This is a genomic window from Bacillus proteolyticus (assembly GCF_001884065.1).
In the GTDB taxonomy this organism is placed as follows: Bacteria; Bacillota; Bacilli; order Bacillales; family Bacillaceae_G; genus Bacillus_A; species Bacillus_A proteolyticus.
Genome location: NZ_MACH01000053.1, coordinates 1 through 57,671, shown reverse-complemented (window position 1 = coordinate 57,671; position 57,671 = coordinate 1). Strand labels below are relative to the sequence as shown.

General features: G+C 35.5%; 55 protein-coding genes and 3 pseudogenes (1 of these 58 running past the window's edge). 13 read left to right on the top strand and 45 right to left on the bottom strand.

Going from position 1 to position 57,671, the window contains the following annotated elements:
- The 10 genes and pseudogenes from aceA to BAQ49_RS06000 form a co-directional block, all read right to left on the bottom strand.
- Positions 1-961, bottom strand: partial view of an isocitrate lyase gene (gene aceA / locus BAQ49_RS06045; RefSeq protein ID WP_071744595.1) — the 5' portion only. It extends 317 nt beyond the left edge of the window; only the first 961 of its 1,278 coding nucleotides appear in the window; the start codon lies at positions 959-961; its stop codon lies beyond the left edge, outside the window.
- Between the two features lie 25 nt (positions 962-986).
- Entirely contained in the window at positions 987-2,576 is a 1,590-nt protein-coding gene (aceB, locus tag BAQ49_RS06040) for a malate synthase A (protein ID WP_071744594.1), read from the bottom strand.
- 186 nt (positions 2,577-2,762) lie between these two features.
- Complete coding sequence (locus tag BAQ49_RS06035; protein WP_071744593.1) at positions 2,763-3,428, bottom strand: S-layer homology domain-containing protein; 666 nt, start codon at positions 3,426-3,428, stop codon at positions 2,763-2,765.
- Between the two features lie 323 nt (positions 3,429-3,751).
- Positions 3,752-4,402 (bottom strand): S-layer homology domain-containing protein, encoded by a 651-nt coding sequence (locus tag BAQ49_RS06030; protein WP_071744592.1) that lies wholly within the window; start codon positions 4,400-4,402, stop codon positions 3,752-3,754.
- A 386-nt stretch (positions 4,403-4,788) separates the two neighbouring features.
- A pseudogene (locus BAQ49_RS06025) lies at positions 4,789-5,460 on the bottom strand (S-layer homology domain-containing protein).
- Between the two features lie 83 nt (positions 5,461-5,543).
- Positions 5,544-6,440, bottom strand: a complete 897-nt coding sequence (locus BAQ49_RS06020; RefSeq protein ID WP_071744591.1) for a DMT family transporter — start codon at positions 6,438-6,440, stop codon at positions 5,544-5,546.
- Positions 6,441-6,536: 96 nt separating this feature from the next.
- Positions 6,537-7,802 (bottom strand): M48 family metallopeptidase, encoded by a 1,266-nt coding sequence (locus tag BAQ49_RS06015; RefSeq protein WP_071744590.1) that lies wholly within the window; start codon positions 7,800-7,802, stop codon positions 6,537-6,539.
- Between the two features lie 219 nt (positions 7,803-8,021).
- Positions 8,022-8,321 carry a hypothetical protein gene (locus tag BAQ49_RS06010; RefSeq protein WP_071744589.1) on the bottom strand — a complete coding sequence of 100 codons (300 nt, stop codon included), beginning with the start codon at positions 8,319-8,321 and terminating at the stop codon, positions 8,022-8,024.
- A pseudogene (locus BAQ49_RS33445) lies at positions 8,318-8,517 on the bottom strand (hypothetical protein); the annotation flags it as partial. The pseudogene BAQ49_RS33445 and the gene BAQ49_RS06010, both read right to left, overlap by 4 nt.
- A gap of 90 nt (positions 8,518-8,607) precedes the next feature.
- Positions 8,608-9,456, bottom strand: a complete 849-nt coding sequence (locus BAQ49_RS06000) for a CPBP family intramembrane glutamic endopeptidase (RefSeq protein ID WP_071744588.1) — start codon at positions 9,454-9,456, stop codon at positions 8,608-8,610.
- 139 nt (positions 9,457-9,595) lie between these two features.
- On the opposite strand from BAQ49_RS06000, the gene BAQ49_RS05995 reads away from it, so the two are divergent.
- Positions 9,596-10,297, top strand: a complete 702-nt coding sequence (locus BAQ49_RS05995) for a response regulator transcription factor (protein ID WP_071744587.1) — start codon at positions 9,596-9,598, stop codon at positions 10,295-10,297.
- Between the two features lie 9 nt (positions 10,298-10,306).
- Positions 10,307-12,049 carry an ATP-binding response regulator gene (locus BAQ49_RS05990; RefSeq protein ID WP_071744586.1) on the top strand — a complete coding sequence of 581 codons (1,743 nt, stop codon included), beginning with the start codon at positions 10,307-10,309 and terminating at the stop codon, positions 12,047-12,049.
- A gap of 220 nt (positions 12,050-12,269) precedes the next feature.
- Here BAQ49_RS05990 and BAQ49_RS05985 read toward each other — a convergent pair whose 3' ends face one another.
- On the bottom strand, positions 12,270-13,172 hold the full coding sequence (locus tag BAQ49_RS05985; protein WP_071744585.1) for an AraC family transcriptional regulator: 903 nt from the start codon (positions 13,170-13,172) through the stop codon (positions 12,270-12,272).
- A 118-nt stretch (positions 13,173-13,290) separates the two neighbouring features.
- Between BAQ49_RS05985 and BAQ49_RS05980 the strand changes: the two genes are divergently transcribed.
- Both BAQ49_RS05980 and BAQ49_RS05975 read left to right on the top strand, forming a co-directional pair.
- Positions 13,291-13,794 carry an RNA polymerase sigma factor gene (locus BAQ49_RS05980; RefSeq protein WP_116733434.1) on the top strand — a complete coding sequence of 168 codons (504 nt, stop codon included), beginning with the start codon at positions 13,291-13,293 and terminating at the stop codon, positions 13,792-13,794.
- 5 nt (positions 13,795-13,799) lie between these two features.
- Positions 13,800-14,924 (top strand): anti-sigma factor, encoded by a 1,125-nt coding sequence (locus BAQ49_RS05975; protein WP_071744583.1) that lies wholly within the window; start codon positions 13,800-13,802, stop codon positions 14,922-14,924.
- A gap of 42 nt (positions 14,925-14,966) precedes the next feature.
- On the opposite strand, the gene BAQ49_RS05970 is transcribed toward BAQ49_RS05975, so the two are convergent.
- Entirely contained in the window at positions 14,967-15,944 is a 978-nt protein-coding gene (locus BAQ49_RS05970) for an HD domain-containing protein (protein WP_071744582.1), read from the bottom strand.
- 268 nt (positions 15,945-16,212) lie between these two features.
- Positions 16,213-17,319 carry a metallophosphoesterase gene (locus BAQ49_RS05965; RefSeq protein ID WP_071744581.1) on the bottom strand — a complete coding sequence of 369 codons (1,107 nt, stop codon included), beginning with the start codon at positions 17,317-17,319 and terminating at the stop codon, positions 16,213-16,215.
- Positions 17,320-17,666: 347 nt separating this feature from the next.
- Here BAQ49_RS05965 and BAQ49_RS34060 point away from each other — a divergent pair, with 347 nt between their 5' ends.
- From BAQ49_RS34060 to BAQ49_RS05955, 3 genes are all read left to right on the top strand, one after another.
- Entirely contained in the window at positions 17,667-17,981 is a 315-nt protein-coding gene (locus BAQ49_RS34060; protein WP_341865876.1) for a D-alanyl-D-alanine carboxypeptidase family protein, read from the top strand.
- Between the two features lie 23 nt (positions 17,982-18,004).
- Positions 18,005-18,535 carry a D-alanyl-D-alanine carboxypeptidase family protein gene (locus BAQ49_RS34055; protein ID WP_341865875.1) on the top strand — a complete coding sequence of 177 codons (531 nt, stop codon included), beginning with the start codon at positions 18,005-18,007 and terminating at the stop codon, positions 18,533-18,535.
- A gap of 88 nt (positions 18,536-18,623) precedes the next feature.
- Positions 18,624-19,331: a M15 family metallopeptidase gene (locus BAQ49_RS05955; RefSeq protein WP_071744580.1), complete on the top strand. Its 708-nt coding sequence runs from the start codon at positions 18,624-18,626 to the stop codon at positions 19,329-19,331.
- A gap of 475 nt (positions 19,332-19,806) precedes the next feature.
- Here the strand turns inward: BAQ49_RS05955 and BAQ49_RS05950 are convergent, their stop codons facing one another.
- The 15 genes and pseudogenes from BAQ49_RS05950 to BAQ49_RS05885 form a co-directional block, all read right to left on the bottom strand.
- A complete protein-coding gene (locus tag BAQ49_RS05950; protein ID WP_071744579.1) occupies positions 19,807-20,409 on the bottom strand; it encodes a hypothetical protein in 603 nt (200 codons plus the stop codon).
- A 96-nt stretch (positions 20,410-20,505) separates the two neighbouring features.
- A complete protein-coding gene (locus tag BAQ49_RS05945; RefSeq protein ID WP_071744578.1) occupies positions 20,506-21,357 on the bottom strand; it encodes a leucine-rich repeat domain-containing protein in 852 nt (283 codons plus the stop codon).
- 255 nt (positions 21,358-21,612) lie between these two features.
- A complete protein-coding gene (locus BAQ49_RS32770; RefSeq protein WP_084667347.1) occupies positions 21,613-21,924 on the bottom strand; it encodes a hypothetical protein in 312 nt (103 codons plus the stop codon).
- A gap of 64 nt (positions 21,925-21,988) precedes the next feature.
- The gene (locus tag BAQ49_RS33440; protein ID WP_244159078.1) at positions 21,989-22,186 is read right to left on the bottom strand and encodes a hypothetical protein; all 198 of its coding nucleotides are present in this window, start codon (positions 22,184-22,186) and stop codon (positions 21,989-21,991) included.
- Positions 22,187-22,345: 159 nt separating this feature from the next.
- Positions 22,346-23,836: pseudogene (locus tag BAQ49_RS33435) on the bottom strand (RHS repeat domain-containing protein); the annotation flags it as partial.
- Between the two features lie 245 nt (positions 23,837-24,081).
- Entirely contained in the window at positions 24,082-25,155 is a 1,074-nt protein-coding gene (locus BAQ49_RS05930; RefSeq protein WP_071744576.1) for a sulfate/molybdate ABC transporter ATP-binding protein, read from the bottom strand.
- A gap of 12 nt (positions 25,156-25,167) precedes the next feature.
- Complete coding sequence (gene cysW, locus BAQ49_RS05925; RefSeq protein ID WP_071744575.1) at positions 25,168-26,025, bottom strand: sulfate ABC transporter permease subunit CysW; 858 nt, start codon at positions 26,023-26,025, stop codon at positions 25,168-25,170.
- A gap of 11 nt (positions 26,026-26,036) precedes the next feature.
- A complete protein-coding gene (gene cysT / locus BAQ49_RS05920) occupies positions 26,037-26,864 on the bottom strand; it encodes a sulfate ABC transporter permease subunit CysT (protein ID WP_071744574.1) in 828 nt (275 codons plus the stop codon).
- A gap of 21 nt (positions 26,865-26,885) precedes the next feature.
- Positions 26,886-27,941 carry a sulfate ABC transporter substrate-binding protein gene (locus tag BAQ49_RS05915; RefSeq protein ID WP_071744573.1) on the bottom strand — a complete coding sequence of 352 codons (1,056 nt, stop codon included), beginning with the start codon at positions 27,939-27,941 and terminating at the stop codon, positions 26,886-26,888.
- Between the two features lie 218 nt (positions 27,942-28,159).
- Positions 28,160-29,185 (bottom strand): S-layer homology domain-containing protein, encoded by a 1,026-nt coding sequence (locus BAQ49_RS05910; protein ID WP_071744572.1) that lies wholly within the window; start codon positions 29,183-29,185, stop codon positions 28,160-28,162.
- Between the two features lie 97 nt (positions 29,186-29,282).
- Positions 29,283-29,534 (bottom strand): hypothetical protein, encoded by a 252-nt coding sequence (locus tag BAQ49_RS05905; protein ID WP_060749789.1) that lies wholly within the window; start codon positions 29,532-29,534, stop codon positions 29,283-29,285.
- A 125-nt stretch (positions 29,535-29,659) separates the two neighbouring features.
- A complete protein-coding gene (locus BAQ49_RS05900; protein ID WP_071744571.1) occupies positions 29,660-31,192 on the bottom strand; it encodes a fatty acid--CoA ligase family protein in 1,533 nt (510 codons plus the stop codon).
- 164 nt (positions 31,193-31,356) lie between these two features.
- The gene (locus BAQ49_RS05895; protein ID WP_071744570.1) at positions 31,357-31,782 is read right to left on the bottom strand and encodes a hypothetical protein; all 426 of its coding nucleotides are present in this window, start codon (positions 31,780-31,782) and stop codon (positions 31,357-31,359) included.
- Positions 31,783-31,964: 182 nt separating this feature from the next.
- Complete coding sequence (lplA, locus tag BAQ49_RS05890) at positions 31,965-32,954, bottom strand: lipoate--protein ligase (protein WP_071744569.1); 990 nt, start codon at positions 32,952-32,954, stop codon at positions 31,965-31,967.
- A 9-nt stretch (positions 32,955-32,963) separates the two neighbouring features.
- Positions 32,964-33,698, bottom strand: a complete 735-nt coding sequence (locus tag BAQ49_RS05885; RefSeq protein WP_071744568.1) for an MBL fold metallo-hydrolase — start codon at positions 33,696-33,698, stop codon at positions 32,964-32,966.
- Positions 33,699-33,878: 180 nt separating this feature from the next.
- Between BAQ49_RS05885 and yhfH the strand changes: the two genes are divergently transcribed.
- Positions 33,879-34,007, top strand: coding sequence for a protein YhfH (gene yhfH, locus BAQ49_RS05880; protein WP_000567010.1), 129 nt, complete (start codon positions 33,879-33,881; stop codon positions 34,005-34,007).
- A gap of 39 nt (positions 34,008-34,046) precedes the next feature.
- Here the strand turns inward: yhfH and BAQ49_RS05875 are convergent, their stop codons facing one another.
- On the bottom strand, positions 34,047-35,060 hold the full coding sequence (locus BAQ49_RS05875; protein ID WP_071744567.1) for a LacI family DNA-binding transcriptional regulator: 1,014 nt from the start codon (positions 35,058-35,060) through the stop codon (positions 34,047-34,049).
- A 195-nt stretch (positions 35,061-35,255) separates the two neighbouring features.
- Between BAQ49_RS05875 and BAQ49_RS05870 the strand changes: the two genes are divergently transcribed.
- Positions 35,256-36,218 carry a helix-turn-helix transcriptional regulator gene (locus BAQ49_RS05870; protein WP_071744566.1) on the top strand — a complete coding sequence of 321 codons (963 nt, stop codon included), beginning with the start codon at positions 35,256-35,258 and terminating at the stop codon, positions 36,216-36,218.
- Between the two features lie 72 nt (positions 36,219-36,290).
- On the top strand, positions 36,291-36,791 hold the full coding sequence (locus BAQ49_RS05865; RefSeq protein ID WP_071744565.1) for a DinB family protein: 501 nt from the start codon (positions 36,291-36,293) through the stop codon (positions 36,789-36,791).
- 127 nt (positions 36,792-36,918) lie between these two features.
- On the opposite strand, the gene BAQ49_RS05860 is transcribed toward BAQ49_RS05865, so the two are convergent.
- Complete coding sequence (locus tag BAQ49_RS05860; protein ID WP_071744632.1) at positions 36,919-37,428, bottom strand: GNAT family N-acetyltransferase; 510 nt, start codon at positions 37,426-37,428, stop codon at positions 36,919-36,921.
- A gap of 131 nt (positions 37,429-37,559) precedes the next feature.
- On the opposite strand from BAQ49_RS05860, the gene BAQ49_RS05855 reads away from it, so the two are divergent.
- Positions 37,560-37,904: a PH domain-containing protein gene (locus BAQ49_RS05855; RefSeq protein ID WP_071744564.1), complete on the top strand. Its 345-nt coding sequence runs from the start codon at positions 37,560-37,562 to the stop codon at positions 37,902-37,904.
- A 34-nt stretch (positions 37,905-37,938) separates the two neighbouring features.
- On the opposite strand, the gene BAQ49_RS05850 is transcribed toward BAQ49_RS05855, so the two are convergent.
- From BAQ49_RS05850 to BAQ49_RS05835, 4 genes are all read right to left on the bottom strand, one after another.
- Positions 37,939-38,244: a DUF2087 domain-containing protein gene (locus BAQ49_RS05850; protein WP_071744563.1), complete on the bottom strand. Its 306-nt coding sequence runs from the start codon at positions 38,242-38,244 to the stop codon at positions 37,939-37,941.
- A 36-nt stretch (positions 38,245-38,280) separates the two neighbouring features.
- A complete protein-coding gene (locus BAQ49_RS05845) occupies positions 38,281-38,496 on the bottom strand; it encodes a hypothetical protein (protein ID WP_071744562.1) in 216 nt (71 codons plus the stop codon).
- A gap of 144 nt (positions 38,497-38,640) precedes the next feature.
- A complete protein-coding gene (locus BAQ49_RS05840) occupies positions 38,641-41,118 on the bottom strand; it encodes a YhgE/Pip domain-containing protein (protein ID WP_071744561.1) in 2,478 nt (825 codons plus the stop codon).
- Between the two features lie 214 nt (positions 41,119-41,332).
- Positions 41,333-41,905 (bottom strand): TetR/AcrR family transcriptional regulator, encoded by a 573-nt coding sequence (locus tag BAQ49_RS05835; protein WP_071744560.1) that lies wholly within the window; start codon positions 41,903-41,905, stop codon positions 41,333-41,335.
- Positions 41,906-42,338: 433 nt separating this feature from the next.
- On the opposite strand from BAQ49_RS05835, the gene BAQ49_RS05830 reads away from it, so the two are divergent.
- On the top strand, positions 42,339-43,187 hold the full coding sequence (locus tag BAQ49_RS05830) for a hypothetical protein (RefSeq protein ID WP_071744559.1): 849 nt from the start codon (positions 42,339-42,341) through the stop codon (positions 43,185-43,187).
- Positions 43,188-43,287: 100 nt separating this feature from the next.
- On the opposite strand, the gene BAQ49_RS05825 is transcribed toward BAQ49_RS05830, so the two are convergent.
- The 6 genes from BAQ49_RS05825 to BAQ49_RS05800 all read right to left on the bottom strand — a co-directional run bounded on the left by BAQ49_RS05825 (position 43,288) and on the right by BAQ49_RS05800 (position 52,219).
- Positions 43,288-43,587, bottom strand: coding sequence for a hypothetical protein (locus BAQ49_RS05825; RefSeq protein WP_071744558.1), 300 nt, complete (start codon positions 43,585-43,587; stop codon positions 43,288-43,290).
- A gap of 302 nt (positions 43,588-43,889) precedes the next feature.
- Positions 43,890-46,256 (bottom strand): DUF6359 domain-containing protein, encoded by a 2,367-nt coding sequence (locus tag BAQ49_RS05820; RefSeq protein WP_071744557.1) that lies wholly within the window; start codon positions 46,254-46,256, stop codon positions 43,890-43,892.
- A gap of 218 nt (positions 46,257-46,474) precedes the next feature.
- Positions 46,475-47,896: a protoporphyrinogen oxidase gene (gene hemY, locus BAQ49_RS05815; protein WP_071744556.1), complete on the bottom strand. Its 1,422-nt coding sequence runs from the start codon at positions 47,894-47,896 to the stop codon at positions 46,475-46,477.
- A 19-nt stretch (positions 47,897-47,915) separates the two neighbouring features.
- A complete protein-coding gene (gene hemH, locus BAQ49_RS05810) occupies positions 47,916-48,851 on the bottom strand; it encodes a ferrochelatase (RefSeq protein WP_071744555.1) in 936 nt (311 codons plus the stop codon).
- 14 nt (positions 48,852-48,865) lie between these two features.
- Positions 48,866-49,912 (bottom strand): uroporphyrinogen decarboxylase, encoded by a 1,047-nt coding sequence (hemE, locus tag BAQ49_RS05805; protein WP_071744554.1) that lies wholly within the window; start codon positions 49,910-49,912, stop codon positions 48,866-48,868.
- A gap of 189 nt (positions 49,913-50,101) precedes the next feature.
- Positions 50,102-52,219, bottom strand: a complete 2,118-nt coding sequence (locus BAQ49_RS05800; protein WP_071744553.1) for a transglycosylase domain-containing protein — start codon at positions 52,217-52,219, stop codon at positions 50,102-50,104.
- A gap of 127 nt (positions 52,220-52,346) precedes the next feature.
- Between BAQ49_RS05800 and hmoB the strand changes: the two genes are divergently transcribed.
- The gene (gene hmoB / locus BAQ49_RS05795; RefSeq protein ID WP_071744552.1) at positions 52,347-52,844 is read left to right on the top strand and encodes a heme-degrading monooxygenase HmoB; all 498 of its coding nucleotides are present in this window, start codon (positions 52,347-52,349) and stop codon (positions 52,842-52,844) included.
- Between the two features lie 140 nt (positions 52,845-52,984).
- On the opposite strand, the gene BAQ49_RS05790 is transcribed toward hmoB, so the two are convergent.
- The 5 genes from BAQ49_RS05790 to BAQ49_RS05770 form a co-directional block, all read right to left on the bottom strand.
- Complete coding sequence (locus BAQ49_RS05790) at positions 52,985-54,403, bottom strand: PH domain-containing protein (protein ID WP_071744551.1); 1,419 nt, start codon at positions 54,401-54,403, stop codon at positions 52,985-52,987.
- Positions 54,396-54,872: a PH domain-containing protein gene (locus BAQ49_RS05785; RefSeq protein ID WP_071744550.1), complete on the bottom strand. Its 477-nt coding sequence runs from the start codon at positions 54,870-54,872 to the stop codon at positions 54,396-54,398. The genes BAQ49_RS05790 and BAQ49_RS05785 overlap by 8 nt, the downstream gene beginning before the upstream one ends.
- 70 nt (positions 54,873-54,942) lie before the next feature.
- Entirely contained in the window at positions 54,943-55,242 is a 300-nt protein-coding gene (locus BAQ49_RS05780) for a protoporphyrinogen oxidase (RefSeq protein ID WP_071744549.1), read from the bottom strand.
- Positions 55,243-55,491: 249 nt separating this feature from the next.
- Positions 55,492-56,487, bottom strand: coding sequence for a hypothetical protein (locus BAQ49_RS05775; protein ID WP_071744548.1), 996 nt, complete (start codon positions 56,485-56,487; stop codon positions 55,492-55,494).
- A 940-nt stretch (positions 56,488-57,427) separates the two neighbouring features.
- Positions 57,428-57,671, bottom strand: a 244-nt coding sequence (locus BAQ49_RS05770) for an LPXTG cell wall anchor domain-containing protein (RefSeq protein ID WP_116733433.1), incomplete at its 5' end; no start/stop codon positions are given.

Genomic DNA, 57,671 nt, shown 5'->3' with positions numbered 1-57,671 from the left:
CATCTAATTTTTGTTTCCAGTTAAATGAAGGCGAACAATTGTAAGCGAGTAGCTTCCCTGGATATTTCTTATGAATTGCGTCTGCAAAGCGTTTTGCATCTTCTAAACTTGGCTCCGACGTTTCACACCAAACGAGATCTGCATACGGCGCATACGCTAAACCACGTGCAATTGCTTGATCAAGACCTGCTTTCGTACGATAAAACCCTTCTGGTGTTCTTTCACCTGTAATAAACTCTTGATCAACTGGATCGATATCGCTCGTAATTAAATCTGCCGCATCTGCATCTGTTCTTGCGACGATAATTGTTGGTACACCCATTACATCCGCAGCAAGACGTGCCGAAATTAAATTACGCACCGCTGTTTGCGTCGGTAATAATACTTTTCCGCCTAAATGCCCGCATTTTTTCTCTGAAGATAATTGGTCTTCGAAGTGCACGCCAGATGCACCAGCCTCAATCATCCCTTTCATTAGCTCAAATACGTTTAACTGTCCACCAAAGCCAGCTTCAGCATCCGCCACAATTGGGACGAAATAATCCGTATCACCATTTCCTTCCATGTGCTGAATTTGATCAGCACGTTGAAGTGTTTGGTTAATTCGCTTTACAACAGCTGGTACACTGTTCGCTGGGTATAAGCTTTGATCAGGATACATATGTCCAGAAAGATTCGCATCTGCCGCTACTTGCCAACCGCTTAAATAAATTGCTTTTAATCCAGCCTTCACTTGTTGCATCGCTTGGTTTCCTGTTAATGCGCCAAGTGCATTAATATAATCTTCTGTATGAAGTGATTTCCAAAGCTTCTCTGCACCGCAGCGCGCCAACGTATGTTCAATATCAATCGATCCGCGCAGACGAATCACATCTTCAGCTGAGTATGGACGTGTGATCCCTTTCCAGCGTGTATCTAACTCCCAGCTTTCTTGCAATTTATCAATTCTTTCGTTTTTCATATGTTCCATCCCCTTTTCTTGTTTCTTATAAAATTTCATAACCCGGTAATGTTAAAAACGGCACGAACTCATTATTACGAACAAGGTTTGTAAACAGTTTTGTAGCTTCTTCAAATCTCCCCTTCTTAAATGCTTCCTTACCAATCTCTCTTTCTATTTTTGCTAGTTCTTCTTCTTTCAATTCTTCCATCAATTTAAAAGTAATATTACGGCCATCACTTAGCTTTCCACCCTCATGGCGAATCCACTGCCATACTTGTGCTCTTGATATTTCCGCTGTTGCCGCATCTTCCATTAAGTTATAAATTGGAGCTGCTCCTCTCCCGCTTAACCAAGATGCAATATATTGAATACCGACGTTAATATTCGTGCGAAGACCACTTTCTGTAATCGTTCCCATCGGTACTTCTAATAAATCCTTTTCTGTTACACTTATTTCTTCACGCTTTCTAAAAATTTGATTTGGCGTTTTCATTATGTGATTAAATACTTCCATTGCAACCGGTACAAGTCCCGGGTGGGCAACCCAAGTCCCGTCATGTCCATCTAAAGCTTCGCGCTCCTTATCAGCACGCACTTTCTCAAAAGCCACCTCATTTGCTTCTGGATCATTCTTAATTGGGATTTGCGCTGCCATCCCTCCGATTGCTGGTGCATTACGGCGATGACACGTTTGAATAACTTTCAAAGAATACGCGCGCATAAACGGCGCTGTCATCGTGACTTGCGCTCTATCTGGAAGTAAAAATTCATTATGATTTCGGAAACTCTTTAAGAAACTAAATATATAATCCCATCGCCCGCAGTTTAAACCAGCAGAATGATCTCTTAGTTCATACAAAATTTCATCCATTTCAAATGAAGCGTGAATCGTTTCTATTAATACAGTCGCTTTAATCGTTCCGTTCGGAATACCGATATACTTTTGAGCGAATACGAAAACGTCATTCCATAATCTTGCCTCTAAGTAACTTTCCATTTTCGGTAAGTAAAAGTATGGGCCACTTCCTTTTGCTAAAAGCGTCTTAGCATTATGGAAAAAGAACAAACCAAAATCTACTAAGCTGCCAGACATGTTCTTGCCGTCAACTTGCATATGTTTTTCCTCTAAATGCCACCCTCTCGGACGCACGATTAAGACAGCCGTTTTACTATTTAACCGATATTCTTTTCCGTTCTCATTTTTATGTGAGATCGTTCCCTTACTCGCATCTCGCAAGTTAATTTGGCCTTCAACAGCATTTCTCCAAGTTGGTGCATTCGAATCTTCAAAGTCTGCCATAAAAAGATGTGCACCTGAATTTAAAGCGTTAATGACCATCTTTCTATCTACTGGTCCAGTAATCTCCACACGACGATCCTCTAAATCTTTCGGAAGCTCAGCGATTGTCCAATCACCTTCACGTATATGCTTTGTTTCTTCTAAAAACGTAGGAAACTCCCCTGCATCAATTCTTTTTTGTTTCTCCACACGCTTTTGTAAAAGTTCCGTGCGGCGTTCGTTGAAATTCCCATGTAGTTCCTTTAAAAAGCTAAGCGCCTCAGGTGTCAATATTTCGTTGTACGCTGGTAACATTTCTCCGGGCAATGTAACCCGTGAAGTTTGCGTCGACATATTAGCATCCCCTTCTTAAACTGTTTTATAACAGATTTTATTTTATGTTTTATATTATATAACAAATCTTCGGAAAAGGAAGTTTTTTTTGAAAATTTAATTGTTTTTTATGAAACTATATTCTTTTACCATCGTTACACACAAAAAAAGAGTCAGTGTTATATAACACTGACTCTTTTTTATTATTTATTCAAAAATTGTTTTAAATAAGAACTGCGCATATTGTTCACGTGTTACTTTCATGTTTGGAGCAAAGTTTCCAGTTCCATCTCCTACAGAAATACCATTTGAACCTACTGCATTAATCGCATTGTATGCCCAATGTCCTTTCGGTACATCTTTAAATCCTTGTGTTCCTTTTACTTCTAACTCATATGCTACTGTAAGTACTTGAGCCATTTCTGCACGTGTTAGTGTATCTTTCGGTCTAAAGTTTCCAGTTCCATCACCGTTAAAGATACCTACCTCTGTTAATACTAAAATTTCTTCTAAGAACATTGTTGATTTTTCATTAATATCTTTGTATGGATTCTCAAGGATATCGCCTTCCTCGAATACTTCACTGAAATCGATAGTACGATAAATTAAAGCAGCTACTTGTTCACGAGTTATGTTATGACCAAAACCGAACACGCCATTTCCATAACCAAGCATAATTTCTTCTTGTGCTAAAGTTTGAATTGCTTCGTAAGACCAATGTCCTGCTGGTACATCCTTAAAGATAGCCTGACTTGCTTGTTGTGGCTTAGGCTTAGCAGCTACTTCAGCATTCACTGTAGCGCCTTCAGCACTAAATGCAATTCCACCCATAATTGTTAAAGCTGTTGCTACTTTTAAAATTTTTTTCTTCACTTTGTTCTCTCCCTAAAAACGTATTTTTTTCTAATATAAAGAATTCATAGAAAAGTAACAATACACTTATCCATATAAGTTTTGTCTAATTTATGAACTCTATTTCATATACTTATTTTTATACTTAGTGAACAATAAAGTTACTAAATCATATTTTTTCGATATAAAAAGTAACTAAAATTAACCTGTTTTTTCCATATGATACTATTCACTAAACTATGAACAGCATAATAAATATACAAAATAAGCCATTTAAAACAAGAAAAAAGCGCGTTATCTTCGCGCTTTTTTCTTAAAATATACTATATCAATATAATTTAACGTCATTCATTTTTTAAATGAAAGTTAATAATAGCTTTATATAAAAATGTTGCATATTGCTCACGTGTTACAACTTTATTCGGTTCAAACTTTCCATTTCCTGTCCCTACTATGACATTATTTGATTGCAGAGCACTAATTGAATTTTTTGCCCAGTAATTATTCGGTACATCTGCAAATGTATGCTGTTGCTTCACTTCAAATGAAAATGCCTGTGTAAGAACTTGCGCTACTTCTGCACGTGTAATTATTTCCCTAGGTCTAAAGTTCCCCTTCTCATCACCTTTAAAAATACCGCGTTCTGTTAATGCTAAAATTTCATTTGGAAACATTGTTGATCTTTCAGAAATATCATTATACGGATTTTTTAACGGTCCTTCATGTTCTATATTAAGTGCGCGATATAGTACTGCCGCCACTTGTTCACGTGTTACGTTATCACCTACACCAAACTTTCCATTTCCATAACCTAGCATAATTTTATTATATGCCGCATCTAGAATGTAATCATATGCCCAATGGTTTACTGGGACATCGTCAAATACAATCATTTCAGGATATTCTTCTGCTTTTATGTTAGGAACATTTGCACTTACCAACAATCCACCCATAATAGTCGCTGCGGCCATTATACGTAACATTTTTTTCTTCATTGTCCTCTCTCCTTCATTTCCACTTTATTAAAAATGGAACATAATAGACTAAATTCTTTTTTCATATTACATATGCTGTATTTACAAGCCTTATGTAATATATTGCATTTTTAACATCTATTATTTTGAAGATTACTAGGTGAACCAATTCGCTCTCAATTCCAATTGGTATTCTGAATTGTATACAAATCATTTGAAGAAATATTCCCATCTTTACGCTCTAGTTCCTCTGTTTAATTTTCAAAAGGATAGACAAAAGCTTTTGCAAAGATGTTATATATACAATATTCTACTATCTACTAATCAAGTCCTTCACTTATAAAAATTTCACTTTATAGACAAAAAAAGCACAAATATAATCTACTTGTACTTTTTCACACTCTTATTTATTCCATTTTCCCTAGTGAATTATCGATTGCCTTTTTTAAGAATTTCGCAAATTGCCCACGTGTTACAAGCATTTCAGGTTCAAATTTCCCATCGCCTGTTCCTACTACAATGTTATTAGATTGTAGCCCACTAATCGCATCTCTTGCCCACTAATCTTCTGATACGTCTGTAAATGTATGAGGTTGTTTTGCTTTCAGATTATATGCTTTCACCAAAATTTGCGCTAGTTCCGCACGAGTTAACGTATCTTTTGGACGGAAGTTCTGATTTTCGTCTCCTTTAAAAATACCGAGCTTTGTTAATTGTAAAATTTCATAAGGAAACATTGTTGATTTCCCGTCAATATCTCCATATGGATTTTCAATATGTACATTTCGCTTCAAATCTAGTGCGCGATACAGTACTGCCGCTGCTTGTTCGCGTGTTACATTATCTTCTACACCAAATTTCCCATTTCCGTAGCCATACATAATTCGGTGATGCACTAGTTCAACAATTTCATCATATGCCCAGTGATCCTTTGATAAATCATCAAAATCTATAATAATATTAGGACCAGATTTTTGATTCACGCCAGTATTTGCAGAAGCACCATTTGCACTTACAAATATTCCGCCCATTAACGTTAATGATATAGCTACTTTTAATAACTTCTTCATTTTAGTCATCCACCTTTTTCTTTATTCACCTCTTTTTCGATTATATTGAATACTCAAAAATATTTACAATATTATTTGATTATTGGAATAAATCACGCTTCTGAGCATACTTGCACTCTTTCATCTCGCGGCTTCCGAAAAGTAAACGCCATCCCTACAAATATTAGGACAATCCCTACAATTTGCATACTAGTCGGTCTGAATCCAGTAAAGACTGTATCTAATACAATTGCAACACCAGGATCTAGAAACACTAATACAGAAATTAGTCTCGTCGGTAAATCTCTTAAACTGTCAAAAAACAAATAGTACACAAACCCTGTATGTATAAGTCCTGTCGCTGTAATCATGATCCAATTCGTTTGTGTTAATCCTTGAAATGCTCCGAAATCTATAAATGGTAATAGTAAAAATATACCTAAAAATGTTTGTAAAAATGTCATCGCATACGCACTCGTATGCTTAATTCCTTTTCCGAGCAACGTTGTAAATGCATAAAATAAAGCTGCAAGAAGTGCCCACACCATTCCAGATGACATTAATTTCTCAAGCGACACATTGCCATCTACTCCAGCTATTAAAACTGTACCGATAAAACAAATAATGATGGATATAATAGAAAATACTGTAAACCTCTCTTTAAATACAATACTACCAATTATTAATACGATGATCGGTGCAAGATGATATACAGAAATCGCAATTGTAATCGACATAACTTCAAACGCTTTAAATAAAAACACCCAGTTAAAAACAAGAAATACACCACAAGCTAATATTTGCATGGTTTCTTTTTTGTTCCATTTCTCACTTTTGTACTGCCCCGTTACGAACCAACATAATGCTAAAAATATAGTCGCACAAATACAACGAACGAATACTAATTCAAAAGACGGTAAACCTGTCTGGACAGAAAAAAATCCAATCGATCCGAAAATAGACATCGAAAGAATCATTTTTATAGCCGGCATTGATTTTGAATGAAACAAAATATTAACCTCCTAAACATTTCACTGAATATTCCATATATTATACACTATAATTTTCCAAAATTCGAATACTCCACAATAAAAAGAAGCAGTATACTACTGCTTCTTCTGTTTTTCATATTGTTCAAACGTATGAATTCTTTCGAAAATTGGTGGATGTGTGTATAAGAAAAATTTCACTAACGCAGGCGGATTTACTTGGCTTAAACTTGTTTTTGATAAGTATTGAAAAGTTCTCACACCTGAATTTCCATCTTTCGTCATATTTAAAGCGTATTGATCTGCCGCTCGTTCTTCTATACGAGAAACGTAGTTTGTTGCTGGTTGTGATGCAAAGGATAGTACAGAAGAAATTAAGAAAAATAAAGGTAAAATCGAGAAACATGCCATTTTTGAAACTTTCAGCGTATCTCCCCATTTTCGAATACACATATTTAAAATACGACTAATTAAATACATACCTATAAACGATAGCAAGACATAGCTCGCAACGCCCCAATATATATGTTTCATTACGTAATGTCCCATTTCATGAGCCATTATAAATAAAATCTCTTTATCTTTTAATTGCTTAAGCGTCGTATCCCACATTACGATACGCGAGTTAAGGCCTATTCCTGTTACATATGCATTTAACGAATTCGTTTTTTCCGACATATTTACTTCATATACGTGTTTAGCTGGAATATCAGCTTTATCTGCCATCGCTAAAATTTTCGTTTCTAATTCTTTATTTTTCAGCGTCGAGAAGTCGTTATAAAGTGGATCAATAATAACAGGTTGCACGAACGTTAAGAAAATTGTAAACGGTACAGAGAGCGCCCACCCTGCTAGCCACCATCTCTTCGGGAATTTACGGATAAGCCATAAAAGAACAGTAACAATGAGTAACATCGTCGCATAATTAACCCAAAAATCGATAACGTGATCTTTTATCCAGCTTTGTGTACTTTGCGTGGAAATACCGTAAGCAACCGACACTTTACGCCCAATCCATTGCATCGGCAGGGCAAGGACTGTTGTCAGTAATGATAAATAAAAGAAATAAATCGCAACTTGTAAGACATTTATTTTTGTCGTTTCCTTCGACCATTTCTCAAACTTTTTTGAAATACCGAGCACAAGTACAAACAATAAAATAATCCATTCAAGAGGCGTCGCTAAAAAGTACAGTAAGTTTTTCACGCGCGAATAATCTTGGCTTAGCGTAAGCTCCCTCGCATTCATAAAAGTCTCTGGATCCGCACTCGTTCCTTTATACATGTCTGGAATGAGTTCATGATTCCATCCAAATAAATACCAATATATAAGTAACGCAAACCCAACGTACAAAAAAAGCGACCACCCAATAACTTTCCTCACGCTATTCCCTCCTCTATGCTGCCTGTCTATTATTATTGTAAGTTCGGACTTTCAAAATTAGAACAAGCTAATCGTGAGAATTGTTCTAGCTCGTTCAATTTATATAAAAAAACTCTTCTATTACAAGAAGAGTTTTCCCTATTTTTAAATATTTTCTTTGTCTCATAATCTATGTATAAGAAATGTACTTACAAACTAGCGTCGTTATAATAATCCGCCTTAAGGAAGCACATCTATTAATAAACTAAAATCTTGCAAAGAAAAAGAACTATATTTCATAATACCTTGTACAGTTAAAAGTAAAATAAGACCAATCACACACATATAATTAATACTTTCTTCATGCTTTTTCTCAGCAACTACTCCGCCCGTAATGCATAAAATCCCTAATAAATGGAGCGCTAAATACATAAAAAAGTAAACTTCCTCCCAGCGAAGAACAACATTTACTGTCGTAATTAATACTAAACTCAGTACAATCAAATAAAAAAACTTATTTGACGATATTGTTTCATTCATATAATTTTATACACCCCTTTCAAATTACGAATTAATGATGATTTAGTTTTCATAAAATAAAAGTCCCCACTACTTTCTCAAACATTTTATGAGCCCTAACATAATTTTCTTCGTTCTTTACATACTGTCTGAAGATACGCCTCATCATTTCTTCCACAATAAAGCTAACTATTATTAATGTCCCTAACACGATAAGATGAAATCATTATTGATGGAGAAGTACTTACGTCTAATAGAAGTGGAATCTATCATTTCCTTCAATATTTTCTCAAACATCTTCTCTACCTTACTTATCCCCCACTATGCTCGAAAAGCTCTTTTCCTTCTCCGCATATATAACAGGCACTTCTTTACTCCAATATTTGCGATTCACAAATAAAAAGATGAGTACTAAGTTTAATCCTGCCATAAAAATAATTAATCCTGGAAAGAATGTCGTATAGTTCGAAAAATCGGCAAAACTCATTATCTTTTCTCTGCTTACTAAAAAAGATGAACTAAGCACAAACGCATTGTTTAACATATGAATGGCAATTGGCATGAGTAAGCTTTTCGTACGAATATATACAATTGATATTACGATGCTAAACACAACTGCACCAAGGAAATCAACATGTAAGCATGCAAATAAAAGTGCTACAACGACCACCGCTATACTAGTACCCCATTTTGCTGCAAAACGCTGTAGTAAAAATCCTCGAAAAACAAACTCTCCGACAATAGGCGCGATAAATACGACCATAATAAATTGATATACATATCCCCCGGTACTATCTATAATCGGTTCATGCAAGGCATTCATTATAAAATCTGGTGTAATCCACGCGAAGCTGTACATGTACAAAATAAGATAGCCGTAACTAAACATACATAGCATAATTGCGATATACAAAACTTGCACTAGATTAAATGTTTCGTTTCTATTAATAAATAATGAAAATGAAACACGATGCTTTCTATATCCGTAAAACAGCCATACTATTGGAAGGATATAAAATATAAGAATGTTTATAAAAGATGAATTCTGTATATGAAATGTATTTTCTAGCACTTCATTACTACTTCGTGCTATTAAAATTAATAATGCAAATACAATTAAAAAATATCTAGCTCGCATCGTTTGAAACGGATTCACATTCATCTCCTCCCCATGTTACTTTTATCATATCATTTGAATCTTAATTTTTTGTGAAAGAAAACCTTAAAATTTCCTTAAAAATTCCATAAGTTACAAAAAGATGATATGATATTCGAGGAAATTAGGAGGGATTCATATGTATCACGCAAATATTTTACTCGTTGATGATGAAACAGCAATTTTACAATTACTAACTACCATTCTTAAAAAAGAAGGTTTTTCTCATATTACAACTGCAACCTCTGCGGAACTAGCCTTATCTCTCACCCAGCAAAACAATTACGATTTAATCATTTTAGATGTGATGCTTCCTGGACAGTCTGGTTTTGACATTTGTCCGATCATTCGCCAAAAAACGGATTGCCCCATCTTCTTTCTAACAGCGAAAACTTCTGATTTAGATAAAGTATCTGGATTTTCATACGGTGCCGATGATTATATTACGAAGCCATTTAATCCACTTGAAGTAGTCGCTCGTATGAAAGCACAACTTCGAAGACATATGAAGCAAAGCGTACAAGAACAAAAAACGCACTCCATTTCATTTGGGAGATTTGAAATTGATCAACATTCTGCGGAACTAACAGTAGATGGAAACGTTGTCGAATGTTCCGCTCAACTCTTTCAATTACTACTCTTCTTTTGTGAGAATCCGAACTACGTATTTTCGAAAGAAGAATTATACGAAAAAGTTTGGGGAGCACCTGCCTATAATGGAGATGATAATACTGTTATGGTTCACATTCGAAAACTACGTGAAAAAATTGAACATGATCCAAGTAAACCAGAATACATAAAAACAGTTCGTGGACTTGGCTATAAGTTCATTACAAAGTAGGTTAAAGATATGAATTTTAATAAGAGACTTATAATCCAGTTTATTTTACAACACGTTTTCGTCTTAGTTACGTTACTTATCGCAGTAGTTGCTTCTTTTTCTTATTTAATTTTTCTTCTTAATAGTACTTTATATGAACCTAATATTTCTGATTATGATACCTTTACAATCTCCGAATATATTTCTTCTGAAGACAATAAAATTACTTTAAAATCTGAGGTAAAAGATTTAATAAAAGAAAAGAGTGATTGGCTTCAAATTGTAGATGAAGATGGAAAGGTCCTTTACAACTTTAATACGCCTAACGATGTTCCTACCTCTTACACAAAGACATCCTTACTTACGTATTTACAGAATAGCAGCAACAGTATTTATAAATTTAACTATTGGGAGATTAAATTAGAAAAGAAACCAGCGATTGTTATTTACGGTGCCAAACTAAAAAGTAATACTTTACTAAAAACGATACAACAAGGACATCCTTCTTTATCATTAAATGAATTTGCACTAACTGAACAAGAAAAACAATTAATTTCTAAAGAAAAAGCAACACTACAAATATTTAATAACAATGGAGAAGAAGTTTTTTCCTATCCAACTGGGAAGAAAAAAACATTTTCAGCCATAAAAACGGCTCTTAATGAAAAAGAACCGTGGAATTATAAAGAAAATACATCTAGTTTTTACGATTCAAATAGCGGTCATCTCGTCGTTGTATCCGCCCCAAACGCTCATTATTATCCAGATGATGAATTAGATGATGTATTTACCAAGAAACTTCTAATCGGATGCAGCTTAATCCTCCTTATTGTGTTTGTTTATTTAGTCATTCTTTCAATTTGGTATGGAAATAAGTTTGGAAAGCCTTTATTACATACGATGCGCTGGCTTAAAAACATAGCCGGAGGAAAATATGAAGAACCTGTTAGTAAAAAAGGCAAACCTGTTCGGTTCCGGCGCTCCGGTAAAGAAAAATGGTCATTCCGTATATTTAAAGATGTTACAAACTCACTAGAGCACCTTTCTATTACTTTGAAAAAGAACGATGCAATGAGAAAAGTACTGCAACAAACACGTGAAGAGTGGATTACCGGCCTGACGCATGATCTAAAAACACCGCTTAGCTCTATATACGGCTATGCATTATTACTAGAATCGAAGCAATATAATTGGACTGATCAAGACATTCAACAATTTGGCCATGTAATGAAAGAAAAATCTCAATATATGACTACATTAATTGACGACTTAAGCTTAACATATCAATTAAAAAATGATACTCTTCCTGCGCAACACGTAAATGTTGAAATTAATCAGTTCGTCCAAAGAGTATTATTACAATTTATTAATAACCCAACACTACAAAATCAAAATATTGAATTTGTGCCAAGTTCAAGCAAAATCCAATATTTTATTGAAGAAAAATGGTTCCAGCGTATTATCGAAAACCTACTCGCAAACGCTGTAAAACATAATAATGAAACGACAAACGTAATCGTAAAACTTTCGCAAAATGCTAACTTCTTTACACTATCTATTTCAGATGATGGAAAAGGTATGGACGATAAAACGAAAGAACTTCTATTCGAGCGGTACTACAGAGGAACGAATACAGAAGAAAGCAACATCGGAACTGGACTTGGCCTTGCCATTACAAAACAGCTCGTTCATGCTCATAACGGAACGATCTCCATTGATAGTGAACTTGAAAAAGGAACGACGATTATACTTATGTTTCCGTTTAGTTCATAGGAAAGACGCTGTAGGGCGTCTTTTTTTTGAGGAATTTTTTCGGTGAATGAAATTATGAAGTGGTTTTTCGTATTAGTTCTACGGTACATGAAATTATATCGGCGCAACTCAAATTATATCAGCGATTTTCAAGATATATCGATTTACCGACAAAAATCGTCAAATGTGGCAACCTATATGATAAAAAAGCGAACCACTGAGTGGTTCACTTTTCCTCTTATTATTTCTTCTTCACTGGTATCCAAAGCTCAACTTGAGCAAACTCACTTTTATCTGCATGGGAACGCTCATCGTATAGCTCAAATTCTGTAACTCCGCAATGCTCATATCCTGAGTGCGGGAACCATTCTGAGAATACTGCATTCCACGTTTGATGAATAGACGATACCATTTCTTCATGAGGAACTTTCGGCGTTGTAAATACTGCATATGTCGCAGCTGGGAATGTACGCTTTGCAACTGCATTTGGTACATTTTCAAAGTCTGTAACTTCCATTCCGATAATATAAGTGAAGTCCCCTGTTTCTAAATTAAAATCAGTACATAATCCAAGTTCTACCCATTGGCTCGTATCTTTACGATTCGGAATCGTCGTTCCAAGATCTTTTTGTAAATATTCTTGCCAAAATGCTGGAATGTCTTGATGATTTTTTCCTTCTTTACTTGTCGTCTTCAGTTCATAACCCGCCACTAAAAATTCTGGTTTATTTACAATACGATATTCCATTTGTATGCCTCCTAAATACGGATTTAATTTTCTTTGCTTTACATTCACTCTGTAATACATCGGTGTTTCGATTTCTTGTTTTCGATATTCACTTGGTGTCATTTGAAATAATTTTTTAAAGGCTCTCGTGAACGTTTCGTGAGATTGAAAGCCATGCTCAAATGCGATATCAATAACTTTTTCATCCGTATGAGAAAGTTGATAAGCTGCCCGGGCTAACCTCCTCTTTCGAACATACTCCATTACTGTATCACCTACTAACGCCTGAAATACACGATGAAAATGCGACTCAGAAAAACCTGCAATACGCGCCAAATTACGCAGCGTTTGTTTTTCCATTACATCTTCCTCAATATAATCAATTGACCTTTGAACTTGTGTTTCATAGCTTTCCATCTCTGTTCACCCGCCTTATATGTATTATGATAAAAGAGAATCATATCTGATTCTTGACGTTTTTTACTATAATTCTAAAAACAAATGTAACTTTTTTATATGTATTTCGTTGTTATGTATGAAGGGAGGGAAATTAGTGAAACGCAAACAATCATTAGAAGAGATTTACTCAGAGCATATGCAAGATTTATTTCGCTATCTTCTCTCCCTAACCGGAGATTCTCACTACGCGGAAGATCTTATGCAAGAAACGTTTTACCGAATGCTAGTCCACATTGATTATTATAAAGGCGAAGAAATTAGGCCGTGGTTGTTTACGATTGCCTACAACGCCTTTATCGATTGGTATCGAAAAGAAAAAAAATATAAAACAACGACAGTTGAAGAATTCCATTTACCAAACGTGCCAAGTACAGAACATGCATATTTTGTAAAACATGAGATTGCTAGTTGGTTAGACAGTTTATCCTCACTTCCGCTCGAAAGACGAAATATGCTACTACTACGAGATTACTACGGATTCACCTATAAGGAAATAGCAGAAATGACCGGTCTCTCATTAGCGAAAGTGAAAATTGAATTACACCGCGGACGAAAAGAAGCAAGAAGCATAAAGGAGTGATACAGATGGGTTGTGCAGAGTTTAAAAAACTTTGGGAGAAATATGAAAAAGGTACGCTCACACGTGATGAGCAAGAACAGTTAGAAAGTCATATAGAAACTTGTGCAGAATGTGAAGCTCATTTAGATGAATTGCTTACGAAGAGTGAACCCGTAAAGAAAAAATTACCTCCAAAAGAACTTAAAGTTCCTTTTTGGAGAATTAAGTGGAAACATCGTTTACAGATGTTTGGTTTTATACTAGCAATTTGTATCGTTATATATATGATTGGCGGGGTATTGTCTGCCTTTTATTTTCAAGCTAATAATGATAAAAAGCTAAAAGAAATAAGAGATGTTCCCTCTCTTGCACTTGAAGCAACTATCCCAAATAGCCGCGTCATAGGGGGCGGAACAAGTGTAGAAGCTTTCTTTCGAACAAACAGCCAATTTGATTTAGTCAAAACGATTGGTAAAAAAGAAATGCCACTCGGTACAATGGAAACGAGCAGCTTTTTATCTTCTTTAAATATCACAAATAAATCTTGGGTGAATATGCACTATCAACCGAACATCCACTTTGTTCATCCAAAAATAAAACAAGGTGATTATTTGAAAGAAGCATCTAAAAAGGTTTGGGATACACTTGCAAAGGTACATGAGGGAACCGTTGCAGAAGTAGCAATTTCTTTTGATAAATCCTACACTTTACAAGAGTTAGAACCACTTTTATATAGTGTATTTGAAGCACAAGAACTCCCTCCAACTCCTGTATGGTACGCTTTAGATACTGGGCAAGAAAGAATAAACGAAGAAGATTTCATCCTATCCGGGAGCGACTTTATAGGATTTCCAGAACATATAGGATTCCTTGATGATGAAACAGAAAATCTGAAAACGCAAGAGGATAAAGTTATTGAAATGATGCGCATTCTTTCTACACATAAAAAAACTGTAAGTACAGTTGCTATGCTTCCTGAAAGTGAACTAAACTTAGATAAACGTTATAAATATGTAAAAGATAACGGAGTAAAAGTATATGGCATTGTCATTACTGGACCGTCAAAAGAGTTACTAAAATTACAAAACTCACCGCACGTACGTTATGCGATTCTTGGAGATATTGAGGTTTGGAATTGGTTTGATAATTAATAAAAAGAAGTAACGCATTAGAAATGATGCGCTACTTCTTTTTTAATTCGCAATCACTTTCACATACATCCCTCTCACCGCTTTTTCATAAGCGATCTCACTCATCTTCCTTATGTTTTCTGACACAACAGACGATTGAATAACCTCACCTGCACGAAGTAACGGCGGATCAATAAGACGGACTTTATTTTTCTGATGTAAATTATACTCATTTCTATCTTCTTTTACTTCTATACTTGGATGAATTTTTCTTAATAAAACATGTACTTCTGGATCGTTACATAGCTGCAATTTCGATATAAGCTCATGATCTTCAAGAAGAAAGTCATCTGCATGAATAACCTTTTTATGAAGAGCTAACTTTAACGTTTTAGCTAACATATCATTTCCATAAATATTAAGTGGTTTCATAAAGAAATCGATTACTTCTTTGTAATACGTCTTCGTAAACCATTCTGCAATTTCAATATTTTGAAGTACCATTCTCCCATTAACTTCGATTAAATCATCTAAAAAATTTTGAGCTTCTTCTAAAGAAATATACCCATATGTATACATATCTCGTAATGTATAATCCACTCGGTCTGCACATAATTCTGGTGCTGATCTTTCCAGCAATGTCCACTTTGAATCATCTAACAAAATATCTTCATAGTTATAACCATGCTTTGAAAGAATCGCCGGGATTTCCGAGTTTTTCACGACAGCACTAAATATTTCTTCATGATAACTTTCATTTTCGTTATCAAAAACGTAATCGATCACATGGGAAAAAGCAGTATGCGATACATCATGCAGTAAACCAGCAATCTGTTCTTCTACTGAACCACCGAGTTTTTTTATTAACAACATAACACCAACTGAATGATCAAAGCGTGTTACATTCCACTTCTCATTTATTAAGTAGCTTGCGCCGTTTTGATGAATACCTTTTAGTCTTTGCACAGACTTACTTAAAATTAATTCTTCTAACACTTTATCTACTTTAAACTCACCGTATATGACATCTGATATGATCACTTAAAATCCCCCTTTTCAAGCAGAGTCTTCTTATAGTATCTCTTTTTCAAAGGCAAGTAAATACAATATTTAACAATAAAAACATGAATGTTCTGATTTATTTTGTATCTATATTTAAATATATATTGATATTACATTTATTTTTGTATATATTATAAATGTCTGTTATTTGTTTTAATTCATTTACTATACTTTTATTGAGCGCTCCTTATGTGGAGCCTTTTTTATTTTTAAAAATAGAGAGCTATCAGCCCTCTATTTCATAAATCTATTCAAACGTAACCTCCACCTGCACAATCTCAGATCTACTTCCAAGTCTAAGCGGTGGTCCCCAGAATCCAAATCCAGAAGAAACAATTGCGTGGAATGCACCTTTTTGTGCATATCCCCAGTCTAGTTCGTACATTCTTCTCGTCACAATATGGTTCGGCGCCATTTGTCCGCGGTGCGTGTGACCGGATAATAATAAATCAACGCCGGCGTCCGCTGCTTGTTTTAATTCAAATGGTTGGTGATCCATTGCGATAACAGGAAGCGATTTATCTACCGTACTCATTAGATTTTCAAAGCTTTGACGATCACGCTCTGTTTTATCCCTTCTTCCGACGAGATAAAAATCATCTTCAATTGTAATGACTTCATCTAAAAGAATACGAATATCAATCTTATCCATCTCTTGTAAAAACTCAGGAACAGCTCGGCCGTAATATTCATGGTTTCCTAACACACCATATACGCCTAATGGAGCTTTCATCTGTTTCATGATTGGTCCCATATTTTTCTGAATGAACACACCTGGATGATCATCGATAATATCACCAGGCAGTAAAATAATATCGGGCTCCATTTCATTTACATGACGGACAAGTCTCTTTAAATGCGAAACACCAGACAATTTACCGAAATGCATATCAGAAGCCATCGCAATGCGTAAACTTTTACGCCCCTCTACCTTTTTCGGTATGTGCACTTCGTATTTTCTTACTACCGGACTATACGCATTAAATACTCCATACGCAAAGATAAAGATAAATGTAGCTATCACAGCCGCCCCTGTCCAAATAATTGCTGTTTCTTTCTCCACCCCAAATTGAAAAAGGAAAACTGTAATATCAGCAAGTGGCAACAACATAAGCGCATATTGTATGACCGCAAACCAAATTGAACCGACCGTTCGTAAAAATGGCAAAAACTTAAACACTTGTACGAGAATATACGCATATGAAATAAATCCAACTACGAAAGCGTAATATCCCCAAGATTCCCAGCCAAATACCGCACTGAGCCAAACCCATCCGTTCCAGCCTATGTAAAACATAAGTAGTGTGTATACAAGTAACATAGTAAATATATTGAAATAACAAAGATTCTTCACAGCCAGCCTCCTTATTAATTTCTTCTATTATAACTTGTTATGCACGTTAAACGTAAATATTAAGCACCTTGTTCATCACAGTAAAGACCTCTAATTGTTATATTTGCATCTAACAATTAGAGGTCTAAATTAATAGGATCCTTTTGTTACATTCATTTTCTACTTATGAAACCTTACAAGTTTGTCACCTTTACGTAAGGTTATTAGATAGTTTATTTACTATTGCAATGTAATAATAAAAATCAGATTCTGTTGCAATATTCCTCAGCTCTTTATGTCTTCGGAAACTTTGCAACAAATCCTGAAACATACACTTTGCTAGTAACAATGATGAAGGAGAATAGAAAATGAAAATAGCAAAGAGAAGTAGGAACATGCTTATAGTATTTATTGCTATTTTTGTGACCTTATATACTTATTTAGCTTTTACAAAAGAACCCGTTATAGAAGCTAACGCTGCTATACTAATGGATGCACAATCAGGAAAAGTTGTTTATGGTAAGAATGAAAATGTGCCCCTTGCTCCAGCAAGTATGTCAAAGATGATGACCGAGTATATTGTACTAGAAAAAATTCATAACGGTACATTAAAATGGAGCGATCCCGTCAGAATTGGTCCAAATGCTGTAAATAGTATTGGAGCTAAGATCAATATCGTTTAACTGTTAGAGATTTATTTCATGCGATGGTAATATCATCAGCCAATAATGCTGCTGTTGCTTTAGCTGAGCATATTTCTAAAAGTGAAGAGAATTTTACAAAGCTTATGAATATGAAAGCAAAGCAATTAAATTTATCTAATGCGACTCATTTTGTTAATGCTACAGGACTACCAAATGCTCAAAATAAAGAGTCAAAAATGACTGTTTTAGATGTCGCAACGCTCGCGCAACATTTGTTAAAAGCATATCCCGAAGTTTTAGATATAACCAAGCTAACAAACTATACATTAACGTATAATAGTTCAACTATAATAACTACAAATAAGATGCTCGATACATCTAATGATGAATTGTATTTTCAAGGAATTGATGGTTTGAAAACTGGATTTACAGATGAAGCAGGATACTGTTTTACAGGCACAGCAAAACAAGGTGAAAACAGGCTGATTTCTGTTGTTGCGGGAACTAAAGAAGATACTAAGAGATTTATAAAAACAAAAAAATTATTTTCATATGGATTTAATAAAATTAGCTCGACTTTTTTGAATTGGTAGCATTAATCTTTAAATTATGATAAATAGATAATACGAAATTATATAGAAACGTAAATTTTAAAATAGATTGCTATAAGGAGTAAATAAAATGATTAGAAAATTAATAGGCCGCTTAGTAGGGGGAGCTGTTCTTCTCTTCCTATGCATATATATTTTTTTCCCTAGTATAACTGACATCGCTAAAGGCAAGGACGATATACAAAATAATGATGGATCTGTAACTATTGGATCCCCCAATAGTGTGGATGTAGTAGTTAATAAAAATAGGAAACTTCCAAGTAATTATAGACCTGACGATTTAGTTGTACCTAAAGTTACTTTTGCATTCGATGGGATTCAAGAAAAAAGTCATTTACGAAAAGAAGCTGCTACCGCTTTGGAAAAATTATTTGCTTTAGCGAAACAAGATGGAATAGTACTACATGCTATATCCGGATTTCGTTCGGAAGAATATCAACAAACTGTTTATAGACGAAATGTAGCGAAACAAGGTCAAGTCCAAGCTGATAAAGTTTCTGCACAGCCAGGTCATAGCGAACATCAAACAGGTTTAACGATGGATGTTTCTGCGAATAGTGTCAATAATACACTAGAAACTCAATTCGCGAATACTACTGAAGGAAAATGGCTTAAAAACAATGCTCATCGTGCTGGCTTTATTATACGTTATTTAAAAGGAAAAGAGCACATTACAGGTTATTCATATGAACCATGGCATATTCGATACGTAGGTGACATTGCAACAGAAATATACGAGAAAGGTATCACCTTAGAAGAATATCACAATGAAAAATAACCCATCACCTTGTTAAAAACACCTTAGGAGGTATATGACGAAACAATTATATACTGCACCCTACATCTCTGTACCTATAGAATTGGCAGGTAATAAAAACAGTGCAGTGGAATTTATTCGTAAATTAACTCAAATAGCTTCCAAATGAATATAAAACTGAGAAGTATTGATTAAACAAAAGGCTAAGAGGCATACCTTTAGCCTTTTTATCTTTCATTTGAACTAAATGAAATTCCGAATAATAAGTATACTTCACGTTTAATCATCCCTTACTATCCGTCCCGTATAACGGGTGAATACGATCTCCATTATAAAAATAACAGCACATTATCATTTCAGAAAAAGTTACATGCAACTACACCAGTAAATAAAAAATTGATGAGATGAAATACATACAGATTGCAAAAAAAATACACCCTTAATTTAGATGCATTTTCATTCTCAACGTAGCAATTTCATGTTTTGTATCTCTATTCTACCCCATAATACGTTCTTCCCCATAACAAACAAATACTTGCTTTTCCGAACGTAAAGATACTATATAATATTCATCTGTAAAATGCCCTACTATATAACCCATTTTCCCCGCTAGTTCAATTGTTTCTTTATTAAAATATACTCTTGTCCGATCAAATTTTATATATTTTATTATATTTTCTAACTCTTCTTCGTTTACTTCCTTCTCAGAGAAAAAGAACATAAGACTTCCCTCCATACATACAGGAGAAATCACATCGAAAATATTAGTTGTATTATCATACTGATTCGTTAAAATCGTGCTCTTTACAGTGGATTTTTTCCAGTTTAACTCTTTTAATTCTTTTTCCAAAATGTAATTTTGCACCTTTGTTAATTCTTCTTGAACCCCTTCAAAATTCATTAAAATATATAAATGAAATCTCGATATCATTGTTTCCATAAATCGTTCCATGCCTGTATCAACATCAACTATATATCTATTAACCGATGATAATAACTTTGAAATTTTATCATTTTCAAAATTATCATGTTCATCTAGCACTAGAAAATACTCGTTTTTTTCAGTTGCAGGTTTGTGTATTTCAATATATATATCCATATTTTCTCCTTGAAAGTAATTAGACACTCTTTTTATTTATTCAGTACTTGCCCATCTTCATCTTTTGGAAACCTCATTATAATGCCCTCTTATCTCTTATATATCATTAAAATCCTTATTTTTATGAGAGTAATGCTTTTTGTCTGTAAAACTAACAAATTCTATCCCCTCACAGAAACTAACATCACCATCTACAACATTACTTCCCCAAAAAGAAAAACGTTTTAAATGATCTAATGTTTGTATACAACTTATTGTCGGTATATCCCCACAATTGAAAAGGTGCAACACCTCTAAAGACTCTAAACATTGAATAACAGAAAAATCTTCAATATTTTTGCATGCTTCCATTTCTAAATTAAGTAATTTTCTACTCCCATACTTTAAATGCTCTATCGTTTTTAATGTACGTAAATAATTTAATTGTAACGACTGCAATTTATTAAAATTTTCAATACCATTGATTGAATCTATTTTAGATTGTGTAATCCTTATATCTTCTAAATTTCGTAAATGTTTCAATTCAGTCAAATCTCTATTTTTAGGACTGTATTTCCATAAAGACAGTGATTTTAAATTCGTTAGTTCCTGTAAGCCTGTTATCTTTTTATCACAGTACATCGTCAAGCTCTCTAAGTTTGTTAATTTATTTAACTCTAATTTATAATTAGACTCCATTACTGATATATCTTGAAGTTTATTTAAATCATATATACCCGATACATCTTTTAAAAACATGTTATCTAACATTAAATGTGTAATATTCTCACACTCATTTAAAAAGTTTATATCTTCTAATTCATAGTACATATCACATATTTGTACTCCAGAAATATTAAACATATTAATATATTCTATACATTCACCTAAATTTTTTTGAGATACTAATACAGTTTCCCCATGCACATCTTCTCTTACATAAAAACCATTTTTATATTTTAAGTTCATCAAATCTTCCTCAATCATCATTTTTATGCATTATATTTTTAAATAAAAAATTATTACTTGTACAAATGAGTAGGATCTCAGCTATTCCATTTTATATTAACTTTCACTAGCAATATTTCAAATCCCTATTTTCACAATAAAAAAGACTATCTAAAATTTAATTTAAAATAGTCTTTCATTATATATTACCCTACAACTTGCGTTTCCCATCCATCATAACTATCACATGTCCCACTATAAATACCCTCTAATTATCTATACAGTTTTCGCATACATAATATGAAAATAACAGCTAAGACCATAAATAATAAGTGCAATCATTGTAATATACCACTTTCCCTCGTACTTCTTTACACACTGCATAATCCCCCAAAGGCAAAGTAATATAATTGATTGAATCACTAAGATATTTAGCGTCCCTAACAGGGTAGCTGCCATAGGGTAAATGATCCATATGCTCAACAATGAACGTATTACTAGAATCATGGCAAAGATTCTCTTATAATGAAACAGTCTTATACTACCTATGCAGTACTCTTGTAAAAATACGATAGATGCTACTAGCATATTCAAACCCAAAATTAATAAATATTCTAAAAGCTCTACCAATCCTAAATTCTCCTTCTTAAATTTATTTACGCTTTCCTATCGCATTAGAAATACGCATTAACTTTGCTTTTGTAGAATTCTTCTTCGCTTTAGCTAGCCTTTCTAATCGTGCACCTGGAAGCCTTTCAAAGTGTTTTTTCGGGTTTCCAATAAAACGAGACACGTTACGTCCTGCTTGTTTAAACGGGATTCGCTCCCTTCCTTGAATAGTTTTTTTCACTACTCTTATCCCCCCTTGCATAGGAGTTATAAACCCAAACACTCTCCCTACACCACCAGAAATCAAGCCACTTAAAGCACCTTTCCCTGCAGCTTTCAAACCACCTTTCCAAGTATATCCAGTATTCCTGTTTTAGTATAAATATTTAGCTACTCCAAAACCAGCACCAATTGCTGCACTACCAACCCACCAAGCTACATGCCCATCAGGATCAACCTTCATTACCGGATTATTGTTTGCATACGTATACCCATTCATTGTAACCGGATCATCTTCATCACCTGGATCAGGATCCGCCGATAAGAACACCCCATGCTCCGGATTATAGTACCTCGCAATCAAGTAATACATACCCATTTCTTTATCATACATGTATCCCGCATATCCAAATGGATTGTCTGCTGCAATACCTTTTGCGTCACTCTTTAATACGTTACCCCATGAATCATATTCATACGTTGCTACAACTTCTTTATTTTGATCTGTCATCGCAACAACATCACCACGAGGATTAGAGTGGTAGTATAACGTTTGTCCTTTTGACTTCATTGCTAGACGCGCGCCACTTGTTGAGTATACATATTGACGAAGTACATTTCCGCTACCATCCGTCTCGTACAACGGATTAATACTATCTCCATCATAGAAGTAACGTGTTACTTGACCATTTACACTCTTTTCAATACGACGATTATCATCATCATATTTATAAGTTGCGAATGCATTGCTTTCACCTTGTTTTGTGATAGCTACAATCTGGTCATGTTCATTCCATGTATACTTGTACTTCCCATCTGATGTACGATTGCCATTCGCATCATATGTTAACGATTCGTTTCCGAATTTTACAAGCTGGTTTCCTTCATTGAATGTTGCCGCTATAGATTTTGTTTCTTTTCCGTTCTCTACAACTTTAACACTCGTACGGTTTCCAAATCCATCATATGTGTATGATTTACTTGTCCCGTTTGGTAATGCCTCGTTTAATAGTTGGTTAATCGGGTCATATACAAAATTTGTTTCTGTTACTTTTCCGCCTGTACTTTCATGCTTTATCTTCGTACGGTTACCCGATTGGTCATATTCATATCGTTCAGAAAGTAGAATACTATTTGACGTACCTACTACTAAATCTTTAATTTTGTTCGCATGGTCATAGTTGAAAGGAGAACCCGAACCATTTCCGGCTGTATACGTACGAACATTTCCTTGATCGTCATAATCAAAGCGATACGTTTGAGAACCATCTGTCACACGAATGTTTTGATCTAACGTGTTGTAGTCATACGATACTTTATTTGTGTATCCGCCTTGCGTTACTGTTTGTTCTTTTAGTTTTTCTGTCTTACTGTTTGCTTTGTCATGATACGTCCAGTCAATTTTTCCACCTCGGCTATCCGTTGCACTTGTCGCGCGGTCTGCCTTATCGTATGTTTTTGTATTAACATGGTCTTTGACTTTCGTAACTTGTCCATTTTGATCACGTTCATATGTAAATGAATCTTTTCCATTGCGTTTTTCTCCAACGACGCGATCTGCTGTATCATATACAGACTCTAAAATCGAGCCATTTGGCATTTTTGTTTTAATCTTGTTTGCATTTTCATCATATGTGTGTTCAATACGGCGATTTAACGCATCGATATACACTGTATTTTTATTATCTACATCATATTCATATTTGTGTGTTTGCGTTTTACCGCCAAACATGATAGATTTCTCTGTTGTATTTCCATATATCTATAACAAACTTCCCACTACATTTCATATGAAAAAAAGTTATCGCAACAAACAAGAGGAAGTCCCCAAAAATATATTTTAGGAGACTTCCTCTTATTAATAGATTGCTAATATGAGCGAAAATTCACTGTTAATCCAAGTTAATTTTTGCTCTCTTAAATCACAAAATCCTCCGGAATAAACACTTTCACTTCTCTCGGATGTACATATACAAACTCACCCGTTTGAATGTTGAGCTTTCTGAACTGCTCTTTACTAATTTCTGCTTCTAAATATTCATCTGTTCCGTCGCGCTTCAATTCTACATATACGACAGGGCCAACTGCGTGTGAGTATGTTACTTTCGCCGGAATGGCATCCACATTTTCTTTCGTACGAGCGATTGAAAGGTGATGTGGCCTTACGTATCCCACTCCGTCTACGTTTGAAACGTGCTTATGCTCTGGTGCTTCTAGTTCCACCGATCCTACATTTAGCTTACCTTTATGAACGCGACCGTGAAATAAGTTTACATTTCCTAAAAAGTCATATACGAATGGACTTGCTGGTTTTTCATACACTTCTTCCGGCGTTCCCATTTGTTCAATGCGCCCTTCATTCATCACGACAATGCGGTCCGCAACGTCTAACGCTTCTTCTTGATCATGCGTTACGAATACGCTCGTAATTTGAAATTCGTCATGTAGTTTTCGGAGCCACCTTCGCAATTCTTTTCGTACTTTCGCATCAAGTGCACCAAACGGTTCATCAAGTAATAAAATTTTCGGTTCTACTGCAAGTGCCCGAGCTAGTGCGATACGCTGTCGTTGTCCACCAGATAATTGCGCTGGGTAACGTTTTGCGAAACCATCCATTTTTACTAGTTTCAATAGTTCTGTTACTTTTTCTTCTATTACTTCTGCTGAGGGCCTTACACTTTTCTTTCTTACTTTTAAACCGAAAGCGACATTTTCAAACACATTCATATGTTTAAAAAGTGCATAATGCTGGAAGACGAAACCGACTTGCCGGTTTTTCACATGAATATTTGTTAAATCTTCTCCATCAAATGAAATGGCACCTTGATCCGCTTCTTCTAGTCCTGCAATAATTCGTAATAACGTCGTTTTCCCAGAACCTGATGGGCCTAATAAAGCGACCAGTTCACCTTTTGGAATATCCAAATGAATGTCTGTCAGCGCTTGAAATGTACCGTATTGTTTTGATACATTTTGAATTTGAATACTCACCGCACTCACCCCTTATTGTCGTTTTTCCATTCTCCATTCAATCCAGTTTTTTATAACGAGCGTAAAAACTGCGATGAGTGACATTAAAGTCGCCACAGCGAACGCTGCTGAAAATTGATATTCATTGTACAAAATTTCAATATGAAGCGGCATCGTATTTGTAACGCCGCGTACGTGACCAGACACAACGGAAACTGCTCCGAACTCACCGATAGCGCGGGCATTACATAGGATCATGCCGTATAAAAGGCCCCATTTTATATTAGGTAATGTCACTCGCCAAAACATTTTCCAGCCGCTTGCGCCAAGTGATAGAGCTGCTTCTTCTTCACTTTTCCCTTGCGCCTGCATAACCGGGATTAATTCACGCGCAACGAACGGGAACGTTACGAATAGCGTTGCAATGATAATACCTGGGACAGAGAAAATGAGTTTCACACCATGTTCCAATAGCCACCCACCAAAAGCAGCTCTCGGTGTAAAAAGTAAAACGAACACTAACCCCGCGATAACTGGTGATACTGCAAACGGCAGTTCAATAAGAGATAATAATAGTTGCTTTCCTTTAAACTGAAACTTTGTAATAAGCCAAGCCGCTGCTATTCCGAATATCGTATTCAGTGGTACAACAATTAATGCAACGAGAAGCGTTAACCTGATTGCCAAAAATGCTTCTTGATCTGTTACAGCGGCAATATATACATTAATTCCTCGTTCGAATGCTTTCATAAAAATTGTCACGAGCGGCAGTAATAGAAAGAGAGATAAAAATAAAATTGTTATCGTAATGAATAGAATTGGTACAAACTTAGATTCTTTTTTAACTGATACGCTTTTTACTATTTTCTTTTCTAATAATGTTGGTTCCATTTTCTCCCCTCCTATTCGCTTTTCAGTTCATGCCTTCTACTCCAAGTTTGAATCATATTAATAAGTAGTAGGAAAAGAAGAGAAATAATAAGCATCACAGCCGCTACAGCTGTTGCACCTGCATAATCATATTGTTCTAGTTTTGTCATAATCATAAGCGGTGCGATTTCTGTTTTCATTGGCATATTACCTGCAATGAACACGACAGATCCATATTCCCCTAACGCCCGCGCAAAGGCGAGTGAAAAACCAGCAAGTAGAGCCGGGAATATTTCTGGCAAAATGATTTTCACAAATATTTGGAAGCGTGACGCCCCTAAACTAGAAGCTGCTTCTTCTACTTCTTTATCAATACTTTGCAGTACTGGCTGCACCATTCGGACGACAAATGGTAGGCCAATAAACGTCAGTGCAATAATAATTCCTAGCTGGGTAAAAGCTACTTTTATATGAAACACACTAAATATTTTTCCAACCCAGCCATTTTCCGCATAAAGCGTCGTAAGTGTAATACCAGCTACTGCAGTCGGAAGAGCGAATGGTAAATCGATTAGTCCGTCTAATAACCGCTTCCCTGGAAATGTGTAGCGAACGAGTACCCAAGCAATTAATAAACCGAAAATGGCATTTACGATTGCCGCTACAAGTGAGGTTGTGAGACTTACTTGATAGGAATGCAACACGCGCTCACTCGTTATAACCCCAGCAAACTTCTTCCAGCCTAGCTGCGAAGTTTGAATAAATACGATAGAAAGTGGTATAAGTACGAATAAACTCATATACAGCATTGTAAATCCGAGAGATAATCCAAACCCTGGTAAGACTCGCTTTTTCCTCATATAACGTCACCTCATCCCCCCTTATTTTTTATACATTTGATCGAATACGCCGCCATCATTAAAATGTTTTTCTTGTGCTTTTTTCCAGCCGCCAAATAGTTCATCTACTGTAAATAATTGAACTTTCGGAAATTGTGATGCGTACTTTTCTGCTACTTTCTCGTTACGAGGGCGATAAAAGTTTTTCGCCGCAATTTCCTGCCCTTTTTCTGAATACAAATATTCAAGATATCCTTCTGCTACTTTTTTCGTTCCTTTTTTATCAACGACTTTGTCTACAACTGCTACTGGCGGCTCGGCAAGTATACTAATCGAAGGTGTTACAATTTCAAATTTATCTTTTCCAAGTTCCTTTTGTGATAATAACGCTTCATTTTCCCAAGCGATTAACACATCACCAATTCCTTTTTCAACGAAAGTTGTTGTTGCCCCCCGCGCCCCTGAATCTAGTACTTCTACATTTTTATAAATTTGGCCGACAAACTCTTTCGCCTTGTCTTCACTATTGTCATACTTCTTCAGCGCATATCCCCATGCACCTAAATAGTTCCAACGTGCTCCTCCAGATGTTTTTGGATTCGGTGTAATGACAGACACACCTTTTTTCGTTAAATCATCCCAATCTTTAATTCCTTTCGGGTTTCCTTTTCTCACAAGAAATACAATTGTTGATGTGTACGGAGTAGAATTATCCGCAAGTCGCTTCTGCCAATCTTCTGCTAATTGTTTCTTCTTACTAATTGCATCAATATCATAAGCGAGTGCGAGCGTTACAACATCCGCTTCTAAACCGTCAATAACGGAGCGTGCCTGACTTCCAGATCCCCCGTGTGATTGTTTTACATTTACTGTTTGACCATGCTTCTCTTTCCAATACTTCGCAAAGTCTTTATTAAAATCTTGATACAACTCACGAGTCGGGTCATATGAAACATTTAAAAGCTCAACTGTCTTTTTATCCCCGCCCCCTTCAGAATTACTAGTGGATGTTGCCGAACCACACCCTGATAAAAGAACAAATGCTGATAATAAAACACCTGTACTTTTCATAAATGCTGTCTTACCCCACTGTTTCATATATAAAGCCCCCTTAGTTTGTACAATAGAAAAAGGCACACAATTTCTTCACAAAAGTGAACATTGTGCGCCTTCAGTTTCTCTGATGAGCTTCTATTGTATTCTGTTTGATTTCTTTTCATTTTAATTCCGCAATTCATATGTGTCAACTTGGAATTTGTTTTTTCTTAATAAATGAAAATCAGCGAGGATAGTCCCTCACTGATTTTCATTTCATTTTATTTCTTCAATTTATCTGTCTTTGCAATAAATTGTGCTGCTTCCGCACGGCTTACTGCTTTATCAGGAGCCCAGCCATTATCTGTTCCAACTGAAATGTTTTCTTGAATTAAAACATTGGCATACTTCGCTCCCCAATGATCTTTTAAATCAGCAAATTCTTTTGGTAGTTTAATATTTTCATTTCTTTCTAATTTATATGCATTTACAAGCATAGAAGCCATTGATGCACGGTTAATTAGCCCGCTCGGATTAAAGTTACCCTTATCATCACCTTTTACAATACCAGCTTTTTCAACTGCTGCGATGTAAGGTGTAGCCCAATGATTTTGAGCATCGCGGAATGATGGCTTCGCATCTTTATTAATTTCTAACCCTAAAACAGTAGCTAATATTTTTGCTGCTGAACCACGATCGATATTTTCAGCGGGGGCAAATGTACCATCTGGCTTACCGTGTACTGCCTCTTTGTCTACTAAATATTGCACTGACTCTTGTGCCCAAGTCGGTACATCTGAGAACTTAGATTTCTTTTCAATTGTACTTGCATCGATTTCAAACTGCACTTGATATTTATGATCATATTTAATTGCTGGAATTAATATATGCATTTGCATATTATATTTTTTCGAGAACTCATCGATTTCAAATTGAACAACCTTCGTACCATTATTTGTTTTATCTTCAGAGATCACTTTCACATCATGGAATGTCCCTACTTTATTAGTATCTTCTACTCTAAGATACTGGAAATAGCTACTATCTTGCACTGTTAACGTAACGATTTTTTTGTCACCTTGAATTGTTACTTTTGCATTTTTTAAATATGTTGAAGCAACCGATGTTTCATTTGTTTGATCTTTATAAGTTTTAAAAATAACATCGTATGTACCATCTGCAAGTTCACTATTTACCTTCATTTCAACCGCTGCATCAGCTTTCGCAATCGGTGCCATAATACCGCTAAATGGAACTACTAAAGTTGCTGCTATAACGAATGCATTAATATATTTTTTCTTAATCATTATCAACATGACCTCTCTCTTTATATGAATATACCCAACATCCCTATCATATTGATAATGATTATCAATGTCAAATAAAAAATTAAACGAATAATACCTATTTATTACACAAATATGCTTTCCGATCATTTTTAAACAATAAATAATGAGCAGTATGCACTTTTCTCTCTAAATAGTCCAACGAATACGTACTCGATGGATCAACTAAATCCCCAATCGCTCCTGAAAGGTGATCAATTACCTTTTGCAATGTTTCTAAGTTCTTCTTCTCACTCTCCATATTCATTTCATCCATAATGTCACAAATGAGATATTGCACTTTCCGTAATCGTAATTCCTTCTGCTCCATACATATCCCCTCCGTATTAGTCATATTACGTTTTAAATATATGGGCTTATAGCTTAGTCAATTCTAAAAAACAAAAAGATATCCACCTCTATAACACTTAGTCATAGAGATGAATACCTTTATTTTTATACTTGCAATGCCTTCTCTCTCAAAGCTCTTCTTAACAATTTACCAGTTGTATTCTTCGGCAATTCTGTTAAAAACTCAATGCTCTTTGGTACTTTATATTTCGCTAAATGTAGCGTACAGTAATGCATCAGTTCTTCTTCTGTTACGTTCGTTTGTTTCAGAACGACGTAAGCTCGAACTGCTTCTCCTAAGTTTTCATCAGGAACGCCAATTACAACAACTTCAGCTACCGAATCGTGAGTATATAATACTTCTTCTACTTCACGAGGGTATACGTTATAACCACCAACTAAAACAATATCTTTTTTGCGATCGACGATATAGAAGTAACCTTCTTCATCCATTTTCGCTAAGTCACCTGTATATAGCCAGCCATCTTTAAGTGTCGCAGCTGTATCTTCTGGCGCATTATAGTAACCCTTCATAACGTTAGGTCCGCGAACAATTAACTCCCCAACTGCACCGACAGGTACTTCTTCCCCAAGTTCATTCACAATTTTATTTTCTACATGCCAAATATTTGTACCAATCGAACCTGGTTTACGAGGACGATCTAACGGATTAAAACAAGTAACTGGTGATGCTTCTGATAATCCGTATCCTTCTGAAACGATAACATCAAAACGTTGTTCAAAGTTTTTCAGAAGGGCAACAGGCATTGATGCACCACCTGAAATACAGAGACGAAGTGTCTTCACATCTTCTGCGCTTGCTTCTTCAAATAAATATAAGTAATTGTACATCGTCGGTACACCAGCAAAAATCGTTGGTTCATACGTACGACAAATACGAAATACTTCTTTCGGACTGAACCTCGGTACCATTAAAATCGTTGCCCCGTTCACAATCGGCGCATTTACCGCAACAGTTAAACAGAACACATGGAACATTGGCAATGCTGCAACGACGCGATCGTCCGCAGTATATTGTAAATATGACGCAACATCGCTAGCATTACTATATAAATTTTTATGAGTTAACATAGCGCCTTTTGGCTTTCCAGTTGTACCTGAAGTGTATAAAATAACAGCTACATCTTCTTCATCTAGTTCAGGACCTTCGTAAGTTATATCTCCAGTTCCTATAAGACTAGTAAACGTTTTCATTTTTTCGGTTTCTATATGAGTAAAATCTGATGAGGTTTCGCATATGATGATGTTTTCAAGTGAAGGAAGTCTTGTTGTAAGAGATTGTATAACAGGTAGAAGGACGTCGAGTACAATGATTGTTTTTACATCTCCATTTTGTAAAATATAATGTATTTCATCTGCTGTATAAATTGGATTAATCGGAATGACAGTTGCTCCGGCTTTCATCGTTCCGTATAAACCGACTAAAAAATGTGGTGAATTGCCTACAGCTAATGCGACATTGTCCCCTTTTCCAATGCCCATTTTTGCTAAATTGCTAGAAAACCTAGTGACCATTTTGTTTAATTGGTCATATGAGACCGACTGATCCATAAATATGTACGCCGGTTTATCCCCCTTATTTTTTGCCGTTTCAGCCAAAGATTGAACGAGATTCACACAAATCCCACCTTTATAAAATTTAGAATATTTAAAAATTCTAAATTAATTATATTAAAAGAAAATTAAAGTGGCAAGTGATATTCTATTAACTGCATATACACGGAGCATCTTCTGTTGAATTTCTTTGGAAGGATAAGGGAATTCCACTTACCAGCAAATTATTAAACTAGTACAGAAATCATTTTAGGATAATATGCATTCATCTTTTCTCTAAGTTTATTAAGTTCCTCTTTATTTAACGTCGTATGCTCCCCGTGCAAGTTAAGAGCGTCCGCTCCATCTTCATGAAAATACACCGTAACATATAATGTCGGTAACCCTGTATTGTCTTCATCTATTGAAAAGACGACATCTGGTGTTTTATTAACAGTGCTGAATGTTTCATTTCTTTTCCACTTCTTATTTTGAAACATGTTTTGTATTTCCTGTATCTTTCGTCTGTTATCTGTATGCGTAAAATATATAACATTATCTTTCGCTGGTTTTCCAATAGATAAAAGTGTGCGACTTGAGGACGTTTCATCGTTACAAGCTGTCATGCCGATGACTAAGCTGAGCAATAATACAACGGACATTACCCTTTTCATTTCGATCCGTGCCTCCTTTTGAATATATATATTCCTTTGTAAGGGGCAGATGTCCTGTGATTTTATGTTTTGTGGTAAATAAAATTATATGGGCGATTTTCCAGATATATCGATTTACCGACAAATCCTGACAACCTAAACAAAAAGAAAGAGGCTGCCCTTTATGACAACCTCTCTCATTTTTAGAAGAATAAATGTAAGAAATCTTCTGTTGTAATATTACCAAAGTAGCGCACTATATCTACGCCTTCTAAAGCTACAGCGAATGCATCTTTATCAAATTGTATGCCTGTTAGACGTTCTTCAATGTCATGAACATCTAGTGATCCGAAGAAATCACCGTAAATTTTACATTCTGTTACTGTTCCTTTTTTCACTTCAAGGCGAACGTCAACTTGTCCAACTGGGAAACGGTGTGAATGTTGTAAGTTGAACTTCGGTGATTTTCCGTAGTTCCAGTCCCAATTTTGGTAGCGCTCTTCAGAAAGTTTATGGATCTCTTTCCAATCATTCTCTGTTAATTCGTACGTTGGGATTTCTGTTTCTCCTTCGAAAATTGTTTCTAGAAGAAGTTGTCTAAACTCTTCTGTCGTCATTTTTTCGTTTAAGAACTCTGTAATGTTCGCAACGCGGCTACGTATTGATTTAATTCCTTTTGATTGGATCTTATCCATTTTTACTTTTAACGCTGATACGACGTGATCGATTTCAGAGTCAAATAGTAACGTACCATGACTGAACATACGACCTTTCGTTGAGAACTGCGCGTTACCTGAAATTTTTCTACCTTCAGCTAAAATGTCGTTACGACCACTTAGCTCTGCATTTACGCCTAATTTACTAAGCGCTTTCGTTACAGGCTCTGTGAATTTTTTGAAGTTGCTGAAACTATCTCCATCATCTTTCGTAATAAAGCTGAAGTTTAAGTTTCCTAAATCGTGATATACTGCGCCTCCGCCTGATAGACGACGAACGACATGAATACCTTTTTCTTTTACGTAATCTGCATTAATTTCTTCTACTGTGTTTTGGTTTTTACCAATGATAATTGAAGGTTCGTTAATGTAGAACAATAAATATGTTTCGTTAATATCTAAATTCTTCACACAATATTCTTCAATCGCTAAGTTTATTCTAGGATCTGTAATCCCTTTATTATCAATAAATAACACCATATCACCTCATGAATTCCAGATGTAACCACTATGCGCAAGCATAATGTGGCCACTGAAAATTTGTTTTGCTTCTGTTACTAAATCAGATGGATTGCCTGTATGCGGTAAGTGCGTTAATAAAAGTTCTTTTACATTTGCAGTTTTCGCAATACTTGCTACTTCTGTACTATTCATGTGCCCTGCTTTTGCTGCTTCTTGATGTGCATACATATTACATTCACAAATGAAAAGATCAGCATCTTTTGTGAACGGAATAAATTCAGGAATATAACTTGAATCTGCGCTATATACTACAGCGTCATCACCCGCTGTAATGCGCATCGCAAAGCATGTAACAGGATGAACAGTTTTTAAGAATGAAATGGAAAACGGTCCAACTTGAAGTGTTTCTTCTGGATTGTACGCGATTCCTTTCGTATGCGGTGCATGCGTTAAAGAATTAAATCCGTTCTCATCAAACGAATGACCGTATATTGGTAACTCCGGTAGTTGTCCTTTTGTGGCACTCGTAATTAATCTCGCATATTGCAATACCCCAATGTCTGCAACATGATCGTGATGATAGTGCGACAGTACAACTGCATCTATATCAGATGGTGTTATATATTTTTGAAGCTGTGCTAGTACACCACTGCCACAGTCTACAAGTAAACGAAAACCATCGTGTTCAAACAAATACCCCGACGTTGCTTCTCCCGCTTCTGGAAAGCCGCCCCAAAAGCCGACAACAGTCATTTTCATATGTATCCATCCTTTCTAAAACCGAGTAGGAATGCATGTTTTACGTACATCCTACATTGTTAACTATAATCCATTTCCTAAACTTTTTCATTAATTTTCAATTTTGTTATAAAACAGTTGTTGACTTTTGTTTTTTGTACTAATACAATGATAGTAAGAAATGGAAATGGAGGGATTGACATGATCGATCAACCAATGGAGTTTTTCAGAAATTTACCGACGAAAACTTGTGCACACTGCGGGAAAGAAATTGATGAGCAGCACGAAGCATACCATAACAAATGTGACGATTGCGTTCACGAAGAATAGTAGTTTGTGAACATAAAAAAACCTAGCAGACATAGTCTACTAGGCTAATAACATCGTATCCTTCATCGTTGAACCTTTCACCAAGAGCTCCAGTTCAAACTCATACAATTCTTTTTTTCGATAATTTTTCGTATGGATTTTATCCATCATTAAGTCGACAACTTTTCGAGCCATCTCATCGATTGGCTGTTCAATTGTCGTAATACCTGGCTCTGTAATCTGTGATAAAATTTGATTATCAAAACCGATAACAGCGAGATCCTCTGGGATACTCCAATTATGGCGTTTCGCCTCTGAGATAATTCCAGCTGCAACCTCGTCGCCTCCTGCCAAAATCGCGGTAGGATTTTTTTTGTCCTTTAATACTTCATGGAATATTCTTTTTCCATCATCCCAAGAGAAAGCGTTTTCAAGAAAATCGATCGCTTCCACTTCTCTACTCTTTTCAGTAATAGCGCGTAAAAAGCCCATTTTTCGCTGTTGGCTAACAACTTTGGTTTCGTTACCACGGCAAAAAATAAGATTACGATAGCCTTGTTCTAATACATGATTGGCAGCTATGTATGCTCCTTGCGCATGATCAAACTTCACTGTTGGAACATTTGCTTCCTCAATATATTCATTACATAACACGATTGGACCGTGTTGTAAGTATGGCTCTACATCTTCCCACGGATTTTCTAGTGAACATAGAATAATCCCATCTACTTGTTTCGTAGATAATAATTGTAAATACTCCATCTCTTTTTCCGGTAAATATCTTGTTTGACAAATAATCAGTTTATATTTATGTTCAGAAGCAGCAATCTCGATTGCTTCAATAAATCGACTGAAGAAAGGATTTGTAATCCTTGGAACAAGCACCGCAATTGTTTCCGTTTTTTGTTTACGAAGCCTTCTCGCCGCAGAATTAGGAACGAAGCCTAAATGCTTCATCGCTAATTGAACCCTTTTTTTCTTCTCATCTGAAACATATGGATGATTATTAATCACCCTAGAAACCGTTGTCCTTGATAACCCCGCTAATTTCGCCACGTCCTCGATAGTCGACACGAAATTTTCCCCCTTTTCATGAAAACGTTTTCTTATCCTGATTATATAGTATATTATTGGAAACTGCAATATAGGTTGTTATGATTTTACTATATTAATATTATACATAGGGAAAAGTCTGTTAATGGAAGGAAGTTACACACTACTTTTAGAATTTTACAATAAGAATATTTATAAAATAAAGGATGATATTTCATGAATCGGACGGATCGTTTATTAGCTATATTAATTGAATTACAAAGAAAACAAACTGTCACAGCACAAAGCTTAGCTGAAAAATTTGAGACAAGTATACGCACTATTTATCGAGATATGGACGCACTCAGCGAATCCGGCGTTCCCATTTTTTCAATGCCTGGTCACGGCTATTCATTAATGGATGGTTATTTCTTACCACCCATTCAGCTTACGCCAGAAGAGGCCGTTACTCTTTTATTGGGCGGTGATTATATTGAGAAAGCTTTCACCTCTTCTTTTTCTGTACATGCGCAATCAGCAAAAGAGAAACTTGAGATAGTCCTCCCTACTGATCAACAAAAGAAAATTGAGGAATTGCGAGGAACTTTCCGTTTCCTTTCTCCTATATTTTCAAACCAGCAAGCCGAGCAAGAAAAACTAGAGAGCCAACTTTTCTTGTTACAAGAAGCTATTCAAAGAGAGCAATCTATCTCTTTTTCATATCGTAAACCGAGAGAAACTACGAAAACAAAACGTACCGTTCATCCTTACGGTTTAGTCAACATTTCAGGAATTTGGTACATCGTTGCTCATTGTTTACTGCGAAAACAAATACGTAATTTTCGCTTAGACCGTATGGATACATTACAGCAAGAACAAGAATTTTTTACAAAACCGAAGGACTTTTCTTTACAAGACTATCAACCTGAAAACAATCGTACTGTTACAATCCATTTATTATTCCCAGCCCACATTGCGCATAAAATTATTGAATCACGATACTTTTTTATAGATTCATACGAGCATAAAGATAATGGTTTTCACGTCTTTTTGAAATCAAGAAGCATAGACGAAGTATTTCAATGGGTATTAAGCTGGGGAAGCCAAGTGCAAGTACTAGAGCCAAAAATTCTTTCTGAGAAAATATATGATGAAGTAAAAAAAATGTTAAAACTTTTAATTTTTCCATTTCACTACTGACATAATGTTGTCAGCAGCCCTCCTTTATAGTAGATATTAACAAATACATTTTCATAAAAAGGAGTTAGCAAGATGATGAAATTCGAGGAGTTAGCAAAGTATTACATAGAGGAGTTAGAAAAATACTCTATAGAACAATTTAGGATGAAGCCTTCTAGTGAGGAATGGTCCCTCGGTCAAATGTATAATCATTTAGTTGCCTCCACATACATGCAATTAAATGCCATCGCGAAATGTAAAACTGAAACACCCTCAGTAACTAACAAAAAAACCGATATGGGTGAAAAAGTATATATACTGGGGGCTTTCCCGGACATACAAATCAAAGTGCCAGGTCATCCAGGATATACACCTGAAAACCCAACTAACAAAGAAGAAGTGCAGAAACAATTTCTAGAATTAATTACAATTGTAAAAAATACCGAAGCAACACTTACTTCTATTTCAAATAATTGTAAAGTCGAACACCCTGGGCTTGGTTACTTAAATGCGACAGAATGGTTCCAGCTTATTTCTATGCATTTTTCACATCATCTTCGTCAGAAAAATCGACTGGAACTTACGGTTTGCTAAGTGTAAACATTGCCACTAAAAAGAGACTGCCAATATTGGCGGTCTCTTCATTAAAATGTTCACTGACTATACGATTACTCATAAAATCCCGTATTCCAGCATGCTACTAATGGAAGACTTCTCTTTTTTATTCAATATAAAACCCCATCAATACGTCATCTCCATACGATCCATCTTCATATTTAATTTGCTTTCTTTGTCTTCCTTCTTCTACAAATCCCATACGTTTATACACCTTAATCGCCCGATTATTAATAGAAACTACGCCTAAGCAAATTTTCTCTAAACCTTTCTGCCCTTTAGCCCAACTAATAAGAAATTCAATTAGCTTCGTACCAATGCCTTGATTACAGTATGCCTCTCTAATCCCCATTCCCATTGTACCTGCATGTCGTAAACGTTCTAGTTCATATCGATTGAAAAGTAAAAAGCCAACCACCTTACTATCTACTTCATAAACTATGTAAAGATTACCTTTCTCATTGCTTTTCCGTATCTTTTCCCTTTCTGCATCAATGTCATTTGGTAATTTCTTTGGAGATACTATGAAAAACTTTGTAGTAGTTTCCGATAATATAATTTCTTTTCTAATATCTATAATTGCTTCCGCATCAGCCTCTTTTGCTAATCGTATCACTAAATCACCTCGTACCTTTTTCTTTAAAAAGCCATCCAACCAAAACTCTCAATATGCATCATTACATATTGAGAATCTTTCCACTTTTGATACAATATTCATACATCTAAATAAAAAAAGGAAGACATACAATGAATCTAATCTTAACAGCTGCAAAACAACTATTACATAAAGAAGAAGTTATTATATCTACTTTAAAATGTTCACTTACTGACTATATGAATACGCATAAAGTCCCGTATCCAGGCATGCTACTGGCTACTAATAGAAGGCTTCTCTTTTATGGACAATGTAAAAATACATTCATTGCCGAATTTGAGTATAAAAAAATTGTATCTATAGAAACGAAGAGAAGAATCTTTGATAAAAAAATAATATTTTACTATGAAGATGAATATATAACGTTGGGATACATTACAAGTTCAAATATTGAAGGGTTCATAGACTTACTACAAAAAAATGCACAACTAGCTTAAATTCTGAATCAGTGGGGATCTCCCCGCTGATTCATTACTTTAGCTCCTCCCACTTCGTCCACACTTCTCTCCCGTTTATATGGTACATATTATCCTCACGATCCATAAATCCATGCACGATAAACTCGCGTCTAATCGTACAAAAATCATCATGATATTGTTTTATGAATGTATTAATTTCTTTTTCTGTATATTGATTTTCAGCGTTTAACTTGCTAACTAAATGCTCTAACAATACTAGTTTTTTCTTCTTTTGACCTGGAATCGATTTTAAGCGGTCCTCTTTATCGAAAAAGTTACGAATGGTCGTATCTCTAAATTTCATTTCACTTTCGGTCATTTTGTTATCCTCCATCAGCTTTTAAATAATGAAACTTTACTGTTTTTCTTTACCGTTTTTCTTTATTCTTTCACTTAAACAATCAATAAAGTAATATCCACTAATTAGAATGTAATACGTTACAATCATTCCCAATATATCTTTCATACTTGTATATTCTTCTTTATCAAACAAGATAGGTGAAAGGGCATAAACAAGAAAGAAGATTAGCGGATATAAGATAAAATAGTAAGTAAGATTGCCTTTCATCATATCAACTCCTCTATTCTATGTTTCTCTGTAAATTGTTGTAATTCCTTTTCCTTCATTTCTAGAGATTTGGAAAACATTTGTATACGAACTACAGAAAAGATACCCTGCACTAAAATAAAAAAAGCACCAAAAAGGTGCTTTTTTCTAAGCTTCAATCGATTGATTGTCAGCAATATTTTTAAATTGTCGTTTGTGCATCAAAGTTAATGAAGCGATTGTTCCAATTGATAATACAACGATAAAGATCATGAGTATTCCAATATTTTGCCACATGAAGTTAAAATCTCCGCTTGATACGACTGCTTTAAATCCTGATACAGAGTATGTCATCGGTAGCCAAGCATTAAATGGTTGTAAATACTTCGGAATCAACTCTAGTGGGAATGTTCCAGCACTTGTTGTAAGCTGAATAATTAATGTGATGATGGCGATGAAACGCCCTGCATCACCGAATGCTGTTACTAAACATTGAATTAATGAAATAAACGCTAAACTCGTAACAATACTAAAGAGTATGAAGTATGGAATACTTTGTACTTCTACACCTAACCAGAACAGTAATATGACATCTGCTACTATTGCTTGAATAATACCGACTGATAGTAAAACACCAAACTTACTAATAAACCAGCTGAATCCTGATTTCGGAACGCCAACTGTATCGCGTAATGGGTATACGATAGATAATAGTAATGCCCCAACGAATAAACCGAGTGATAAGAAATATGGTGTGAATCCTGTTCCGTAGTTTGGAACTTCCGCCATTTTCTCCGTCTTCACTTTTACAGGACTTGCAAACATATCATACGTTTTATCCGTACCTTTTACTTCTCCTGTTTTTTCTGCACCTTCACCAAGTTTCTCAGCCAGTGTACCTGAACCATCGTTTACTTTCACAAGTCCATCTGTCACTTTTCCAGATCCGTCTGTTAGTTTATTTACTCCGTCGATTAGCTGAGTTGAGCCAGTTGACATTTTATTTAGACCACCATTTAGAGTACCTAATCCAGTTGTTACTTGATTTGAGCCATCTGCTAATTGGGTTATTCCGCCTGTCATTTGGTTTGCTCCTACAGATAATGAGCCTAAACCGCCAGTTACTTTACTTGAGCCATCCGCTAATTGCGTTACTCCATCAATTAATTGACCTGACCCGTTATTTAATTTATCTACACCTACTTTGGCATTACTTAATCCTTCACCAAATCCATGAAATTTACTTACAAATTCGTTTTGCGCATTCATTAATTTCTCAATACCATCCGTTAAAGTTTTGACCCCTTCTGAATTCGGTAGTTTGTTTTGCATTTCACTTGTCGTTTGATTTATTTCACCTTTTAATTGTTTTACTTCTTCATTTAATTTATTTGTTCCACCTGCTACTCCAATGGCTTTCTGCTGAACTGTCGCTGTACTTTTTGTCGCATTTGCTATATATGGTTGTAGCTGCTCTTGATATTCTTTTGGTAAACTCTCGATTTGCTTTTGCAAATTCGCTACATCTTGTGCTGCCGTTTTTGCATCCCCTGCTGTTGATTGAGTAAATTCATTTAACTGATTTACATTTTCCCCAGCTCCATCTATTTTCTCATTTACCGTATTTAATATAGAAGGAACTTTCGACCGCATTCCCTCTAAACCTGCAACAGAATTTTTCACTGTACTATTTAACTCTTGCAAACCCTTTTCAATTTTTTGGGAAGCTCCCTCTAATTGACTTTGTCCTCCAACAAGTTTTTCCATACCATTTGCTAATTCATTCGTTCCTGTTTTTAATTCACCTGATTTATTTACTAACGTATTCAAACCACCAGTTACTTTCTCTGATCCATCTTGTAATTTCCCTATACCCGTTTGTATTTCGCCTGTTTTACTATTTAATGTATTTAAACCATCTGTTACTTTTCCGGACCCATCTAATAATTTACTAGATCCATCTGCTAATTTCTGAACTCCATCCTTCATCTCACCAGACTTTCCTTGCAACGTATAAAGCCCATCCGTCACTTTACTCGAACCGTCATGCAACTCACCGGTACCGTCATGTAACTTATTTGCCCCATCCGCTCCATCTGCTAATCCTTTTGAGACGTCTTTAATAGAATCAAACATTTTCTCTGCATATGTTTTCGTTAACGTGCTTGATACTTCACTTTTAATTTTTTCAATGGCTGTTCCGCCAATTTGTGAAGATAAGAAGTTCAAACTTTCATTCGGAATATATTCTAAGTTCAATGGTTTCGGATCGTCTTTTAATACTGTTGTAGCGTTACTTGAGAAGTCATCTGGAATACGTACTAACATGTAATACTTTCTGCCTTCCATTCCCTCTTTCGCTTCTTTTTCACTTACAAATTCCCATTTAAAACTTTTATTATCTTTTAAGTTATCAACGAGCCCTTTCCCGACCTCAATTGGTTTCCCATCAAGTTCTGCACCTTTATCTAAATTGACTACCGCAACTGGTAAGTCATCTAGCTGTTCATACGGATCCCAAAAAGCCCATAAAAACATACCTGCATATAAAATCGGTACAAATAAAACCGCAATGATTGGGATTAATATTTTTTTGCTTTTTATAATCTCTGCAAATTCTTTGCTAAGCAACTTATGCCATTTCATAATTTATCCCCCTTTTAAAAATGACCAAAATTAACATCCGGTCATTTTTATGCAAATAAAAAGGCTATATTCTGTTCATACATATGCCTCATCCCCGAATTTATACTATGCAACTATTCCTCATTATGAAATTTCTTTCTCTATTCCCCCCTTTAATTAAACTTATGACCATTTTGTTCAATTAGTCATTTTTTATAATATTAAAAGGATTATCTTAATTTGACAATCCTTTTAGTAAATACAGTTCGAATAATTCCGATATTTTTTCTTTTTCTAACGGTTCATGATTTTTTTCCCAATCAAAAATAAGCGATACGTATAGGCGTAGCATAATAAACGCTGTAATTTCTGGATCACATTTGCTAATTTCACCTTTTTCAATTGCAATCTCTAAATAAGATTGAATGACAGAAACGATTTCCACATCTACTTGTTGCATCACTTCTTGTACTTCTTTCGTTCCCATATCGCGCTCTTCTTGAATTAATTTAATCATGAGCTGATGTTCTTTTCTAAATTCTAATATACTATATAATGCTCTATGTACATTTTCAAAAAATGAAATATCTGAACGAATTGCATCTTTTGCAACTTGCCTCATTTCTGTAATTAAATTAGAAATAATTTCGCCAAATAGTTCTTCTTTATTTTTGAAAAAAGTATAAATTGTTCCTTTTCCTACATTCGCTAACTTCGCAACTTGATCCATCGTCGTCGCCTTATAACCGAATGCTGAAAAAGACTTTGTTGCAGCTTCAATAATAGAACGTTTTCGATCTATCGCCACATCATCACCTCCAAAAATGACCAATTGGATAATATGGTCAATTAGTACATCTTTGATATTACCACACGCTTACATTCTATACAAGTTCTCTTTTTAGTTATTCCCAGTATAAAAACATTCCAGTCAATGTATATAATACTGTCATAGTGTATCAGAAAAAAAGGAGAAAGGAAAAGATGTTCTTCAGATATAATTTTTATGAACACCTTTTTCTTATTTCAGCGTAGAAAGCGTAATTTTGTCTAAACTAGAATTCCATATGCCCTCTCTTTTCCTTTCACTCTAACAATCTTCTTCTACAGTTAAACCTTACTTAGCAACAATAAAATTCCTCTTTTTCTAATAACCACATAAAAAAACAAGAAAATCCTTACAATTAATAGTAATATAGAAAGTGGACAGATTTATAAAAATAGTGGAGGCTTTTTCAGTCATGATGCGTGCACTTCGTTTAAATATAAAGCAAGCTTTTTGTAATCGTGTTTCTTTAATTATTATGTTTAGTGGATTAGTTCTTATTTCTATTTATCATTATTATTATGTAATTCGTTATTTAGGAGACGCAACGAACGGGACTATGGCAACTGCTTTTAAATGGATCGGTTTTCGCGATAATGAAATGGATGTTTATTTATTATTACTGCCTGTTATTGCAAGTTTACCATTTAGTACAAGTTATAATTCCGATAAATCTGATGGTTTCAAAGCTTTTATAAGTAAGGAAATTTCCCTATTCTCGTATTCCTTTACGAAGTATATCGTTACATTTTTCTGTGGTGGATTTCTTTATACTTTACCGTTCATTCTTTCTTTATTACTTTGCAAATTAACGATTCCAAATGGAAATCCCACCGTTGGTACTAGCATGATAAATGGCAACGGAATGTTCGCAGAGTTATATTTCTCTTCTCCCATCACTTATATTTCTCTATATATAGGGATTAATTTTTTATTCGCTGGTTTAATGGCCCTCTTAGGTTTAGCAGCGTCCACATGGTCACAAAAGGATTACATGGCACTTCTATTTCCATTTGTAGTTACTTCCATTCCTTTCGTCCTACTAAATACACTATTCCCTACAGTAGGCGGAGCACCTATTCACTTATATGATCCGAAACAACCATTACACGGGATGTCACCGTACATTTTACAATGTACATTTTTCTTCCTTGTCAGCTTATTCATGTACATAAAAGGATTACAACGGGACAAAAAAAGATATATGAGAAGACTTCAAAAACGAGATCGATGTAGAAAAGCTTTTCAAGTAATTTCAGACTAAGTAATTAAAACGAATAAGAGCGTAATTCCCTATGTAAGATGGGAATTACGCTCTTATTATCGTTTACATGTATCAAATGCATACGTTCACTACTCTTCTTTTACGGCGTACCAGCCAATCCCCACAAAATAACAACCGCCGCAAAATAAATTGCTTTAATAGCTACCACTAAACATAATGAAATAATTGCATATTTACTTAATTCTCTTCTCGCACCTATTAAAGTAAAAATAACCGCCAAACTAAACGTTACATAGGAAGTTGCTGTATTTATTAAGTTATACGTAATGTCCAAATTTTGAGTAAGTCCTGTTACCTCAGCCACAAATTGGAGCATGACGATCGTACTAAAAAAAATTGCAAGCTGATTCATTAATTTTCCATTTATTTGTGCTTGCATCGTTGACCTCCCTTTCAAAAACTAAATATTCAATTAATTTTATCGTGAATTTTATAAAAAGGGGATCTATATATAATCTCGAGTGATTAGTTATATTCTCTTTTTAAATAAAATGCTCACTGCTAAAGCCATAGAAAATCAACAATTTAAATCAAGTTAAAAATTTGCAATATTGTAAAAATATCATTTTCTAATTATGATTTTCATATGGATAAACATAAATAGTCCACATTACCTCGGAAAGGGGCGTTTTGATCATGCAACCTAAAAAGAACGCTTAGATACCTAAGCGTTCCCCTATTTTAAGAAGCCTTCTTCAAATCAATTTGAGCAAGTACTGGATCGTGGTCACTTACACGCCCATGTTCTTTCATAATGTTTGAGTTTAAGTGTACTGGGTCTACAATTGTGTGCGGCGCGATGTTATTTGTTACTAAAATATGATCTAACACTTGTGCGTTACCTTCATGAATGTACGTGTAGCGATTCTCTTTCGGCACTGTGTTTAACATATCTTTTAATATCGTTCCTTGCAGTGCTTCTAGTGGTTTAGAGAACTCGAAATCGTTCATATCACCTAATACAACAACTGGTGCATTCGTATTCTTTTTCTGAATACCTTGTACGAATTGATTCACTTCTTGTGCTAATTGAACTCGTTTTTCTTCACTCTTTAATACGAGCGGCTGCACTTTTCCAAATGGTGTTGCATCTCCTAGTTTTGAGTTTAAGTGATTTGCGATGACAACAACGTTTTGTCCTTGGAACGTAAATTCTGCCGCTAACGGTTTACGTGTACTTTCAAATAAAGGATTTTCGTCCCCTATACGAACAACATTTTTATCTAGTAACTTCGGTACTGTCGCTAATTTCACACGTGATGGGTTATAGAAGAAACCGACGCGAATATTCGCTCCTGGTGCTCCTCCATCTTGATTGTTATTCGGCGCAATTTCTACATACTCATACTTCGGTCCGCGAATTTCTAGAACTGCATCAATAATACGTTTTGCGCTTAATGAAGCATCTGTCGTACCGTCATTTATTGATCCATTATTATCTTGCATTTCCTCTACACCGATAATATCTGGCATTTTCAAGTTATATTTAATAGAATAAGCTAACGCTTTCACTTTTTCGTCCGTTGTTTCTTTTTTGTTCGCTGAGAAGTTTTCAATGTTATATGTAGCAACTGTTAACTTATCAAGACGCGGCTGAATACTTGCCCCTACTTGCTTAAATCCGCCGTCCACTACAGATGGTAATTCCGTTACTGGCGAAATGCGGAACGAACCGTAGTCATATCCTACTACTCCCGTTATATCTCCAGTGAACGTATCGCCTACTTTCGCGACATAATCACGAGGTACCTTTACAGAAAGACGCTCTGGATTTAATTGCTCTTTATCTAATAAAGGTGTACCATACTTCGTTACTACTTTATCTCCGCCATTTTTTACTGTTACATATAAATTACCGTTTTTCTGCGGAGCGATAATTTTTGGCGTTGGCATCGTAACGCGCATGCCTTCTACACTTTCATAAAAATCGATTGCATCTTCATTTGGATCAAATAAACCGAATGCATCATTATCAATAATTTGATCAGGGATTTTCACACCGTTTTCTCCTAATACAATCGGCGCTGGTAAAGGTTGATCTTTTGTGATTACAGCAACGCGACTCGCCTTAATTTCCGTCGTCGTTAAGTCTGTTTCAAATCGCTCTGCATATCCAGGTCCAACATATTCTTCTACTTCTCCATCAACTTGAATAAGATCTCCTACTGCTACATTCGCATCTTTTTTGTATACGTACATACCTTCTGAAGTAGCTGGATCATTATCTGGCTGATTGTCTTCTATATAAAAGCCATTTTTATCAAGCGCTGTTACAACGCCTTCCACATTGTATACTTTCTTCCCATTGTAAGGAGAAATATGTGATTTCCCTTGAATATCATGAATACGAACTGGTTCATTGTTTACGATAATAAATGAAAATGTTGAAATCGCCGAAGAAGTAAACCCTTCTTTCTCTGCGATTGCTTTCACTACAATATTTTCATTCACTACAATTTGTCCGTTATAACGAACACTTTTGTTTGTAGGATTAGAACCATCTAACGTATAGTAGATTGTTGCTCCTTCTGTGCTCGTTGTTAATGTTACCGCTGTTCCTTTAGCAACTTCCCCGCCACCAGGCGAAGCTACTACATCGCTAACACGGTTCTGTTCTTCCCCTGGAAACTTATGAGCTGTTACTGATTTTAAGCCTGGGCTACTAAAATATAATTCAAGCGTCCCTGTTAGCTGAACTTTCTTTCCGATATTTTCAGGGTGATCTTTCACGTTTACAGCCGATCTCACATCGCCTTTTGGCAACTGAACAGGCATGATTTTGTCTGGATTCGTTTCGTTTGGCGAATCGGCAATTGCCACATTTGTGTCGTCAAACTTAGCCGGATCCTTCGTGTATTTAGAAGGACTTTGCGTATATCCAACGATATATCCTTCCACTATCCCCTTCGTTTTCCCTTGCTGCTTAAATACTTGAATTGCTTTTTCTACCGACATAGAAGTATTTTCTTCCGCCTGCGCTAAAGTTCCAGTAAATGAAAACAATAGTATGAATGATAAAAAGACACTTAACAGTTTCTTCACAGTCATTTTCCTCTCCCTAATTCATATTTTCTCAGCATGTCTATCATATCAAATGATTCGTTATATAGAACTATATTTCGACAAGTTTTACACAAAATTTATTTAATTTACAAGTTTTCAAACTATAATACAAAATAACTTATATAGGTTTATTAACTAACAGCTATTTTATTCAATAAACAAACCGCCTTCAATCTAATTGAAGGCGGTTTGTTTGAAATATTTTAATTTGCGACTAATTCAGTCTCCATTACTTTCTCTAAATGAATTAGCACACACTTTGCAGCTCTCTCACCTTGTTCAATACAGTCCGGAAGACCAGAACCAGCGTAAGAACTACCTGCCAAATACACACCTGGCAACTCACTTTCCATAAATGTTGTGAGCTTCTTCATTCGTTCTTTATGACCTACTGTATATTGAGGCATCGCTTCTTTCCAGCGGCTTACAATTGTAAACTCTGGATCCTCTGTAATATCCATTGTCTTTTGTAAGTCCTCTAATACAAGCTGCACAATTTCTTCGTCCGTTTGTTCGACAATCGCTTCATCACCAGGTCGTCCGACGTAACAACGAAGAAGCGTTTTTCCTTCTGGCGTTGTATGTGGCCATTTTTTATGTGTCCACGTACACGCCGTAATCGTGTAATCACTATTTCTTGATACGACAAATCCGGTACCATCAATATCACGCTGAATGGCAGACTTTGGGAAAGCAAGTGCCACGTTCGCAACTGATGTAGATGGAATGTTACGGAAGAAACGAAACTGCTTGTACTGCGCAAACATAGATGGTAACACTTTATGCGGAGCTGCGACTACAATCGCATCTGCTTCTAATTCTTTTCCGTTACTAAGAGTAATCGTATAGCCATCACCAAGTTTTGCAACTTTCTCAATACGCGTTCCTTTTATTACCATATCATTAGGAATCTTCACTTCAAGAGATTCTACTATAGATTCTAAACCGGTTTTCACAGTTTTAAAGATTCCTTTTTTCACTTCAGCCTTCTCTTCTTTCGGAGCGAGCGTACGCATACCGAGTGAAATACTACGGTGCTCCTGTTCGATTTGATAAATTTGAGGGAATGTTGACATTAAACTCATTTCATCAATATCCCCTGCATAAATACCAGATAATAATGGCTCAATTAAATTTTCAACGACTTCATTCCCGAGGCGATGTCTGAAAAACTGCCCGAGTGATTGGTCAGAAACTGGTTTTGACCTTGGCATTAATAAGTCAAAACCAGCTCTTAATTTACCAATTGGGGAGAACAATCCGGAAAATAGAAACGGCGTAATTTGCGTTGGAATTCCCATCATTGATCCGCTCGGCATTTTATGTAACCGATTATTTACAAGGATAAATGATTGACCTGCCTTATTATTTACAAGTTCATCGCCAAGTCCTAATTCTTTCACTAATTTAGCTGCACTCTCTTTTCTTGCTAAGAAAGAATCAGGGCCACGTTCAATTGTAAATCCATCTTTTTGAACGGTTTGAATTTTCCCGCCAAGTTTACCAGACGCTTCTATAAGCAATGCATCTATCGGCAAGTTTTTTTCACGAATTTCTTTTTGTAAGTTATACATTGTTGTTAATCCTGTGATGCCACCGCCGATGATCACAACTTTTTTCCTCAAGTAAGCTCCCCCTTTCTACTTACATTACAGATTCTTTTTTCTTTACTACAACATCTGTTAAGCAATCAATAAATGCGTCCGATGCATTTGGCATTTCTGGACGATAATATTTCGCGCCAATTTCATCCGTTACAACTTTACACTCAAAGTCATTGTCATATAAAACTTCTAAATGTTCCGCAACAAATCCAACTGGTGCATATACGAATGAAGTATAGCCGTACTTTTCATTTAGTTCTCTCGTTAAATCTTGTACATCTGGACCAATCCAAGGATCTGGCGTATTTCCGGCACTTTGCCAACCTACTGCATAGTTTGCTACTTCAGCGCCTCTTGCGATATAGTCAGCTGTTTCATTTAGTTGATCTGGATATGGATCGCCTAGTGCGATGATTTTTTCTGGTAAGCTATGTGCTGATACGATTAACACAGCTTTTTCACGTTCTGCTTCTGACATACCGTTATATATACCTTTCACTGCATCGACCCAATACTGAATAAATTTCGGTTCTTTATACCAGCTATCGATGCCGTGAATTGTTAAGTTTCCAAGTTTTTCTGCTTCTTCTTGCGCTCGTCCTACATACGACTTCACACTAAAAGTAGAATAATGAGGGGCAAGAACGAGTGCAATTGCATCTTCTATTCCATCTTTATGCATAGCTTGTACTGCATCTTCAATGAACGGTTCGATATGTTTTAAGCCAAGATACATGTGATACTCTACTTCATCCTGCACTTCATTTAAACGCGTCTCTAACTTTTTAGCTTGCTCTAATGTAATAGTAGCTAAAGGAGAAATGCCACCAATTGCACGGTAACGTTCTGTTAAATCTTCTAGCATTTCAGGACTTGGCTTTCTTCCTCTGCGAATATGTGTATAGTAACGTTCAATATCTTCTTCTTTATATGGCGTTCCGTATGCCATTACAAGCAAACCAATTTTCTTTTTCATACAGCCAATCTCCTTTACTTCGCTAACTGTTCTTTAGAGTACTCATGAATAAATGTAGTTAAACGTTTTAATGTATCTGGATTTACTTCTGGGAATACACCGTGACCTAAGTTAAAGATATAACCTGGCTCTTTCATTCCTTGATCTAAAATACCTTTTACATGTTCTTCAATAACAGACCATGGCGCAAGTAAGAATGAAGGGTCCATATTTCCTTGTACCGCCTTATGAACGCCGCGTGCACGTGCTTCTTCGATCGGTAAACGCCAGTCTAAACCGACTACATCAAGAGGTAAGTCGTGCCACTCATTTACTAAGTGTGCAGCGCCAACGCCGTGCATAATCATTGGTACACCCATCGTGCGAACTTCTGCAAAAATACGCTCCATCGCTGGTTTAATAAATATACGGTAATCCGCTACATTTACTGTTCCAACCCAAGAATCGAAAATTTGAACAGCTTTTGCTCCTGCGTTAATTTGCGCTTTTAAATATGTAATAACCATATCTGCAAGCTTATCCATTAATGCGAACCAAGCTTTCGGCTCTGCATACATGAACGCTTTCGTATTATGGTAGTTACGAGAAGGACCGCCTTCAATCATATAGCTCGCTAACGTAAATGGAGCTCCTGAAAAACCGATTAACGGTACATCTAACATTTCTGTCGTTAATAAACGAATTGTATCTAGTATGTAAGGTACGTCATCTTCTGGATTGATTTCCCCTAATTTTTCTACATCTTGTAAAGAACGGATTGGATTATCAATTACTGGGCCAATACCAGATTTAATTTCCACATCAACACCAATTGCAGGTAGTGGTGACATAATATCTTTATAAAGAATTGCTGCGTCTACGTTATATTGATCAACTGGCAACTTTGTAACATAAGCGCATAATTCTGGATTATGTGTAATTTCAAATAAAGAATATTTCTCTTTTATCTTTCTATATTCCGGCTGCGAACGACCTGCTTGACGCATATACCATGCTGGTACATACTCTGTACGTTCCCCCCTACATGCTTTTAAAAATGTCTCATTTATAGTTCTTACCAAGACCCTTGCTCCCTTCCCTACCAATGCTTTTGCTTTAAATACGTTCTATTCCGATATTTATCTTTTTTTACTATACAGCTTGTAAAAACAAAATGCATAACATTATGTACGTTGTTCATGAAATTGACACAAACGTTCGTAAAACCGCTTACTATTTTCACAACATTCTTATTATAGCACAGAGAAAAACTACGGTTTAGCTACTTTTGACTTTTCTCCTTCACGGTTCGTTTGTGTGTTAAATGGCACAACGTAAAAACTCGGTTTTGAGAATATGTTAATAAACTTTTCCTCATATTTCTCAGCTCCTTTTACCGTCCCAACGTGAGTATGAATTCCTTTTTCAACTTTATAAATCCGGTACATAATTCGCTCATCAGGAAGCGGCGTCCAGCTTAGTTTCATCGCAAATAAACCGAAAGGACTAAATACTAGTTTTGCTTCCACGTTTTGAATCTTATCTAAACGAATTGGCAGTCCAATTGTTTCGACACCTTTTGGCCTATGAAAACTCGCTTTATCTTGTATGTTTGCTTTCGTTAAAATCTTTTTAAACAACATCGTTGCAGATGCATTTCCATCTTGTAATTGATGCTCTTTATCAGTACGATCATAGCCAATCCAAACTGCCCCTACTAAATTCGGTGTATATCCAACAAACCACATATCGCGCGCACCATGGTCATCATTCGGCAATGAAGTTGTTCCAGTCTTTCCAGCCAAAGCTCCATTATATACACCAGCTTTCGCCGTACCTTCTTTCACAACTCCTTCCAGCATCTTTGTCATGTACCATGCCGTTTGCTTTGAAAAGACTTTCGTTTCAGCTTTTGATGATTCTCCAATAACTGCACCGTGTCTATTTAATACTTTATCAATAACGTGTGGTTCAATAATATTCCCGTTCGCTAAAAAAGAGCGGTACATTTTAACAAGATCAAATGGAGAAACACCATTTTTAAGCCCGCCAAGTGCCGTGCTTAAACCTGAGTCCGCAATATGAATATTTCCTTTCTCTAAATATTGCTTTCCCTCATCTACCCCTAATTCATTTAATAAAGAGACAGCTGGCACATTTGCTGATTCTAATACCGCATCGTACATCGTCATCTCTTTCGTATACTCATGATTATAATTTCGAGGTTCATAGCCTTCAAACGAATTTTTTTCATTCGTTAATAAAGAATATGGATTATATTTTTTCGTCTCAAGTGCAGGTCCATATACGATAAGCGGCTTTAAAACAGAACCAGGCTGCCTTTTAGCAAAAACACGATTAAGCCCTCTTGGAACATACTCTCTTCCGCCAATTGCTGCTTTAATTCCGCCAGTTTGGTTATCCATTAATAAAAATGCACCTTGCGCACCGTTTTCTTTACCAGGGAAATTTCTCGCATCTTGAAACTGGTTATATGCTACCTTTTGAATTTTTTCATCCATCGGTACGACAAACGTATACCCTCCGCGAAGCACTTCTTGATGAGACAAACCGTATAAACGTGCTGCTTCATCTATAACCATATCAATATACGGCATATATGCCAGTTCACGTTCATCTGAATTTTTATAAAGAGCGATTGTTTTCCCTTGATAACGAACACTATCTTCCGCTGTTAAATAGCCTTGTTTATGCATAAGTGACAAAACAAGATCACGGCGTTCCTTACTCTTCTCAGGGGATAAGTACGGTGAATAGCCATTTGGCGCTTTCGGAAGCCCTGCAAGCATAGCCCCCTCTTCTACTGTTAAATCTTCTACATTTTTATTAAAATACAACTTTGCTGCCGCTTGAATTCCATATGCCCCGTGGCCAAAATAAATATGGTTCATATACATTTCAAGAATTTGCTGCTTCGTATATTTTTGCTCTAATTGAAGAGAGATTGCGACTTCTTTCAATTTGCGCGTAAATGTTTTTTCACGAGTTAAAAAGACATTTTTAGCTAATTGCTGTGTAATCGTACTACCGCCTTCTACCTTCTCTCCAGCTAACGTATCTTTATAAAGCGCCCGAAATATAGAAGGATAATCAATTCCTTGATGCTCATAAAAACGAGAATCTTCCACCGCAATAAATGCTTGCTGCACATACTTTGGAATTTCTTCGATCGGCACGAGCTCTCTATTTTCTACATATAATTTCGTAATTTCTTTTCCTTTCTGGTCAACGATACGTGATGAAGAGTGGAAAACAAGCTGCTTTTCATCCATCATATAGCCACCAGCTAACACAATAAGTTTATAAAGTACAATTGCTACTACAAACGTTGCTAACCCGCCCAATAAAGTCCACTTTGCTTTCTTCATACATCGGCCTTCTTTCCAAATGATGGTACATTTATTATTTGAAAAAGAAGTATCTTTATGTATATAATCTTCAAAGTTTTTTAAGAGAATTGATATAATAGAGACAAACCATAAAGGGGGCATTAAAATGAAGGCTATTATTTCATACGAAACACCTCTAGAACAAGCACATTTCACTGCAAAAAATAACGAAAAAGATATGTTTTATAAAGAAAATACTGAAGAATCTGTAGAATCCGCACTTCAGTATGACGTATTAGACGCTGTTGGAGAATTTAAAGGACAACCTGGCTACATCGTTTGTAACAACATTTCTGTAACAGACGAAGGTCGTCCTGTATTTGAAAACCGCTTTAAAAACCGCGCAGGCCTTATCGAAAACGAACCTGGTTTCCAAGCAATCCGCGTTCTTCGCCCATTAAGTAACGATACATATGTCATTTTAACGATGTGGGAAACTGAGCAAAACTTTAAGGACTGGACAGAATCACGTTCATTCGAAAACGCTCATAAAAAACGTCCTGCACAAGCAGAGGGACAAGCTCCGGCGCATCCACATGCAGAACAGCAAAAAAGTATTTTCTCTCGTCCGTCATTTGTGACTACTTTTGATGTTTTAGTTTAATTAAAAAGTAGTACAACACCGGCAGTGCATGAAATTATATTAGCGATTTTTCGAATATATCGGCGCAACTCAAAATATATCAGCGATTTTTCGAATATATCGACTTATCGACAAATCACGACACAAAAAAGGAAACACCATTATACACCGGTGTTTCCTTTTTCTTTGTACCAATTATATATACGGAGCGCATCTTCTTTTCGCATATGCTTCACTTTATATCTATTCCCCGCTACCGATACAACAGCTGTACATAGCTCGTCTTTCTTTTGAAAATACGATTGATTGTATCCTACTGCTTGAACATGCCTTCTCCGCATGATTCCTGTATATTTTGCAAGGCCACGGTATACCATGACTAATTGATTTTCCCGTATCATATATCCACCACTTTTATACCGAGCATATGCAAGTAACGTAAATATGATAAATAGTGGTATTAAAGTGAACAACGCACTATTTTGTTTAAAATAAATACTCGCACCGACGATCGGCACAGCGAGTATGGCACTTGTAATCCAGCCCATTATGATGTAACGGCGTAATGCGGCCTTCGGTAAATGAACGATTTCTTCTTCCGTTTCATACGGCAACTGCAAATACGTAAGTAACTGCTGGACATCTTTCTTCTTCATAAAGGGATGTAGCATTACTTCATTTCCAGCCGCTTCTATACTTTGAATAACTTCCACTTCGACAGAACAATAACCGAAAGGCTGGCGAAGAATTCCTTCTTTCACCGTAATAGCTTGAATGCGGTGTAGTTTTAAAACAAACTCTTTCTTATCAAATAACCCTTGAACGATGCGAATTTCATTTCCGGTTCGCTCGATTTTAAAGTTCGCATATTTTAATGCATAGCCAACTGTCGAAACGACCCATGAAACCGCCATTAAAATCGCAGCCATAACGATTAATTCATATACACCGTTATCCATCACATACGCTTCCACTTTACTGACGAGCCATTTTGGAAGAAATTCATTAAACTCTGTGTAAATAAGAAGTAATCCAGAAAACACTAATCCGAATCTACCAGACGTAATGGAAGCTACTAAAATCTCTTTCATCGTTAACTGATAAATCGTCTTACTTTCTTCTGCCATGGGTACTTCTTCACTCGCAGCGCTTCTTTTTTTATTTAATAAGGCAATCAGTTCCTTCGCTTCATCTTCTTTAATCCCAGCTAGCATCACTTCCGGCTCACTACCGCCGCCCGCTACTTCTATATTTAATTTTGTAAGTCCAAGCATTTGATAAATGATATTAGAAGATGTACTAATGTTTTGTACACGGTCTTTATTTAAATAACTTTCCTTCTTTACAAAGACACCGTGCTTTATGTGTACAATATTATTTTCAACCCAGTACACTTTGAAATACCACTTTATAGCTGAGAAAATTGCCATAATAAATAATACGGCCAAAAGAACAAGATGTAAGAAATACCAAGGTTCTACTTCACCATCTGATCGAAATAAAACAAGAAAAATAAAAGGTAACAAAGTCGCAATTCGAATACCTAACAATATCGTAATCGGATGTTGCCTCTTATACATCCTCATCACTCACTTTCGCAAGCTCTCCAATTTGTCTTTTCAACTGCTCTGCTTCTTCTTTCGTTAAACCTGGAATACTATGAGAAGTTGCCGCTGTTGAAATATGTAATTCTGCTAAATTATACTTTCTCATAATTGGTCCTTGCTCAATCGTTACGTGCTGCACGCGAATCATCGGAATAAGTACGCGTTTTATAACGAACATTCCCTTTTGAATCTCAATCTCTTCTTCATTTAATCTGTAACTATAATAACGTTGACGTAAATTTGGAAACACAAAATAATCAAGTGGGATAAAGGTAATAGCGCCTGTTACTAATAATCCAAACAACCAGCCCCACCAGTTAAAATTGATCATAAAAAAGAAATACGCAATTACGACTGCTAGTATAACTGCCGCCCCAATTAAAGCGTGAATTCTCCACACTTTCAGCATATTAGAATGAATCTCCCTTTCTAACGGCTGCATCTCATCACTCCAATTATATGAATTTATTAATTATATATTAGTTGTTATATACAGTTTTGTAAAATTATAGTTATAACATCATATCGAGCATTTCTTTAAAATTCCCCTCATTAATGGAATACACCTGAAACTGAATATAATCTATTTCATTCGTATTAGGACGGGCATATGGCAAAATGTTAAAATTAGAAGCTGATCTTCCTAACATATCCGTAATCATAAGAGCAACATCTATATACTCAAAATCTATACGAAATGCTACTGCTTCTCCCGTAAATTCATAATCTTTAATCGCGTCATAAGACTTATTCGCACTAATTAACGTCACTTTTAGTAGTTGGTTTAAATTTTTTGGTTTAAAATTAATCATTTATACAACTCCTTTTTCAATAAAACACTATGAAAATAGTGTAATCTTTTGCTTTCATAGCTTCACACATTCATTATATTAAAAATAAAGCTAGTTTTTTATATATTTTTTGATATAATTACTTACGGGAAACGGGAAGAATTTTGTCTTCCCTTGTGTTTTTATTTGCATCTAGTACTTTTGCTAGATGCCTTTTTTTATGCTAAAAAAGGTACCCTCAAATAGTTTGAGGATACCTTTTCCATCGATTTAATGCAGTTCAATAATTGTACCATCTTCGAATACTTTGAATACTCCAGTAAATCCTGATCCAGCTGCGCCTTCTATTTTATATGTCGTACGCACTCTAATTTTATAATATTTCTTTCCATTTTCTACTTGCGTATCTTCTAGCGTATAATCATATTCTTCTTTATATTCATTTTTGATATATTCTTTAGCTTTCTCAAAAGTAAACGCATCTTGATTCTTTCCTGTCTCTACCTTTTTATTATTTTCTGTCGTTACGTTTTGAGTCTTATCTGCCTCTACTTTTTTATTATTTTCTGTCGTTACTTTTTGAGTCTTGTCTGCTTCTACTTTTTTATTATCTTCTGTTGCTACTTTTTGAGTCTTGTCTGCTTCTACCTTTTTATTATTCTCTGTCGCTACCTTTTGAGCCGGTGCTGTATTCGTTTTTTCTGTTTTCGTTGCTACCGCTACATTCTTTGCATTTTTTTCTTCTTCACCAATTTTCGTGATTAATCCTGCGGCTTTTTTATTATATTCTTCAAGGTTCTTGTTATCTTTTGTTTCTGAAACTAGCTTCGTTAATAACTCTTTCGCTTCTGAATAATTTTTCTTGCCGATTAACTCTTCGCTTTTCACCAGTTGTTCACTATATTTCTTTTTTGTTTCTAAAATAGCTAGTAACGCTGTTCGTTCTTCCTTTGCTTGTTTTACAAGCGTAGTGCTTCCATTCTTCACGCTTTCTACTTTTTCAAATGATTTAACAGATTCTTCTACCTTTGTTTCTTCTTTTAACTTCACTGCTTCAATCATTGCTTTCGTTTGTTCTACAAGCACTTTTGCATCTGAATCATCTTTTTTCTCATCTAGTGCTTTTTCAAATGATGACAAGGCTGTTTTATATTCTTTATTCGTTAGTGCGGTATTTCCCTCATCCATTGCTTTGTCAAAATCTCCATTACTACATCCAGCTAGCATTAAAAACGTAAGTCCAATTACCGTTAATAACTTTCTCATTTTCTCTCCCCCTATATATACCTAAAACAATAACATCATATGTATAAAAGTCTGTGTAGTAATTAGACTGAAAGTAAAATATGTACTAAATTATGTGTGAGAAAGGAAGTACATTTCATTTACTATCATTACTTAAAAACTACTAAATAGTTGGTATTCTTCTTTCAAGACAGAAAAGAATTTTAATAGTGCGTAAGCTCTCACTCAGACTTTTTACTACACACACTCTTATACACATAGAAAAATCATTTTTAATTTATAGTTTGCTATTTCTTCAACGTTACATATTCTCGGTTAATTGGAAATTCAAACTATAATTCGTAACATACAGAAAAACAACAGAAAACAAACCGTAACATAAGTCACATTTTGTAACTTTTTTGTAACACAAATGTAACATAAGGTTTTTGAATATACAATAGTTTTTTTTACATTATTTTCCCCTATCTACATTTTCAGGCGACAATAAGATTCCAATCTTTAGTGTAAATAAAGGTTCTTCATAAAAGCGTGTAGGGGATCCCGCCCCATTGACATCAAGTTGACAAATAAAAAGTATCCAATAATGAGACCAAATTTAAATCCGCCATACAAATGACCATGCAGTCATCCAAAACTTAATGGAACATGGCATTGATCTTAAATTAAATGAGATACCACACTCTAAGCTTATGATCCAATGGATAATAGACTTGTTTTATTATCGTTTTAGAGCCGCTTATCTCTCTATGAAAGCTGACCATATTATTGGGTTGCAGATTGATTCCACCTTGAAACTGTTCTCTTTTTTCTATAAAAAAACCCTTCAGGTTGTATTCTTCCCTTCACTTTATCGTGAAGTGTTTTTGAATACTTACCTAAAGGGCGTAATATCAATAGTAAACTTTTAATTTGTCTGCTACTCAGATTACAGTGTAATCAATAATCTAAATCTTTTTTATTATTTTATTCGCTGACGAGCGAGTAGAATTCCACCTAAAAGGAATAATACAATACCTCCAAGAATTGAACTCATTTCTGCTGATGTTCCTCCTGTGTTAGGAAGTAATGTTGGCTTATCATTTTCTGTAGTAGGTGGAACTTTTGAATCGCTATTTTTGTCTGGATTTGTGCTTGGATCTTTTGGATCTGTACTTGGATCTTTTGGATCTGTACTTGGATCTTTTGGATCTGTACTTGGATCT

Excerpts from the sequence above, each read along its gene's own strand:
- aceB (WP_071744594.1), bottom strand. The coding sequence starts at position 2,576 with ATGTCGACGCAAACTTCACGGGTTACATTGCCCGGAGAAATGTTACCA.
- BAQ49_RS06030 (WP_071744592.1), bottom strand. The coding sequence starts at position 4,402 with ATGAAGAAAAAAATGTTACGTATAATGGCCGCAGCGACTATTATGGGT.
- BAQ49_RS06010 (WP_071744589.1), bottom strand. The coding sequence starts at position 8,321 with ATGAATGAAACAATATCGTCAAATAAGTTTTTTTATTTGATTGTACTG.
- BAQ49_RS05995 (WP_071744587.1), top strand. The coding sequence starts at position 9,596 with ATGTATCACGCAAATATTTTACTCGTTGATGATGAAACAGCAATTTTA.
- BAQ49_RS05990 (WP_071744586.1), top strand. The coding sequence starts at position 10,307 with ATGAATTTTAATAAGAGACTTATAATCCAGTTTATTTTACAACACGTT.
- BAQ49_RS05985 (WP_071744585.1), bottom strand. The coding sequence starts at position 13,172 with ATGGAAAGCTATGAAACACAAGTTCAAAGGTCAATTGATTATATTGAG.
- BAQ49_RS05980 (WP_116733434.1), top strand. The coding sequence starts at position 13,291 with ATGAAGGGAGGGAAATTAGTGAAACGCAAACAATCATTAGAAGAGATT.
- BAQ49_RS05975 (WP_071744583.1), top strand. The coding sequence starts at position 13,800 with ATGGGTTGTGCAGAGTTTAAAAAACTTTGGGAGAAATATGAAAAAGGT.
- BAQ49_RS34060 (WP_341865876.1), top strand. The coding sequence starts at position 17,667 with ATGAAAATAGCAAAGAGAAGTAGGAACATGCTTATAGTATTTATTGCT.
- BAQ49_RS34055 (WP_341865875.1), top strand. The coding sequence starts at position 18,005 with ATGGTAATATCATCAGCCAATAATGCTGCTGTTGCTTTAGCTGAGCAT.
- BAQ49_RS05955 (WP_071744580.1), top strand. The coding sequence starts at position 18,624 with ATGATTAGAAAATTAATAGGCCGCTTAGTAGGGGGAGCTGTTCTTCTC.
- BAQ49_RS05950 (WP_071744579.1), bottom strand. The coding sequence starts at position 20,409 with ATGGATATATATATTGAAATACACAAACCTGCAACTGAAAAAAACGAG.
- BAQ49_RS05945 (WP_071744578.1), bottom strand. The coding sequence starts at position 21,357 with ATGAACTTAAAATATAAAAATGGTTTTTATGTAAGAGAAGATGTGCAT.
- BAQ49_RS32770 (WP_084667347.1), bottom strand. The coding sequence starts at position 21,924 with ATGCTAGTAGCATCTATCGTATTTTTACAAGAGTACTGCATAGGTAGT.
- cysW (WP_071744575.1), bottom strand. The coding sequence starts at position 26,025 with ATGGAACCAACATTATTAGAAAAGAAAATAGTAAAAAGCGTATCAGTT.
- cysT (WP_071744574.1), bottom strand. The coding sequence starts at position 26,864 with ATGAGGAAAAAGCGAGTCTTACCAGGGTTTGGATTATCTCTCGGATTT.
- BAQ49_RS05915 (WP_071744573.1), bottom strand. The coding sequence starts at position 27,941 with ATGAAACAGTGGGGTAAGACAGCATTTATGAAAAGTACAGGTGTTTTA.
- BAQ49_RS05910 (WP_071744572.1), bottom strand. The coding sequence starts at position 29,185 with ATGATTAAGAAAAAATATATTAATGCATTCGTTATAGCAGCAACTTTA.
- BAQ49_RS05905 (WP_060749789.1), bottom strand. The coding sequence starts at position 29,534 with ATGGAGCAGAAGGAATTACGATTACGGAAAGTGCAATATCTCATTTGT.
- BAQ49_RS05895 (WP_071744570.1), bottom strand. The coding sequence starts at position 31,782 with ATGAAAAGGGTAATGTCCGTTGTATTATTGCTCAGCTTAGTCATCGGC.
- BAQ49_RS05885 (WP_071744568.1), bottom strand. The coding sequence starts at position 33,698 with ATGAAAATGACTGTTGTCGGCTTTTGGGGCGGCTTTCCAGAAGCGGGA.
- yhfH (WP_000567010.1), top strand. The coding sequence starts at position 33,879 with ATGATCGATCAACCAATGGAGTTTTTCAGAAATTTACCGACGAAAACT.
- BAQ49_RS05870 (WP_071744566.1), top strand. The coding sequence starts at position 35,256 with ATGAATCGGACGGATCGTTTATTAGCTATATTAATTGAATTACAAAGA.
- BAQ49_RS05865 (WP_071744565.1), top strand. The coding sequence starts at position 36,291 with ATGATGAAATTCGAGGAGTTAGCAAAGTATTACATAGAGGAGTTAGAA.
- BAQ49_RS05855 (WP_071744564.1), top strand. The coding sequence starts at position 37,560 with ATGAATCTAATCTTAACAGCTGCAAAACAACTATTACATAAAGAAGAA.
- BAQ49_RS05850 (WP_071744563.1), bottom strand. The coding sequence starts at position 38,244 with ATGACCGAAAGTGAAATGAAATTTAGAGATACGACCATTCGTAACTTT.
- BAQ49_RS05845 (WP_071744562.1), bottom strand. The coding sequence starts at position 38,496 with ATGATGAAAGGCAATCTTACTTACTATTTTATCTTATATCCGCTAATC.
- BAQ49_RS05840 (WP_071744561.1), bottom strand. The coding sequence starts at position 41,118 with ATGAAATGGCATAAGTTGCTTAGCAAAGAATTTGCAGAGATTATAAAA.
- BAQ49_RS05830 (WP_071744559.1), top strand. The coding sequence starts at position 42,339 with ATGATGCGTGCACTTCGTTTAAATATAAAGCAAGCTTTTTGTAATCGT.
- BAQ49_RS05825 (WP_071744558.1), bottom strand. The coding sequence starts at position 43,587 with ATGCAAGCACAAATAAATGGAAAATTAATGAATCAGCTTGCAATTTTT.
- BAQ49_RS05820 (WP_071744557.1), bottom strand. The coding sequence starts at position 46,256 with ATGACTGTGAAGAAACTGTTAAGTGTCTTTTTATCATTCATACTATTG.
- hemH (WP_071744555.1), bottom strand. The coding sequence starts at position 48,851 with ATGAAAAAGAAAATTGGTTTGCTTGTAATGGCATACGGAACGCCATAT.
- BAQ49_RS05800 (WP_071744553.1), bottom strand. The coding sequence starts at position 52,219 with ATGAAGAAAGCAAAGTGGACTTTATTGGGCGGGTTAGCAACGTTTGTA.
- hmoB (WP_071744552.1), top strand. The coding sequence starts at position 52,347 with ATGAAGGCTATTATTTCATACGAAACACCTCTAGAACAAGCACATTTC.
- BAQ49_RS05790 (WP_071744551.1), bottom strand. The coding sequence starts at position 54,403 with ATGTATAAGAGGCAACATCCGATTACGATATTGTTAGGTATTCGAATT.
- BAQ49_RS05785 (WP_071744550.1), bottom strand. The coding sequence starts at position 54,872 with ATGCAGCCGTTAGAAAGGGAGATTCATTCTAATATGCTGAAAGTGTGG.
- BAQ49_RS05780 (WP_071744549.1), bottom strand. The coding sequence starts at position 55,242 with ATGATTAATTTTAAACCAAAAAATTTAAACCAACTACTAAAAGTGACG.
- BAQ49_RS05775 (WP_071744548.1), bottom strand. The coding sequence starts at position 56,487 with ATGAGAAAGTTATTAACGGTAATTGGACTTACGTTTTTAATGCTAGCT.